The sequence below is a fragment of the Shinella sp. S4-D37 genome (assembly GCF_040812195.1).
Lineage (GTDB): Bacteria > Pseudomonadota > Alphaproteobacteria > Rhizobiales > Rhizobiaceae > Shinella.
The window spans coordinates 2,489,554-2,543,243 of record NZ_JBFNXL010000005.1 but is presented as its reverse complement, the minus strand read 5'-3'; the positions used below and the strand labels follow the sequence as shown (position 1 = coordinate 2,543,243).

At 63.0% G+C, this 53,690-nt stretch carries 61 protein-coding genes and 1 pseudogene; 39 read left to right on the top strand and 23 right to left on the bottom strand.

Annotated features, from left to right (window positions below):
• The first annotated feature begins 46 nt into the window (after positions 1-46).
• Both AB3G45_RS19980 and AB3G45_RS19975 read left to right on the top strand, forming a co-directional pair.
• Positions 47-493, top strand: a complete 447-nt coding sequence (locus AB3G45_RS19980; protein WP_367832198.1) for a cytochrome c — start codon at positions 47-49, stop codon at positions 491-493.
• A 118-nt stretch (positions 494-611) separates the two neighbouring features.
• The gene (locus AB3G45_RS19975; RefSeq protein WP_367832197.1) at positions 612-1,520 is read left to right on the top strand and encodes a c-type cytochrome; all 909 of its coding nucleotides are present in this window, start codon (positions 612-614) and stop codon (positions 1,518-1,520) included.
• 230 nt (positions 1,521-1,750) lie between these two features.
• Here the strand turns inward: AB3G45_RS19975 and AB3G45_RS19970 are convergent, their stop codons facing one another.
• From AB3G45_RS19970 to AB3G45_RS19950, 5 genes are all read right to left on the bottom strand, one after another.
• Positions 1,751-2,335 carry a DJ-1/PfpI family protein gene (locus AB3G45_RS19970; protein WP_367832196.1) on the bottom strand — a complete coding sequence of 195 codons (585 nt, stop codon included), beginning with the start codon at positions 2,333-2,335 and terminating at the stop codon, positions 1,751-1,753.
• Positions 2,336-2,357: 22 nt separating this feature from the next.
• On the bottom strand, positions 2,358-2,858 hold the full coding sequence (locus AB3G45_RS19965) for an N-acetyltransferase family protein (protein WP_367832195.1): 501 nt from the start codon (positions 2,856-2,858) through the stop codon (positions 2,358-2,360).
• A 213-nt stretch (positions 2,859-3,071) separates the two neighbouring features.
• Positions 3,072-3,533 carry a hypothetical protein gene (locus AB3G45_RS19960; RefSeq protein WP_367832194.1) on the bottom strand — a complete coding sequence of 154 codons (462 nt, stop codon included), beginning with the start codon at positions 3,531-3,533 and terminating at the stop codon, positions 3,072-3,074.
• Between the two features lie 167 nt (positions 3,534-3,700).
• Positions 3,701-6,034, bottom strand: coding sequence for a glucose/quinate/shikimate family membrane-bound PQQ-dependent dehydrogenase (locus AB3G45_RS19955; RefSeq protein WP_367832193.1), 2,334 nt, complete (start codon positions 6,032-6,034; stop codon positions 3,701-3,703).
• A 181-nt stretch (positions 6,035-6,215) separates the two neighbouring features.
• Positions 6,216-7,736, bottom strand: a complete 1,521-nt coding sequence (locus AB3G45_RS19950; RefSeq protein ID WP_367832192.1) for a YdiU family protein — start codon at positions 7,734-7,736, stop codon at positions 6,216-6,218.
• A 159-nt stretch (positions 7,737-7,895) separates the two neighbouring features.
• Here AB3G45_RS19950 and AB3G45_RS19945 point away from each other — a divergent pair, with 159 nt between their 5' ends.
• Positions 7,896-8,375, top strand: coding sequence for a hypothetical protein (locus AB3G45_RS19945; RefSeq protein ID WP_367832191.1), 480 nt, complete (start codon positions 7,896-7,898; stop codon positions 8,373-8,375).
• Positions 8,376-8,512: 137 nt separating this feature from the next.
• A complete protein-coding gene (locus AB3G45_RS19940; RefSeq protein ID WP_367832190.1) occupies positions 8,513-10,585 on the top strand; it encodes a caspase domain-containing protein in 2,073 nt (690 codons plus the stop codon).
• 202 nt (positions 10,586-10,787) lie between these two features.
• Here AB3G45_RS19940 and AB3G45_RS19935 read toward each other — a convergent pair whose 3' ends face one another.
• Positions 10,788-12,881 carry a S9 family peptidase gene (locus AB3G45_RS19935; protein ID WP_367832189.1) on the bottom strand — a complete coding sequence of 698 codons (2,094 nt, stop codon included), beginning with the start codon at positions 12,879-12,881 and terminating at the stop codon, positions 10,788-10,790.
• 90 nt (positions 12,882-12,971) lie between these two features.
• Positions 12,972-14,099, bottom strand: a complete 1,128-nt coding sequence (locus tag AB3G45_RS19930) for an AI-2E family transporter (RefSeq protein WP_367832188.1) — start codon at positions 14,097-14,099, stop codon at positions 12,972-12,974.
• Between the two features lie 162 nt (positions 14,100-14,261).
• Between AB3G45_RS19930 and AB3G45_RS19925 the strand changes: the two genes are divergently transcribed.
• A complete protein-coding gene (locus AB3G45_RS19925; RefSeq protein ID WP_367832187.1) occupies positions 14,262-14,669 on the top strand; it encodes a DUF930 domain-containing protein in 408 nt (135 codons plus the stop codon).
• A 69-nt stretch (positions 14,670-14,738) separates the two neighbouring features.
• Here the strand turns inward: AB3G45_RS19925 and AB3G45_RS19920 are convergent, their stop codons facing one another.
• On the bottom strand, positions 14,739-15,608 hold the full coding sequence (locus AB3G45_RS19920; protein ID WP_367833628.1) for a VOC family protein: 870 nt from the start codon (positions 15,606-15,608) through the stop codon (positions 14,739-14,741).
• A 325-nt stretch (positions 15,609-15,933) separates the two neighbouring features.
• Between AB3G45_RS19920 and AB3G45_RS19915 the strand changes: the two genes are divergently transcribed.
• Both AB3G45_RS19915 and AB3G45_RS19910 read left to right on the top strand, forming a co-directional pair.
• A complete protein-coding gene (locus AB3G45_RS19915; protein ID WP_367832186.1) occupies positions 15,934-16,287 on the top strand; it encodes a hypothetical protein in 354 nt (117 codons plus the stop codon).
• 130 nt (positions 16,288-16,417) lie between these two features.
• A complete protein-coding gene (locus AB3G45_RS19910; RefSeq protein WP_367832185.1) occupies positions 16,418-17,074 on the top strand; it encodes a hemolysin III family protein in 657 nt (218 codons plus the stop codon).
• Between the two features lie 10 nt (positions 17,075-17,084).
• Here AB3G45_RS19910 and AB3G45_RS19905 read toward each other — a convergent pair whose 3' ends face one another.
• A complete protein-coding gene (locus AB3G45_RS19905) occupies positions 17,085-17,585 on the bottom strand; it encodes a hypothetical protein (RefSeq protein WP_367832184.1) in 501 nt (166 codons plus the stop codon).
• 180 nt (positions 17,586-17,765) lie between these two features.
• Here AB3G45_RS19905 and AB3G45_RS19900 point away from each other — a divergent pair, with 180 nt between their 5' ends.
• Positions 17,766-18,269, top strand: a complete 504-nt coding sequence (locus tag AB3G45_RS19900; protein ID WP_367832183.1) for an N-acetyltransferase family protein — start codon at positions 17,766-17,768, stop codon at positions 18,267-18,269.
• A gap of 21 nt (positions 18,270-18,290) precedes the next feature.
• Here AB3G45_RS19900 and msrB read toward each other — a convergent pair whose 3' ends face one another.
• The gene (gene msrB, locus AB3G45_RS19895) at positions 18,291-18,698 is read right to left on the bottom strand and encodes a peptide-methionine (R)-S-oxide reductase MsrB (protein WP_367832182.1); all 408 of its coding nucleotides are present in this window, start codon (positions 18,696-18,698) and stop codon (positions 18,291-18,293) included.
• A gap of 139 nt (positions 18,699-18,837) precedes the next feature.
• On the opposite strand from msrB, the gene AB3G45_RS19890 reads away from it, so the two are divergent.
• The 12 genes from AB3G45_RS19890 to AB3G45_RS19835 all read left to right on the top strand — a co-directional run bounded on the left by AB3G45_RS19890 (position 18,838) and on the right by AB3G45_RS19835 (position 27,831).
• Complete coding sequence (locus tag AB3G45_RS19890) at positions 18,838-19,071, top strand: AbrB/MazE/SpoVT family DNA-binding domain-containing protein (RefSeq protein ID WP_367832181.1); 234 nt, start codon at positions 18,838-18,840, stop codon at positions 19,069-19,071.
• 2 nt (positions 19,072-19,073) lie between these two features.
• Complete coding sequence (locus AB3G45_RS19885) at positions 19,074-19,490, top strand: type II toxin-antitoxin system VapC family toxin (RefSeq protein ID WP_367832180.1); 417 nt, start codon at positions 19,074-19,076, stop codon at positions 19,488-19,490.
• Positions 19,491-19,602: 112 nt separating this feature from the next.
• The gene (locus tag AB3G45_RS19880; protein ID WP_367832179.1) at positions 19,603-21,927 is read left to right on the top strand and encodes a putative monovalent cation/H+ antiporter subunit A; all 2,325 of its coding nucleotides are present in this window, start codon (positions 19,603-19,605) and stop codon (positions 21,925-21,927) included.
• 80 nt (positions 21,928-22,007) lie between these two features.
• The gene (locus tag AB3G45_RS19875) at positions 22,008-22,427 is read left to right on the top strand and encodes a Na(+)/H(+) antiporter subunit B (protein ID WP_367832178.1); all 420 of its coding nucleotides are present in this window, start codon (positions 22,008-22,010) and stop codon (positions 22,425-22,427) included.
• Positions 22,427-22,804: a Na+/H+ antiporter subunit C gene (locus AB3G45_RS19870; RefSeq protein WP_367832177.1), complete on the top strand. Its 378-nt coding sequence runs from the start codon at positions 22,427-22,429 to the stop codon at positions 22,802-22,804. The genes AB3G45_RS19875 and AB3G45_RS19870 overlap by 1 nt, the downstream gene beginning before the upstream one ends.
• A gap of 17 nt (positions 22,805-22,821) precedes the next feature.
• Positions 22,822-24,363, top strand: a complete 1,542-nt coding sequence (locus AB3G45_RS19865; protein ID WP_367832176.1) for a Na+/H+ antiporter subunit D — start codon at positions 22,822-22,824, stop codon at positions 24,361-24,363.
• A 1-nt stretch (position 24,364) separates the two neighbouring features.
• Complete coding sequence (locus AB3G45_RS19860) at positions 24,365-24,838, top strand: Na+/H+ antiporter subunit E (RefSeq protein WP_367832175.1); 474 nt, start codon at positions 24,365-24,367, stop codon at positions 24,836-24,838.
• The gene (locus AB3G45_RS19855) at positions 24,838-25,203 is read left to right on the top strand and encodes a cation:proton antiporter (protein WP_367832174.1); all 366 of its coding nucleotides are present in this window, start codon (positions 24,838-24,840) and stop codon (positions 25,201-25,203) included. The genes AB3G45_RS19860 and AB3G45_RS19855 overlap by 1 nt, the downstream gene beginning before the upstream one ends.
• The gene (gene mnhG, locus AB3G45_RS19850; RefSeq protein ID WP_367832173.1) at positions 25,203-25,559 is read left to right on the top strand and encodes a monovalent cation/H(+) antiporter subunit G; all 357 of its coding nucleotides are present in this window, start codon (positions 25,203-25,205) and stop codon (positions 25,557-25,559) included. Before AB3G45_RS19855 ends, mnhG begins: the two co-directional genes overlap by 1 nt.
• Positions 25,560-25,976: 417 nt before the next feature.
• Positions 25,977-26,411, top strand: coding sequence for a MucR family transcriptional regulator (locus AB3G45_RS19845; protein ID WP_367832172.1), 435 nt, complete (start codon positions 25,977-25,979; stop codon positions 26,409-26,411).
• 231 nt (positions 26,412-26,642) lie between these two features.
• Positions 26,643-27,077 (top strand): helix-turn-helix domain-containing protein, encoded by a 435-nt coding sequence (locus AB3G45_RS19840; RefSeq protein WP_367832171.1) that lies wholly within the window; start codon positions 26,643-26,645, stop codon positions 27,075-27,077.
• Positions 27,070-27,831, top strand: coding sequence for a DUF6456 domain-containing protein (locus AB3G45_RS19835; protein WP_367832170.1), 762 nt, complete (start codon positions 27,070-27,072; stop codon positions 27,829-27,831). Before AB3G45_RS19840 ends, AB3G45_RS19835 begins: the two co-directional genes overlap by 8 nt.
• A gap of 64 nt (positions 27,832-27,895) precedes the next feature.
• Here AB3G45_RS19835 and AB3G45_RS19830 read toward each other — a convergent pair whose 3' ends face one another.
• Together AB3G45_RS19830 and AB3G45_RS19825 are read right to left on the bottom strand one after the other, a co-directional pair.
• On the bottom strand, positions 27,896-28,315 hold the full coding sequence (locus tag AB3G45_RS19830; RefSeq protein ID WP_367832169.1) for a SufE family protein: 420 nt from the start codon (positions 28,313-28,315) through the stop codon (positions 27,896-27,898).
• A 154-nt stretch (positions 28,316-28,469) separates the two neighbouring features.
• A complete protein-coding gene (locus tag AB3G45_RS19825) occupies positions 28,470-28,895 on the bottom strand; it encodes a DUF5330 domain-containing protein (RefSeq protein WP_367832168.1) in 426 nt (141 codons plus the stop codon).
• Positions 28,896-29,407: 512 nt separating this feature from the next.
• Here AB3G45_RS19825 and AB3G45_RS19820 point away from each other — a divergent pair.
• The 4 genes from AB3G45_RS19820 (at position 29,408) to AB3G45_RS19805 (ending at position 32,559) form a co-directional block, all read left to right on the top strand.
• Positions 29,408-30,937 (top strand): sensor histidine kinase, encoded by a 1,530-nt coding sequence (locus AB3G45_RS19820; protein ID WP_367832167.1) that lies wholly within the window; start codon positions 29,408-29,410, stop codon positions 30,935-30,937.
• The gene (locus AB3G45_RS19815; RefSeq protein ID WP_367832166.1) at positions 30,909-31,622 is read left to right on the top strand and encodes a peptidoglycan-binding domain-containing protein; all 714 of its coding nucleotides are present in this window, start codon (positions 30,909-30,911) and stop codon (positions 31,620-31,622) included. The genes AB3G45_RS19820 and AB3G45_RS19815 overlap by 29 nt, the downstream gene beginning before the upstream one ends.
• 327 nt (positions 31,623-31,949) lie before the next feature.
• Entirely contained in the window at positions 31,950-32,324 is a 375-nt protein-coding gene (locus AB3G45_RS19810) for a DUF1491 family protein (RefSeq protein WP_367832165.1), read from the top strand.
• A gap of 103 nt (positions 32,325-32,427) precedes the next feature.
• On the top strand, positions 32,428-32,559 hold the full coding sequence (locus AB3G45_RS19805) for a hypothetical protein (RefSeq protein WP_367832164.1): 132 nt from the start codon (positions 32,428-32,430) through the stop codon (positions 32,557-32,559).
• Between the two features lie 8 nt (positions 32,560-32,567).
• On the opposite strand, the gene AB3G45_RS19800 is transcribed toward AB3G45_RS19805, so the two are convergent.
• The gene (locus tag AB3G45_RS19800; RefSeq protein WP_367832163.1) at positions 32,568-33,533 is read right to left on the bottom strand and encodes a DUF2336 domain-containing protein; all 966 of its coding nucleotides are present in this window, start codon (positions 33,531-33,533) and stop codon (positions 32,568-32,570) included.
• 594 nt (positions 33,534-34,127) lie between these two features.
• Between AB3G45_RS19800 and AB3G45_RS19795 the strand changes: the two genes are divergently transcribed.
• The gene (locus AB3G45_RS19795) at positions 34,128-34,316 is read left to right on the top strand and encodes a hypothetical protein (protein WP_244769947.1); all 189 of its coding nucleotides are present in this window, start codon (positions 34,128-34,130) and stop codon (positions 34,314-34,316) included.
• A gap of 173 nt (positions 34,317-34,489) precedes the next feature.
• Here AB3G45_RS19795 and AB3G45_RS19790 read toward each other — a convergent pair whose 3' ends face one another.
• Genes AB3G45_RS19790 through AB3G45_RS19780 form a run of 3 tightly spaced genes read right to left on the bottom strand, consistent with a single transcriptional unit; the run spans position 34,490 to position 37,849 of the window.
• Positions 34,490-35,041 carry a DUF1254 domain-containing protein gene (locus AB3G45_RS19790; protein ID WP_367832162.1) on the bottom strand — a complete coding sequence of 184 codons (552 nt, stop codon included), beginning with the start codon at positions 35,039-35,041 and terminating at the stop codon, positions 34,490-34,492.
• A complete protein-coding gene (locus AB3G45_RS19785; RefSeq protein ID WP_367832161.1) occupies positions 35,034-35,627 on the bottom strand; it encodes a DUF1214 domain-containing protein in 594 nt (197 codons plus the stop codon). The genes AB3G45_RS19790 and AB3G45_RS19785 overlap by 8 nt, the downstream gene beginning before the upstream one ends.
• A 29-nt stretch (positions 35,628-35,656) precedes the next feature.
• Complete coding sequence (locus tag AB3G45_RS19780) at positions 35,657-37,849, bottom strand: transglycosylase domain-containing protein (RefSeq protein WP_367832160.1); 2,193 nt, start codon at positions 37,847-37,849, stop codon at positions 35,657-35,659.
• A 171-nt stretch (positions 37,850-38,020) separates the two neighbouring features.
• On the opposite strand from AB3G45_RS19780, the gene AB3G45_RS19775 reads away from it, so the two are divergent.
• The 3 genes and pseudogenes from AB3G45_RS19775 to AB3G45_RS19765 all read left to right on the top strand — a co-directional run.
• Positions 38,021-38,497, top strand: a complete 477-nt coding sequence (locus AB3G45_RS19775) for a YcgN family cysteine cluster protein (RefSeq protein WP_367832159.1) — start codon at positions 38,021-38,023, stop codon at positions 38,495-38,497.
• Positions 38,498-38,732: 235 nt separating this feature from the next.
• Entirely contained in the window at positions 38,733-39,281 is a 549-nt protein-coding gene (locus AB3G45_RS19770) for a hypothetical protein (protein WP_367832158.1), read from the top strand.
• A 439-nt stretch (positions 39,282-39,720) separates the two neighbouring features.
• Positions 39,721-40,059: pseudogene (locus tag AB3G45_RS19765) on the top strand (terminase family protein); the annotation flags it as partial.
• 60 nt (positions 40,060-40,119) lie between these two features.
• Here AB3G45_RS19765 and AB3G45_RS19760 read toward each other — a convergent pair.
• Positions 40,120-40,335 carry a hypothetical protein gene (locus AB3G45_RS19760; protein WP_367832157.1) on the bottom strand — a complete coding sequence of 72 codons (216 nt, stop codon included), beginning with the start codon at positions 40,333-40,335 and terminating at the stop codon, positions 40,120-40,122.
• A 20-nt stretch (positions 40,336-40,355) separates the two neighbouring features.
• On the opposite strand from AB3G45_RS19760, the gene AB3G45_RS19755 reads away from it, so the two are divergent.
• Positions 40,356-40,691: a DUF2958 domain-containing protein gene (locus AB3G45_RS19755; RefSeq protein WP_367832156.1), complete on the top strand. Its 336-nt coding sequence runs from the start codon at positions 40,356-40,358 to the stop codon at positions 40,689-40,691.
• A gap of 42 nt (positions 40,692-40,733) precedes the next feature.
• Here the strand turns inward: AB3G45_RS19755 and AB3G45_RS19750 are convergent, their stop codons facing one another.
• Together AB3G45_RS19750 and AB3G45_RS19745 are read right to left on the bottom strand one after the other, a co-directional pair.
• Positions 40,734-40,892 (bottom strand): hypothetical protein, encoded by a 159-nt coding sequence (locus AB3G45_RS19750; protein ID WP_367832155.1) that lies wholly within the window; start codon positions 40,890-40,892, stop codon positions 40,734-40,736.
• Positions 40,893-41,053: 161 nt separating this feature from the next.
• Positions 41,054-41,365, bottom strand: a complete 312-nt coding sequence (locus AB3G45_RS19745) for a hypothetical protein (RefSeq protein WP_367832154.1) — start codon at positions 41,363-41,365, stop codon at positions 41,054-41,056.
• A 914-nt stretch (positions 41,366-42,279) separates the two neighbouring features.
• Here AB3G45_RS19745 and AB3G45_RS19740 point away from each other — a divergent pair.
• The 3 genes from AB3G45_RS19740 (at position 42,280) to AB3G45_RS19730 (ending at position 43,937) form a co-directional block, all read left to right on the top strand.
• On the top strand, positions 42,280-42,900 hold the full coding sequence (locus AB3G45_RS19740; RefSeq protein ID WP_367832153.1) for a hypothetical protein: 621 nt from the start codon (positions 42,280-42,282) through the stop codon (positions 42,898-42,900).
• A gap of 95 nt (positions 42,901-42,995) precedes the next feature.
• A complete protein-coding gene (locus AB3G45_RS19735; RefSeq protein ID WP_367832152.1) occupies positions 42,996-43,259 on the top strand; it encodes an NUMOD3 domain-containing DNA-binding protein in 264 nt (87 codons plus the stop codon).
• Between the two features lie 198 nt (positions 43,260-43,457).
• Positions 43,458-43,937 carry a hypothetical protein gene (locus AB3G45_RS19730; protein ID WP_367832151.1) on the top strand — a complete coding sequence of 160 codons (480 nt, stop codon included), beginning with the start codon at positions 43,458-43,460 and terminating at the stop codon, positions 43,935-43,937.
• On the opposite strand, the gene AB3G45_RS19725 is transcribed toward AB3G45_RS19730, so the two are convergent.
• Together AB3G45_RS19725 and AB3G45_RS19720 are read right to left on the bottom strand one after the other, a co-directional pair.
• Complete coding sequence (locus tag AB3G45_RS19725; protein ID WP_367832150.1) at positions 43,934-44,425, bottom strand: hypothetical protein; 492 nt, start codon at positions 44,423-44,425, stop codon at positions 43,934-43,936. The two genes, AB3G45_RS19730 and AB3G45_RS19725, sit on opposite strands and share 4 nt — an antisense overlap.
• Positions 44,426-44,611: 186 nt before the next feature.
• Positions 44,612-45,001, bottom strand: a complete 390-nt coding sequence (locus AB3G45_RS19720; RefSeq protein ID WP_367832149.1) for a hypothetical protein — start codon at positions 44,999-45,001, stop codon at positions 44,612-44,614.
• Between the two features lie 687 nt (positions 45,002-45,688).
• Between AB3G45_RS19720 and AB3G45_RS19715 the strand changes: the two genes are divergently transcribed.
• From AB3G45_RS19715 to AB3G45_RS19695, 5 genes are all read left to right on the top strand, one after another.
• The gene (locus AB3G45_RS19715; protein WP_367832148.1) at positions 45,689-46,102 is read left to right on the top strand and encodes a hypothetical protein; all 414 of its coding nucleotides are present in this window, start codon (positions 45,689-45,691) and stop codon (positions 46,100-46,102) included.
• 400 nt (positions 46,103-46,502) lie between these two features.
• Positions 46,503-47,414, top strand: coding sequence for a M10 family metallopeptidase C-terminal domain-containing protein (locus AB3G45_RS19710; protein ID WP_367832147.1), 912 nt, complete (start codon positions 46,503-46,505; stop codon positions 47,412-47,414).
• 55 nt (positions 47,415-47,469) lie between these two features.
• The gene (locus tag AB3G45_RS19705; RefSeq protein WP_367832146.1) at positions 47,470-47,928 is read left to right on the top strand and encodes a hypothetical protein; all 459 of its coding nucleotides are present in this window, start codon (positions 47,470-47,472) and stop codon (positions 47,926-47,928) included.
• Positions 47,925-48,716: a hypothetical protein gene (locus tag AB3G45_RS19700; protein ID WP_367832145.1), complete on the top strand. Its 792-nt coding sequence runs from the start codon at positions 47,925-47,927 to the stop codon at positions 48,714-48,716. The genes AB3G45_RS19705 and AB3G45_RS19700 overlap by 4 nt, the downstream gene beginning before the upstream one ends.
• A 208-nt stretch (positions 48,717-48,924) precedes the next feature.
• Positions 48,925-49,557: a recombinase family protein gene (locus tag AB3G45_RS19695; RefSeq protein ID WP_367832144.1), complete on the top strand. Its 633-nt coding sequence runs from the start codon at positions 48,925-48,927 to the stop codon at positions 49,555-49,557.
• Between the two features lie 486 nt (positions 49,558-50,043).
• Here AB3G45_RS19695 and AB3G45_RS19690 read toward each other — a convergent pair whose 3' ends face one another.
• Positions 50,044-50,919 carry a hypothetical protein gene (locus AB3G45_RS19690; RefSeq protein WP_367832143.1) on the bottom strand — a complete coding sequence of 292 codons (876 nt, stop codon included), beginning with the start codon at positions 50,917-50,919 and terminating at the stop codon, positions 50,044-50,046.
• 284 nt (positions 50,920-51,203) lie between these two features.
• Here AB3G45_RS19690 and AB3G45_RS19685 point away from each other — a divergent pair, with 284 nt between their 5' ends.
• Together AB3G45_RS19685 and AB3G45_RS19680 are read left to right on the top strand one after the other, a co-directional pair.
• Positions 51,204-51,926, top strand: coding sequence for a hypothetical protein (locus AB3G45_RS19685; protein ID WP_367832142.1), 723 nt, complete (start codon positions 51,204-51,206; stop codon positions 51,924-51,926).
• Between the two features lie 86 nt (positions 51,927-52,012).
• Positions 52,013-52,411, top strand: coding sequence for a hypothetical protein (locus AB3G45_RS19680; protein WP_367832141.1), 399 nt, complete (start codon positions 52,013-52,015; stop codon positions 52,409-52,411).
• Between the two features lie 113 nt (positions 52,412-52,524).
• On the opposite strand, the gene AB3G45_RS19675 is transcribed toward AB3G45_RS19680, so the two are convergent.
• A protein-coding gene (locus tag AB3G45_RS19675; protein ID WP_367828746.1) for an IS630 family transposase occupies positions 52,525-53,585 on the bottom strand; the annotation gives its coding sequence in 2 pieces (ribosomal slippage) (positions 52,525-53,093 and positions 53,093-53,585; 1,062 coding nt in all).
• Positions 53,586-53,690 lie beyond the last annotated feature (105 nt).

The window sequence follows — 53,690 nt, the reverse complement described above, 5'->3', positions numbered from 1 at the left end:
ACCGGCGGCGCGGAGGAAACCGCCCGCCAGCAACCGGGAGAACCCGATGAAGTTCAGGACTTTGGCAGCCGCGGCCGCGCTTGCGGTCATCGGCGCGGGGGCCGTCGTGGCGGCGGACGAGCCGCAGGTCGTCCGCCAGGAGATGATGAAGAAGGTCGGCGGCGCCATGGGCGGGCTTGCCGGCATCGCCAAGGGCGAGAAGCCCTATGACGCGGAGATCGTCAAGGCCTCGCTGACCACCATGAGCGACGTGGCCAAGGCCTTCCCGGACCAGTTCCCGGCCGGTTCCGAGGCGGGCCATGAAACCGAGGCCAGCCCGAAGATCTGGGAGGCGATGGACGACTTCAAGGCGAAGGCCGCCAAGTTCGGCGCCGATGCCGATGCGGTGCTTGCCGCCGGCGTGCCGGCCGACCAGGCGGCCGTCGGCGCCGCGCTCGGGGCGATCGGCCCCAATTGCGGCGGCTGTCACGAGGTCTACCGCGTCAAGAAGTGACCGCGGTAGGCCATTCCACCCGAAACGAAGAGAGATCGTCCCGGCGCGCCGCCGGGGCGGCGATCCATGTCCGGATGCCGCGATGACGGGCTCGCGCGGCCGGCGAGGGGGAATTGCCATGGCACTCGGGAAACTTCTCGGCGGCATCGTCGTGCTCGGCGCGATCGGTGCGGGCGCCTTCCTGTTCATCACCGCGCCCGGCCGGCTGCCGGCCGAGGCCTGGGCTTCGGCGGGCGCGCCGGACCTTGCGAACGGCGAGCGCATCTTCCATGCCGGCGGCTGTACGAGCTGTCATGCCGCGCCGGGCGCGGCGGACGAGCAGAAGCTGGTGCTGGCGGGCGGCCTTGCGCTGAAGAGCCCGTTCGGCACCTTCCATGTGCCCAACATCTCGCCCGACGAGACGGCCGGCATCGGCGCCTGGACGCTGGCGGAATTCGGCGACGCGATGAAGCGCGGCACCGGCCGCGACGGCGAGCACCTCTACCCCTCCTTCCCCTACGCCTCCTATGCGCACATGACGGTCAAGGACATCGCCGACCTCTACGGTTACCTGAAGACGCTGCCGAAGAGCGGCAACGTGGCGCCCGGCCATGACCTGCCGTTCCCGTTCAACCTGCGCCTGGCGCTCGGCGGCTGGAAGTTCCTCTATCTCGACGAGGCGCCGCGCGTCGCGCTGCAAGATGCCGACGAGGCCGTCAGGCGCGGACAGTACCTCGTGGAAGGCCCGGGCCATTGCGGCGAGTGCCACACGCCGCGCGACGTCATCGGCGGGCTGAAGACCGACCTGTGGCTCGCCGGCGGGCCGAACCCGGAAGGCGAGGGCCGCGTGCCCAACATCACGCCGGCCGGGGGCGGCTTCGGCAGCTGGAGCGCGGGCGATATCGTGAGTTACCTCGAAACCGGCTTCACGCCCGACTTCGACAGCGTCGGCGGCGCCATGGTGTCGGTGCAGAAGAACCTGGCGCTGCTGCCGAAGGAAGACCGCGAGGCGATCGCGGCCTATTTGAAGGCGATCCCGGCGCATTGAGGCGGAGTGGCCCGGGCCTGAGAAGACGGGATAAGGTATGAAACGTTGCCCATCCCCTTCTCCCCCGCGGGGAGAAGGTGGCCCGAAGGGTCGGATGAGGGGGTGGCTCTACCGGATCGTTTGTGTGCCGACATCCCCCTCATCCGCCTGCCGGCACCTTCTCCCCGCTGGGGAGAAGGGAATGGGGCAACGCCGCATTTCATAGGCTATGGACCTGAGGCCGAAGGCGATCACCCTGCCGCCTTGCGGTGCTCGTCGCCATGCATCGCAAGTTCGTCGAACAGGTCGGCGGAGCCGAGGCCGATGGCGTCGAGGATCTCGCGGGCGAAGGAGACGGGGGCGGCGCCCGAGGCGGTGATGACGGCGCGGTCGCGGACGGCCTGCGGCTGGTCGCGGTAGAGCGCCGCGCCACGGTAGCCGGGCACGGCCTGCGGCAACTGCCCGCGATAGTTGCCGGTATGCGCCCGGTCGTCGAGCAGGCCGAGGCGGCCGAGGGCCAGCGTCGCGTCGCAGATGCCGGCGACCGGCTTGCCGGCCGCAACGAAGCGCGCGACCGGCGCCGAAAGATCGGGCGCCGCGCCGGATTGCCAGATCGTGCCGCCGCACAGCACCAAGACGTCGAAATCGCCGGGCGCGGCGTCCTCCGCCCGGCCGGCGGACCTTATGGAGACGCCGCCGAGCGAGGTCACGTCCGCGCCGCCGGGCGTCAGGACCACGGTCTCCGCCCCGCATTCGTGGCGCGCCGTCGCCATCAGCAGGCCGCATTCCCAGTCGGCGTAACCCTCGGTCAGCACGATGGCCAGTCGCTTCGCCATGTCGGTCTCCTCTTCGAATAGATCAGCCCAGGGACTGGACGTAGCGCATGCCCGTGACGGGGCCGGCGCGGAAGTTCATCTCCTCGTAGAAGCGGTGCGCGCCGAAATTGCCCGTCGCCGCGCTCACCGAAAGGTAGCCGCAGCCGGCGATGCGGGCGTGCTCGCGGGCGCGCGAGACGAGGTGGCGGCCGATGCCCTGGCCACGGTGGTCCTTGCGCACGAAGATCTGGTGCAGTTCCATGCCGCGCAGGCCTTCGAGCGCGCGGTACATCGGCACGAGCAGCGCGTAGCCGAGGAGCCGGCCGCCGGCTTCGGCGACGAGGGCGGTGATCCAGGGATGGGCGCCGAAAAGGTCGCGGTCAAGGTCGGCGGCGGAGAGCTTCGCCGTGTCGCCGTGGCATTCGGCATGCAGGGCGATCATGTCGAGGATCTGCTGGAGGTCGCCCGGGCGCGCGGCGCGGATGGTCAGCATCGGCGGGCGGTCGAGGGCGGCGGGGTCGAGTTTGATGACGGTGTTGTGCATTTCGGGCTCCTGGTTTTCGTGCCATCAGGTGCCAGAAACAACAAAGCCGCCTGATGGCGGCTTGTTGACATGATCGAACAGCCGCTCCTTATCGGAACAGCCAAAAATACGTCGCGGCGATGGGTGCGTTCGTGATCATGGACGCGATATTCTCGAAATTGCGCCCGTTGTCAATCGGGCCTCGCAAGAAAAAGGGGATGAAAGCGGAGGTGGTCAGACCTCCGCTTCCTCCTGGCCGGCGCTGGCGGCTTGCCCTTCCGCCCCGCCGGCGGTCTCGTCGACGCCGAGCTGTTCCTTGATGGCGCGGCGGATCTCCTCCTCGATCGCCGAGCGCGTCTCCGGAGGAAGCTGCGCCAGGCTCTCCTCGGTGAGGCCCATCGCCTCCAGCAGTTCCTTGCGCAGCCGCTCCACCGGCGTCATCTTGGAAAGCGCCATGAACTCGGCGACGAGCCCGTCCGCTTCGACCTCCGTCTTGTCGAGTTTCGCCTGGGTCAGCCAGAGCGCGTTGGCAAAGCTGGAGGAGAGGGAGGTGACGGGGGCGACGGTCGGCACGTTGCGGGCCGAGGCGTTGCCGCCCGCCCCGTTGCCGCCGGCCTCGTTGTAGAGGCTGTCCTCGCTCGTCGCGCGCGGCTTGCTGAAGGCGTAGGCGGTGTAGAGGCTACCGTCGATCTTCATGAAAGGGCTCCCTGAAATGATTTTCAGGCAACCCTATCCGCCACAGCTTTTGCGAGACTTGCGCCCCTGCGACTCGCCTTTGGTGCGCTCCGCAGGGATGGCCAGGCCCTCCCTGCCTGCCGGCATCTCCCCCACGAGGGGGCAGAAGGCCGGCGGCTTCGATGCTGCTACGGCAGCGTATAGGCGATGACGTAGTCGCCGGGCTTGGTGCCGACCGAGCCGTGGCCGCCGGCGACGATCAGCACATATTGCCTGTCGCCGGCCGTGTAGGTCATCGGCGTGGCCTGGCCGCCGGCGGGAAGGCGGGCTTCCCAGAGCTGGCGGCCGCTCGTCAGGTCGTAGGCGCGCAGGTAGTCGTCCACCGCCGCGCCGAGGAAGGCGACGCCGCCCCTGGTGATCATCGGCCCGCCGATGCCGGGCACGCCGACCTTGAAGGGCAGCGGCAGCGGCGTCATGTCCATGACCGTGCCGTTCTTGTGCTTCCAGGCGATCTTGCCGGTGGCAAGGTCCGCGCCCGCGACATAGCCCCATGGCGGCGCCTGGCAGGGAATGCCGAGCGGGCCGAGGAACGGGCCCATGAAGACGCCGTAGGGTGCGCCGTCGTTGCGGTTGAGGCCCTGCTCGGAACCCTTCTCGTCCTGGCCCTTTGGCGGGATCTGGTCGCGCGGCACGAGGCGGGAGGTGAAGGCGAGGTAGGTCGGCATGCCGAACATCACCTGCCGCTCCGGATCGACCGCGACCGAGCCCCAGTTGAACGTGCCGAAATTGCCGGGATAGACGATCGTGCCCTCCAGCGAGGGCGGCGTGTAGCGGCCCTCGTATTTCATCGACAGGAAATCGATGCGGCAGGCGAGCTGGTCGAACATGGTCACGCCCCACATGTCCTTTTCCGTCAGCGGCGGCGGCGAGAAGGTGAGGTCGGAAATCGGCTGGGTGGGCGCGGTGAAATCTTCCGGGATCGCCCCGGTCGGCGCCGGTATCTCCTCGATGGGGACGATCGGCTCGCCGGTGCGCCGGTCGAGCACGTAGATGTCGCCCTGCTTGGTCGGCCCGACGAGGGCGGGGATGGTCGCGCCGTCCTTCGTGATGTCGATCAGCGCCGGCTGGGCCGGCACGTCCATGTCCCACAGGTCGTGATGCACCGTCTGGCGCACCCAGCGCACGGCGCCCGTCTTGATGTCGAGCGCGACGATGGAGGAGGAATATTTCTCGACATGCTCGCTGCGGCCCATGCCGAGCTGGTCGGGCACGCGGTTGCCGAGCGGGATATAGACGAGGCCGAGCGCGTCGTCATAGCTGAAGACGGACCAGGAGTTCGGCGAGTTCACCGTATAGACCTGCCCCTCGGGCAGCGGCGTCGTGACGTCCGGGTTGCCGGAATCCCAGTTCCAGACGAGGGCGCCCGTATCGACGTCGAAGGCGCGGATGACGCCCGATTGCGACTGGGTGGAGTAGTTGTCGTTCACCGCGCCGCCGATGATGATCTTGCCGTCGGTGATGACGGGCGGGGAAGTGGAATAGTAGTAGCCGGCCGGGTTGTAGGGCATGCCCTGTTCGAGCTGCAGCACGCCGTTCTCGGCGAAGCTCGTGCAGACGTCGCCGGTCGCCGCGTCGAGCGCGATCAGCCGGGCGTCCGAGGTCGGCAGGTAGACGCGGGCGGCGCAGGCGGTGCCGGCCGTCGCGGCCGGATCGGCATAGTAGGTAACGCCGCGGCAGGTCTGGTGCTGGCGGTCCGGGTTCATGCCGGAATTGGAATCGTATTTCCACTTCTCCTTGCCGGTCGCCGCGTCGAGCGCGATCGCCCAGTTGTGCGGCGTGCACAGGTAGAGCGTGTCGCCGATCTTGAGCGGCGTCACCTGGTAGGTGGTCTCGCCGACGTCGTCGGGCAGCTTCACGTCGCCGGTCTGGTACTGCCAGGCGACCTTGAGCGTACCGACATTGTCCGTGTTGATCTGGTCGAGCGGCGAATAGCGCTGGCCGTATGGCGTGCGGCCGTACTGGTGCCATTCGCCGGCCGGCACGTCGCCGCCGAGGGCGGGCGTGGCGTTGGCGGCCTCGGTCGGCAGGCTGCCGGCAATGTCGTGCGGGTCCTGCGTCATCGCAAAGCCGGCAACGCCGATGGAGACGAGGACGGCGACGGCGAGCGGCAGCGCCGAGGCCGGGTAGGGCGTGCCGGTGGGGCTGGAAAAGCCGAGCGGGCGGCGGATGGCCGGCAGCATCAGCCACAGGCCGAGGAGCACGATGACGCCGCCGCGCGGGCCGAGCTGCCACCAGTCGAAGCCCACCTCGAAGACCGCCCAGCCGAGCGAACCGAGGATGACGAGGGCATAAAGCCAGAGCGCCGCGCCGGAGCGGCGCACGAGCAGCACGGCCGTGGCGAGGAAGGCAAGGCCCGTGACGAGATAGTAGGGGCTGCCGCCGAGCGACAGCAGCCACCCGCCTCCGCCCGTCAGCACCAACCCGATGATGGCGATGAGGGCGGCGGTCAGCGTGAGCAACATGGGGATCTCCGTTGGTGCTGCCGGCCGGGGAGGAGGCCGACAAGACGTCCGGCTCAAGGAGGGACACGGGAGAGAATAGGGCGAATTCGTGACGCTTCAATGCCGCGGAAGGGAGATGAAAAAATTATACTTTTTTACTCATGTTTTTGCGGGCGCGGCTGTCGTGGAAGGAGCTTGCCCCTCACGTCCCGCAGAAGGTCGCGGTGATCTCCTCGCCGGGCTTCGGCGGCACGGCGTAGGCCGAAAAGGCGGGCTGGTCCTCGTAGGGCCGGGCCAGCACGTCGTTCAGCGCCGAAAACAGCGAGAAGTCGCCATGGTCGACCGCCGCTGCCAGCGCCTCCTCCACCTTGTGGTTGCGCGCAATGAAGGCGGGGTTGACGCGGCGCATCGCCGTAGCGCGCGCCCCGGGCGTCCCGGCCTCCCGCGCCAGCCGCGCGCGCCATTGGGAGAGCCAGGGCGCAAGCGCACCGGGCGTTTCGAGGAGCGCCTGCAGCGCGTCGTCCGCCGCCGGGCCCTCGGCCGCGTCGGCAAGGCGCCGGAAGGCGAGCGTATAGTCGGCCTTCTGCTCGTAGAGCGTGACGAGCAGGTCGCGGATCAGGCCCTGGTCCTCGTCTGCCTCGTCCGCCTTGTCCGCGCCAAGGCCGATCTTCGCCCGGATCACCGCCTTCCAGTGCTCCTGGAAGCGCTCCATGAAGCGGCCGACCGCTTCGTTGGCCATCTCCACCGCCCTGTCCTGGTCGTCGGAAAGAAGGGCCAGCAGCGCCTCGGCGAGCCGGGCGATGTTCCACTGGCCGATCATCGGCTGGTTGCCGAAGGCATAGCGCCCGTTGCGGTCGATGGACGAATAGACGGTGCGCGGATCGTAGCGGTCCATGAAGGCGCAGGGGCCGAAATCGATCGTCTCGCCCGAGATCGTCATGTTGTCGGTATTCATCACGCCGTGGATGAAGCCGACGCCGAGCCATTTCGCGATCAGCGCGGCCTGCCGGTCGGCGACGGCGTCCAGCAGCGCGAGATAGCGGTTCTCCGCGCCCTTCAATTCCGGATAGTGCCGGTCGACGACGTGGTCGGCGAGCACGCGCACATTCTGCGTGTCGCCGCGCGCGGCGAAGAACTGGAAGGTGCCGACGCGGACATGGCTGGCCGCGACGCGGGTGAAGACGGCGCCGGGCAGCGGGCGCTCGCGATAGACCGGCTGGCCGGTGGCGACGGCTGCCAGCGCCCGAGTCGTCGGGATGCCGAGCGCATGCATGGCCTCGCTGACGATATATTCGCGCAGCACCGGCCCGAGCGCCGCCCGCCCGTCGCCGCGGCGCGAATAGGGCGTCTGGCCGGCGCCCTTCAGCTGGATGTCGCGCCGCCGGCCGGCGCGGTCGATCACCTCGCCGAGGAGGATCGCCCGCCCGTCGCCGAGTTGCGGCACGAACTGGCCGAACTGGTGGCCGGCATAGGCCATGGCGAGCGGCAGCGAGCCGGGCAGCGGCACGTTGCCGGAGAAATAGCCCGCGCCGTGCCGCTCCAGCCGGTCCGCGTCGAGGCCGAGGTCTTCGGCCAGCGCCCGGTTGAACGCGATGAGCCGCGGCGCCTCCGCCGGGCTCGGATCGACCGGGGCGAAGAACAGGTCCGGCAGGCGCGCATAGCTGTTGTCGAAGGCGGGCGGCCAGCCGGCCTCGCTGCGCTGCGGATCGGTGGCGTTGCTCATGGCGTCCTCTTGCGGCGTTCTCGTCTCTTCTGCCTATAGGTAGCGATAAGCGGCCGGAATGAAAGGGCCGGCGCAAGGACGCTTGCTTGCCGGCCCTCCGGCACGGTGCTAGCGTTATGGGACAAGCCGTGCGGGTTCAACATGTCGGGGTCCTGCCAGATGCGTGCGCTCGCCGTCCTTTTGCTGTTCCCGTCCATCGCCTTCGCGGAAACCTGCGGCGCCTGGAGCGCCGGCATTTCCGAGGAGGAAGAAGGGCCCGTCATGGTCGCCTCGGTCTGCGTGGGGGCCGGGTCGACGGAGAGCAACCTCTTCCTGAAATGCGGCCCGGAAGACCGGCTGAGCCTGCGCTTCCTTGCCGCTGCGGCGCTGGATTTCCCGCCCGGCGACGGCGGGGATTTTTCGAGCCCGCTGCGCCTTTCCGTCGATGGCGAGGCCTTCGACCGGCCGGCGCATTTCGAGGCGATGGACGGTGCGATGGTCAGCGAGTTCCCGATCGCGGGCCCGCTGGTCGATCGGCTGAAGGCGGGCAGGGCGCTCACCGTCGCCTATCCCGGGACGGCATTCAAGCCGCTCGCCCTTCCCCTCACGGGCTCGCGGGCGGCGATCGACACGCTGGTGGCTGCCTGCGCCGGTTCCTGACGCCGCCGCGCCCTGCCGGATGGAATTTCACCGCCAGCTGAATAAGCGGGCGGCGCCGTCCGTCCCCTTCTTCAGGCATGCAGTGGGTGCGCGGATGCCGGTGCCGGCGGGCCGCGATCATGCTTCGGGAGGGTATCGTGCAGCGGAATGTCCATCGGTTTCTCGGGGCGCTTGCCGCCTGTCTTCTTCTCCTCTTCGCGCCCGCCGCGCTCGCCGCCGAGCGCTACGCGCTCCTCATCGGCAATGCCGACTACGAGGATGCCGAGCCGCTGGAGAACCCGCTGAACGACATCGACCTCGTCGGCGAGGCGCTGGAGCGGGTGGAGTTCGACGTGACGCGCGTCACCGATGCCGACCATCTCGGCATGCTCTCCGCGCTCAACAATTTCACCCGGCTGGCGGAGAAGGCGGAGGACCCGGTGCTCTTCGTCTATTTCTCCGGCTATGCGGTGCAGATCGACGGGGACAATTTCCTGCTGCCGGTCGATGCCTCCGGCCGCACCGTGACGGGTCTTCGCAACCGCTCGCTGCCCGTCTCCGAGATCACGAAGACGCTGCGCGGGCTCGGCAAGGGCCTGAAGGTCGTGCTCTTCGACGCCGCGCACGAAAACCCGTTCCTCACGCTGCGCGACATCCCGGACGGGCTTGCCGAGCCGAAGGACGCCGAGGGCGTGCACTATGCCTATGCCGCCGCGCCCGGCACCGCCTACGACTACGAGGGAACGCCGATAAGCCCCTTCGCCTCGGCCTTCGTCGATGCGGTCAGCATTCCCGGCATCGTGCTGGAGGAGGCCTTCCGCAAGGTGAGCGAGATCGTCAAGGAGCGCAGCAAGGGCCGGCAGGAGACCTGGCAGAGCGATGCGGACTACGGAAAATTCGCCCTGAGCCCGAAGGACGACAAGGTCGACGAGGCCGAGATCGCCTTCTACGAATTCGCCGCGCTCGCCGACAACCGCGAGGCCTATGACCGCTATCTCGGCCGTTATCCGGAAGGCATCTTTGCCTCTGTCGCCAAGCGCAAGATCGACCTCCTCGGCAAGCGTTTCTCGCGCGAGCACGAGGACGGCGGGGAGATGCCCTACCTTTCGATCGCCAACGACCGGCGCGATCCCTGCGGGCGCATCGCCTTCGGCGACTACGCGCAGGACCGCCGCCTTTCCGACCTCTACAAGGACGGACAGCTCGTGCTGATCGACGTCCGCTTCTGGTATCCGCCGGAAGGCTGCGACTATGTCTCCTATTTCTCGACCGTCTATTCGCACGAGCGGCTGCGCAACGTCATCACCTCGGCGAGCATTCCCGAGCGCCGCATCCATGTGGCGAGCCGGGACGATCTCAGCCCCAGCGAGGAGCGCGCGATCTACGACTATTTCGACGAGGACCGCCGCGGCTACGCGCAATCCCTGATGTTCCGCGCGATCAACGAGGAACGCCGCCACAGCCTCGGCATCGCGATCAAGACGCCGGACGACAGCGCCCGCGAATATGTCGACGAGGTGGAGTGCGGCGACGGGTGTCTTCGCGTGCGCGGCCTGGTGCGCCTGCGCGACAACAGCGTGCGGGCGCTGGAGGATTACGAGTTCGACTTCGTCGACGTGCGCCGCCTCGGGCTCTACGACAAGTATCGCGACGCGCTGCGCGACTTCCCGGAGGACGAGCATGCGACGAGCAGCGATGCCGCCCTGGGTGTGAAGGCGGACGAGTATGCGGCGGCGGGCGGCGCCGTGAGCCACGAGGCGAACGCCTATGGCGAAACGGCCGCCTCCGGCCATGACGACGGTTACGGCAAGGACGCCGACCCCTACCGCGCCGCGCGCACGGTCGGCGGTTGGGAGGTCCTCGCCGACTTCTCCGGCGACGACCGCTTCCTCAACTGCCGCGCCACCCGCGGCGGCGAGGCCGGCCGCCACGCCGCCTTCCGCTGGTACGACGACGGCCACGTCACCTTCGGCTTCCAGGACGCGTCCTACGACTACCGCGACGACTACACGAACGATGCGAAATACTGGATCGACGACAGCGAGGGCTACGACGTCACGGGCAAGGCCTACGGCCGCGGCGAGATCGCCTACGACCTCGGCCGCGACCACCGGGTGATCGACGCCTTGAAGCGGGGCAACCACATCCGCATGGGCGACGTGCGCACGAGCCTGAAGGGATCGAGCGCCATGCTGAGCGATTTGCAGGCCTGCGTGGCGGCGTTCCGGTAGGGACGAAGCTGCAACCGCCCCTCATCCGCCTGCCGGCACCTTCTCCCCGCAGGCGGGGAGAAGGGATTTGCTGCACTGGTTTCCCACCAGGAGGAGATGGTCAAATGCAGGAAAGCCTCACGGCTTGCTTCCTTCTCCCCGCTTGCGGGGAGAAGGTCGCGGCAGCGGGATGAGGGGCTAAACCTCCGCCCGCGGGCCGCCGTCACATCTTCCCCGCCACCTTGATCGCGAAGGCATATTCGAAGGCGATCTCCTCCAGGCGCTGGAAGCGGCCCGAGGCGCCGCCGTGGCCGGCGCCCATATTGGTCTTGAGGAGGATCGGCTCGGTGCCGGTGGTTTTTTCGCGCAGCCGGGCGACCCATTTGGTCGGCTCCCAGTAGGTGACGCGCGGGTCGGTGAGGCCGGAAAGGGCGAGGATGGCGGGATAGGCTTTCGCGTCCACATTGTCGTAGGGCGAGTAGCTGGCCATGAGCTGGTAGAAATCCTTGCTGTCGATCGGGTTGCCCCATTCGGGCCATTCCGGCGGGGTCAGCGGCAGCGTGTCGTCCAGCATCGTGTTGAGCACGTCGACGAAGGGCACGGCGGCGATGATGCCGCCGAACTTTTCCGGCGCCATGTTGGCGATCGCGCCCATGAGCATGCCGCCGGCCGAGCCGCCCTCGGCGACGATCTTCGCGTAGGACGTGAACTTCTCTTGATTCAGATAGTCGGCCGCGGCGATGAAGTCCTTGAACGTATTGGTCTTCCTGTCCATCTTGCCGTTCTCGTACCAGGCAAAACCCTTGTCCTTGCCGCCGCGGATATGGGCGATGGCATAGACGAAGCCGCGGTCGACCAGCGACAGGCAATTGGTGTTGAAGGAGGCGGGGATGGTGATGCCGTAGGCGCCGTAGCCGTAGAGCAGGCAGGGCGCGGAGCCGTCGAGCGGCGTGTCCTTGCGGTAGAGCAGGGTGACGGGCACGCTCTCGCCGTCCGGTGCCGGCGCGAAGACCCGGCGGGTGACGTAGTCGTCGATCGTGTGGCCGGACGGCACTTCCTGCGTCTTCAGCAGCGTGCGCTCGCGCGTCGCCATGTCGTAATCGAAGAGTTGCGAGGGCGTCGTCATCGAGGAATAGGAGAAGCGGATGACGTCGGTGTCGTATTCCGCCGCGCCGGAAAGGCCGAGCGAATAGGCCTCTTCCGCAAAGGCGATGGCGTGCTCCTCGCCGCTTTGCCGGTCGCGCACGACGATGCGCGGCAGGCCTTCGTGGCGCTCCAGCCAGACGAGGTGGCGGGCAAAGGCCATGTGGCTGAGGACGAGCGTGCCCGGGCGATGCGGCACGACCTCGGTCCAGTTCTCCCGGCCCGGCGCCGTCACCGGCGTCTGCATGATCTTGAAGTCCTTGGCGCCGTCGGCATTGGTGAGGATGTAGAAGACGTCGCCGCCCTCCGTCATCGAATATTCGAGGCCCGTCTGGCGCGGGGCGACGACGACCGGGTTGGCGAGCAGGTCCCTGGTGGAGATCAGGCGGTATTCGCTCGTCTCGTGGTCGTGGATGTCGATATAGATGAAGTCGTCGATCAGCGAGCCGCCGACCGACATGAAGAAGCCGGCATCCTTCTCCTCGTAGACGAGGCGGTCGTTCTCCTGCCGCTCGCCGAGGATGTGATGGAAGATCTTCGACGGGCGGTGGTTCTCGTCAAGCGCGGTGTAGAAGAAGCTTCTCGCATCCGGCGCCCAGACGCCGTCGCCGCCGGTGTTGGCGAGCTCGTCGCCGCGGTCCTCGCCGCTTGCAAGGTCGCGCACCCTCAGCGTGAAATATTCAGACCCCTTGTCGTCATAGCCCCAGATGCCGAGCGAATGGTCGGTGGAAGGGTCGATGCCGGCGAGGCGGAAATAGTCCTTGCCTTCCGCCTCCTTGTCGCCGTCGAGCAGGACGGTGCGTTCGCCGCCCGCGCGCGGCTCGCGGAAATAGCGCGGCTGCTCGCCGCCGGTGACATAGGCGGTGCCGTAGGCGAAGGGGCCGTCCTTCATCGGCACGGAGCTGTCGTCCTCCTTGATGCGGCCGCGCATCTCGGCAAACAGCGCCTTCTGCAGCGCTTCCGTGTCGGCCATGGCGGCCGTCATATAGGCGTTCTCCGCCTCCAGATGCGCGCGGATCTCCGGCTGGAGGATCGAGGGGTCCTTGAACATCGCCTGCCAGTTCTCGTCGCGGAACCAGGCGTAGTCGTCGGTGCGGGTGATGCCGTGGCGGGTATCGGAGACCGGCTTCCTGGCGGCGACGGGGGCGGTGGGCAGGTTGTTGAAGACGGGCAAGGGATCACTCCGGCAAATCGATAGGCGGGACCAGAGAGATAGAGAGCCGGGGCGCTCGCATCAAGCGGAGGTTCTTGCGTCTCGTGCGGTTTATCCCGGCAGGCTCCGCTTCGCCTTGCGCTTGGCGGGGCGCAGCTCGTCGGCGATGGTCATGCCGATGATGGAGAGGGGCAGCGCCAGCATGGCGCCGGCCGCGCCCCACATCCAGGTCCAGAAGATGATGGCGGTGAAGATGATGAAGGCGTTGACCTCCAGCCGCTTGCCCATCACGGCCGGCATGACGAGGTTCTCCATGGCAAGGTGCACGAGGAAGAAGGCGAGCGCCGGCAGGAGACCCATCATCAGCGTCTCGTGGGTGAGGAGGCCGGCGGTGGCGAGCGCGATGGTCATCACCGTCACGCCGAGGAAGGGCACGAAGGAGGAGAGGAAGGCGAAGAGCCCCCAGAGCACCGGCATGGCGAGCCCGCCGCTCCAGGTGATGAGGGCGGTGACCACGCCGAGCGCGGCATAGACCAGCGCCGCGGTGGCGAAATAATAGCCGAGCGAGCTGTCGATGGCGTTCATGACGCGGATGGCGGCGAGCCGCTGGCCGCGGCGCGGAAAGGCCATGATGAGCATCTGCCGCAGCTTCAGCCGGGCGGAGAGGAAGAGCACCAGCGCGGCGAAGAAGATCATGGCCTGCAGCAGCGCGGGGGTGAGGCTGGCCGAGAGGATGCCGAGGATGCTGCCGGTGTTCTCCAGCACCTTCTCCATCGACATCTGGCCGCTCTCGAAGGTCTGCGGGCTGATGTTCAGCCAGCCGAGGCGGGAAAAGAGCGGCGTGATGCGGTCATAGGCGCCGCGCACGAGGTCCGGCGCGTTGGCGGCGAGCTGGGTGATCGGCTCGGCCAGCAGGCCGGCGATGAAGAACAGGCCGACGCCGAAGGCGCCGGCGAGCAGCAGCGCCGTCGGCAGCGGCGGGATGCCGAGTTCGGTGAGCTTTTCCGCCGCCACGCCGAAGATGAGGCCGGTGACGACCGCCAGCGACAGCGGAATGAGGATCGGCGCCATGAGATAGACGACGGCCATGGCCATGATGGCGAAGATGCCGATCGCCGCCCAGGCGGCGGCGATGTCGAGCCCGTAGCGGCGCGGCGTCTCCTCCGCAAGGCCCTTCTCGATATCGATACCGCCCCGCAGGAGCCGCCGTTCGGCAGGTTTTCCGGAAATGTCGTGCATGGCAGAACCCCTCTTTGGCGCCGGAAACGCGCGAGGCGCAGGGAAGTTCCGCGGCGGGCGGCTTGAAACCTCAGGTGGGTTGCCAGCGCCGCGAAATCGACATATTGCCCGTTAACCCCGAATTAAGGTGTCGCACGGACGCCACGAAGAGGAGGCCGACAGTTGAAACGGCAGGCAGGCGGGCGCATCGCCCTTTGCATCCTGGCGCTCGCGCCGCTCTGTTCATCGCCCGCGCTGGCGATCGACGCGCGCATCCGCAGCCAGCTTCAGAAGCTGACGCCGGAAGAGCGGCTGGAACAGCGCTGCGATATCGAGGCGATGGACAAGATCAGCGGCGCCAAGGGCGGCTTCCGCCCGGACAAGGTGATCGCCTATGCCTTCGGCGATCCCAAGCTGGAGGGCACGACGATCCGCACGAAGGGCGCCGTCTTCCGCAGCGGCGGCGAGTGGTATCGCCTGTCCTACAAATGCGAGGGAACCGCCGACCGGCTGGAGGTCAACGCCTTCAAGTACCGCATCGGCGACGTGGTGCCGCGCAAGGACTGGGCCGAGCACTATCTCTACGATTGAGGGTGCGCGCGGCCGGCAGGGCAGAGGGGGGTATGGCCCCGATGCTCCGCCTCTCTGTACCGCGTCGGCTCAGGCCGAGAGCCTGAGGCCGATGCCCCAGGGGTCGACCAGCGAGACGGTGTCGCCGTTGCGGGTCGTCGCGATCGACAGGTCGTCCAGCTTCTTCAGCACCGTCTCCAGCTTCGCCGCGTCGTTGAAGCGGATCGTGTAGTCGGCAAGGCCCGTCATGCCGGACTGGCGTTTCGGCTGGCCGCGCGAATTCCACACATTGGCCGCGACATGGTGGTGGTATTTACCCGTCGCGAAGAAGCTTGCGCCGGGATAGGTCGCCATGATGTCGAGGCCGAGCACGTCGCGGAAGAAGGCGTCCGCCTGCGGGATGTCCGAGACCTGGAGGTGGATATGGCCGATGAGGGTGCCGGCCTCCTCGGCGCTCCAGGCCTCCTTCGGCGCGGCGTCGTAGAGCGCCTGCAGGTCGAGCCGGTGCGTCGCCATCTTCACCGTGCCGTCGGGCGCGTAGGTCCATTCGGCGCGGTCGCGGTCGCGATAGATCTCGATGCCGTTGCCTTCCGGATCGTCGAGATAGATCGCCTCGCTGACGAGGTGGTCGGAGGCGCCGGTGAGCGGCACGTCGTTATGCGCCGCATGGGCGAGCCAGCGGCCGAGTTCCCGGCGGTCCGGCACGAGGAAGGCGGTGTGGAACAGGCCCGGCGCATTGCGCGGCGCGCGGGCGGTGTTGCTGCCCGTCGTCAGCGTCAGGAGCGGCCGGCCGGCAACGCCCAGCGTTTCGCCCGAGGCGGATCTATCGAGCACCGAAAGGCCCATCACCTGCTGGTAGAAGGCCGAAAGCATCGGCAGGTCGATTACCGTCAGGTGCGAATGATCGACGAAGGCCGGCATGTCGACGGCGTGGCTGGTCGTGGTGGTCGCATCGTTCATCGGGGCGGTCTCCGCGCGGCTGGGGCCGGCCCTGGCGGCGGCGATCCCCGCGGCGGCGGCGCCGAGGAATGTCCGTCTGTCGAGGTCCGTCATGGTTTGATCCCTGTTCCGGCTTCTTCAGGCAAGCCGTTGTGTCGGAGGGAATATGGCAGAGCGGCGGCGTTCACGAAAGATGGCGTTTCGGCGATTTACCGTCAATGCCACGTTGACGATGCGGCTGGGCTTCCGTTTATACACCTAAAAAGTGCATTATGACGAGATATACCCTATGGTGGATTATTGCAATCTATGGTTATATTAATCCGCCTACACACAGGAGGGTAGAATGCAAATCGCAGCATCGACAATCAACACAATGGCATCGGCTGCATCGCCCGAGGATGCGGCGCGGATCTTCATCGGGACGGTCAGCCAGGCACTGGCGCAGGTGATGGCCGACGCCTTGTCCAATGCCCTGAACGCCGCGGTTCCCGCGACGGCGGGAAATCCGGCGATCCAGGGATGGCAAAGCATGGTCGGCGGCCTTGCCGTGGCAATGGACTGGAGCAGCGCGACGATCATCAGGCCCCAGCCGATGGCCAGGGTCGCGAACTTCTGCGCCTACACGGGGACGGCCGCCGGCTACAATCCGCTCGGGGTCAACATCAGTGCGGGGGTCAATATCACCGCATCGTTCTGATCCTGGACGGCAACGGCGCTCCCAAGGGGGCGCCGTTGCAGCAGGCGCATTTCCGGGATGCGTAATGAGCCTTGCGATTGCCACATGAAACGACCACCATGGCCGGAGCGATAAGCCAGGACCGGATGCGGTGGAGATCAAGGGCGTCAAGTGGAACTATGACCGGGGCGAGGTGATCGCCGACGGCATCGTGCATGGCGTCGGCGTGGTTCTCGCGCTGGTCGGGGTGACGGCGCTGATCTTCTACGCCACCGTCTGGGCGACGAGCGGGCAGCTTGCGGCGGCCTGGGTCTACGGCGTCGGGCTCGTCGTCGCGCTCGCCACCTCCTTCGCCTACAATCTCTGGCCGGTCTCCAGGGTCAAGTGGCACCTGCGCCGCTTCGACCATGCGGCGATCTTCGTTTTGATCGCCGCCACCTATACGCCCTTCCTCCAGCGCGGCATCGACGATCCGCTGCTGGCCGGCATGCTCGTCGGCATCTGGCTGATGGCGGGGGCGGGCATCGCGCTGAAATTCCTGTTTCCCGGCCGCTATGACCGGCTGGCGATCCTCGTCTACCTCGCCATGGGCTGGAGCGGCGTGCTTGCCGCCGGGCCGCTGGCCACGCGCCTTTCCGCCGCCACGCTGGCGCTGATCGTTACCGGCGGGGTGCTCTATTCGGTCGGCGTCCTCTTCCATATCCGCGAGAAACTGCGCTTCCAGAACGCCATCTGGCACGCTTTCGTCGTCGCCGCCGCCGCCGTGCATTACTCGGCGGTGCTGACCAGCGTCGTTTCGGGCGTCTGACGGCCGGCCGTCACTCGGCCGGCGGGGCGGCGCCCTGCGCGCTCGCGCAGCCCTCGGCCGGCCGCAGCGATTTCACCAGCTTCCCGACGAAGGGCGAGATCTCCGCCTTCATCGCCTGCGGATATTCCAGCACGAAGGCGGCGGCCGCGCCGTCGCACAGCGCGATGATGCGGTGATAGAGGATCGTCCCGGCGCGCGTGCCCGAAAGGCTCGCCCAGCCGGTCGTCTCCCGGTCGTAGCTGAGGTCCCAGCCCTCCTGCCGATAGGCCGTGCGCCGGCCGGCGACCTCCTCCTCGAACGGTCCGGTCGCCAGATGGTTCGCCCAGACGGAGAGCTTGGCTTCGCCCTTCGCATAGGTCCGCCCGTCGCCGTTGCCGGCTTCCTGCACGAGCGCGAAGCCGGGCGGGATCTCCACCGTAAAGCCGAAGCGGGCGTTGACATAGGGCTCCCATCCCTGCGCGAGGGCGGCGGCGGGGAGGGCGAGGAAAAGAAGGAGGAGAAAACGGTGCACGGTCGGTCCCTCGTGGATGGCGTCCTGCGGGGAACGGACGACGGCGGGCGTTTCATCGCGTGGCGCTTTCGAACGGCCGTGGCACCCCGGGCGCGTCGCGTTTGCCGTTCGGTTCCGCAAAGCGGGCTGGACAGATTTCCCGCTCCTCCTGTATGGCATGAGGCGGAGCCGGGGGAAACCATGGACATCACGATACGCGACGCCGTGGAGGCGGATCTTCCCGGCATCATGGACATCTACAACGACGCCGTCGCCAACACGACGGCGATCTGGAACGAGGCGGTCGTCGATCTTGACAACCGCAAGGCCTGGTTCACCGCCCGCCGCGAGCGCGACTTTCCGGTGCTCGTCGCCGCGCGCGGCAAGCAGGTGATCGGCTATGCCTCCTACGGCGACTGGCGGGCCTTCGACGGCTACCGCCACACGGTCGAGCATTCCGTCTATGTGCGCGGCGATTGCCGCGGCACCGGCACGGGCAAGCGCCTGCTCAAGGCGCTGATCGACCGGGCCAGCTTCAACGGCGTCCATGTGATGATCGCCGGGATCGAGGCGGAGAACGCCGCCTCGATCAAGCTGCACGAGAAGCTCGGCTTCCGGGTGGTCGGCAGGTTCAGCGAAGTCGGCATCAAGTTCGGCCGCTGGCTGGACCTGACCTGCATGGAACTCAAGGTGCCCAAGCGCTAGACCCACCCGGTCCGGAGAAGCTCAATCCGGATCGAAGCGGAGCGCCACGCCGTTCATGCAGAAGCGCAGGCCCGTCGGCGGCGGGCCGTCCGGGAAGACGTGGCCGAGATGGGCGTCGCAGTCCGTGCAGCGGATCTCCGTGCGCGTCATGCCGTAGGAATAGTCGGAATGGTCGCTCACCGCGCCGGCTTCGATCGGCTCGTAGAAGCTCGGCCAGCCGGTGCCGGAGTCGAACTTCGCCTCCGACCGGTAGAGCGCCCTGTCGCAGCAGATGCAGCGATAGGTGCCCTTCCTGGAAAGGTCGAAATCCGGGCTGGAAAAGGCGCGTTCCGTGCCGTGTTCGCGCGTGATGCGGAACTGCTCCGGCGTCAGGATCTCCCGCCACTCGTCCTTCGTCCTGTTGACCTTCAATGTCTTCGTGTCGCTCATGGCGTCCTCCTGTCGGAGCCATAGATAGGGTGCCGGGGGCGGCAAGACAATCGGCGGCCGGTTCCGATGGGCATTGGCGATCCTGCCGCTTGCATGGTAGGGTAATACTGGTTTTCACATGGGTATTACCGAGGATTTCATGAGCACGACGGTAACGAGCAAAGGGCAGGTGACGATCCCGAAGGCCGTGCGGGATCTTCTCGGCATCGGCCCCGGCAGCAGGGTCGAGTTCCGCCGGGCGGGGGATGGCAGCGTGGTCGTCGTGCCCGTGGACGAGGCGCGGCCGCAAAGCCGGTTCGCCCGCCTGCGCGGGCAGGCCGGTCAGGGCATGACGACGGACGAGATCATGGCGCTGACCCGCGGCGAAGATTGACCATGTTCCTGGTCGACACGAACGTCCTGCTGGATCTCGTGACGGAAGACCCGGCCTGGGCCGCGTGGTCGCAGGCAGAGCTTGAGGCCGCCGCGCTGCTCGGCCCCCTCGCGATCAACGATGTCGTCTATGCCGAACTGTCGGTGCGCTACAGGGACATCGCCGATCTCGACGCGATGATCGCGCTTGCGGAACTGGAGCACCTGCCTATTCCACGACAGGGGCTTTTTCTTGCGGGAAAGGCCTTCCGGGCCTACCGGAGTTCCGGCGGCAGCCGCACGGGCGTGCTTCCGGATTTTTTCATCGGCGCCCATGCCGCGATTGCCGGCCTGACCCTGATCACGCGCGATGCCGCGCGATATCGCACCTATTTCCCGAACCTGGCCTTGCGCACGCCCGACCTGCGTGAAGGTGGGTAAAACGACGCGCCCTTGCTGTTCAAGGGTAGCGATTTCCGGCATACCGACATACAACCGGCGATCTGAGAAAAACACGGCGCGACGGGCAAAGCCCGCGCATGAGGGAGAGGGGATGCTACCGGACACGATGGGCTTGACCTTCCTTGCCTTCTGTCTGCCGTTTCTCGGCGCGCTGGTCGCGCCCGCGCTCACGCGGCTCCTCGGGCACAATGCCGCCTGGCCGCTGGCCCTGGTGCCGGCGGCGATCTTCCTGCACTTCCTCGGCTTCAACGCGGAGGTCGCGCGCGGCGAGATCGTCACGGGCGGCTATGCCTGGGTGCCGTCCTACAATGTCAGCTTCTCCTGGCTGATCGACGGCCTGTCGCTTGCCTTCCTGCTGCTGATCTCCGGCATCGGCACGCTGATCATGCTCTATGCCGGCGGCTACCTGAAGGGGCATGCGCACCAGGGGCGGTTCTTCTCCTTCATCCTGATGTTCATGGGCGCGATGCTCGGCCTCGTCGCCTCCGACAGCTTCCTGATGCTCTTCGTCTTCTGGGAACTGACCTCGATCACCTCCTTCCTTCTGATCGGCTTCGACCATGCGCGGGAGGCCGCGCGCCGCGCCGCGCTGCAGGCGCTGGTCGTTACCGGCGGGGGCGGGCTCTTCCTTCTGGCGGGGCTGCTGCTGCTGTGGAACGTCACCGACGTCACGCAGCTTTCGCTGCTCATGTCCTTCGGCGCGGAGGTGCGGGCGAGCCCCTTCTACCTGCCGCTGCTCTTCCTCGTCCTCGGCGGCGCCTTCACCAAGTCGGCGCAGTTCCCGTTCCATTTCTGGCTGCCCAACGCCATGGAGGCGCCGACGCCCGTCTCGGCCTATCTCCATTCGGCCACCATGGTGAAGGCCGGCGTCTATCTGCTGATGCGGCTCAACCCCGTGATGGGCGGCACGCCCGCCTGGGAGACGATCCTGCCGGCCTTCGGCGGGCTGACGCTGCTCGTCGGCGCGGTGCTCGCCATCCGCCAGACGGACCTGAAGCTGATGCTGGCCTATACGACGGTCGCCTCGCTCGGCCTTCTCGTGATGCTGACCGGCTTCGGTTCCGAGCATGCGGTGGCCGCCGCCGCGCTCTATCTCGTCGCCCATTCGCTCTTCAAGGGCGCGCTCTTCATGGTCGCCGGCCTCGTCGACCACGAGGCGGGCACGCGCGACATCACCCGGCTCGGCGGGCTCAGGCGGGCGATGCCCGTCACCTTCCTTGCCGCTCTTTTCGCCGCGCTCTCCATGGCCGGCCTGCCGCCCTTCTTCGGCTTCCTGGCCAAGGAGGAGGTCTATGCGGCGCTTGCCGGCGGCAGCCTGCGCGCCGTCGCGTTCACCGTCGCGGCCGTCATCGGCAACGGGCTGATGTTCGCCGTCGCCTTCGCCGTGGCGCTGAAGCCGTTCCTCGGCCCGCCGGCCAAGACGCCGAAGCATGCGCATGAGGGGCCGGCCCTCCTGTGGATCGGCCCGATGCTGCTCGCCGTCCTGGGGCTGGTCAGTGGCCTCTTCTCCGCCGTCACCCATGGCCTGCTGACCGCGCCGCTCGCCTCCGCCATCGCCGGCAGGCCGGAGACGGTCACCGTCTCGGCCATGCCGCATGCCGGCCTCGCGCTCGTGCTGTCCGTCGTCACCATTGTCTTCGGCATCGCCGTCTTCCTGTTCATCGACAAGGCGCGCGCGGCGGCGAACCGGCTGATCGAGGATATCGGCTGGGGGCCGGACCGCGGCTTCGACCAGGCGATGGCCGGCCTCGTGCGCGCCGCCGCGGCAGTCACCCGGCTTGTCCAGTCCGGCCGCATGGAGATCTACATGACGGCGACCTTCGCGGCGATCGCGCTGGCGCTGCTCGTGCCGCCGGCCGTCTATGGCGAATGGCCGCGCCTGCCGGTCTGGCCGGCCGACATGCCGTTCCATGAACTGGCCGTCATGGCGCTCGCCGTCCTCGGCATCGGCGCGGTGCTGACGGCGAGCAACCGCCTGACGGCCATCGTCGCGCTCGGCATCCAGGGCTTTTGCGTCGCCATGCTCTTCCTGCTCTTCGGCGCGCCGGACCTCGCCTTCACCCAGTTCATGATCGAGACGCTCTCGGTCGTCATCCTCGCCCTCGTCATGACGCGGCTGAAGCTGACGCCGCGCGACCACCGGCCGCTCGCCGAGAAGATCGCGGACGCCGTCATCGCCATCGCCTGCGGCCTCGGCTTCTCGCTCTATCTCCTGAAGGTCACGCAGGGCCGCTTCGACACGGCGCTCACCGATTTCTTCAACCTCTATTCCAAGACGATCGCGCACGGCGCCAATGTGGTGAACGTCATCATCGTCGATTTCCGCGGCACGGACACGCTGGGCGAGATCACCGTCGTCATGGTGACGGGCCTGGCGATCCTGTCGATCATCCGTATCCGCAAGGGGAGGGCGTGATGGGCCGGGTCTTTGGTCGCCGCCCCCAGGGGCAGGGCAATGCCGCTACCCCGCACGCCCCCGCGAAAGGCCGTCCGCCGATGAACACGCTCATCTTCCGCACCGTCGCCCCCTTCCTCACCGCGCTCATGGTGCTGTTCTCGCTCTTCGTGCTGCTGCGCGGCCACAACGAGCCGGGGGGCGGCTTCATCGGCGGGCTGATCGCGGTGTCGGCCTTTGCGATCCTCGGCATCGCCAACGGCATTGCCGCCGTGCGCAGGGCGCTGTGGTTCCACCCGATGGCGATCTCGGCCTTCGGGCTCTTCATCGCGGCGATCGCCGGCCTCCTGTCGATCTTCTTCGCCGTGCCCTTCATGACGGGGCTGTGGATCTATCCCACCGTCCTCGGCGTCGAGATCCCGCTGTCCAGCGTGATGCTGTTCGATACCGGCGTCTATCTCGTCGTGGTGGGCGCGATCACCTCGATCGCGCTGGCGCTGGAAGCGGAGGACGACGCCTGATGGACGTGCCCTTCGTGCTCCTCGTGGGCCTGTTCTTTGCCGCCGCCGTCTACCTGATGCTGTCGAAGTTCCTGGTGCGCGTGCTGCTCGGCGTCGTGCTGCTCGGCAATGCGGTGAACCTTCTCCTCTTCACCAGCGGCCGCATCCTGCGCGAGGTGCCGCCGATCATCCCGGCCGGCCATGACGTGCCGCAGGCGCTCACCGCCAATCCGCTGCCGCAGGCCCTCATCCTGACGGCGATCGTCATTTCCTTCTCCTTCTTCGCCTTCCTCATGGTTCTCGTCTACCGTGCCTACCAGGATCTCGGCACCGACAACGGCAACGAGATGCGGCTGGCGGAACCGGAGAACGAGCCCCTTCCGCCGACCGGCTACTGACAGGAACCGACCCGCCAATGGCCGCAACGCCGACCGATCTTACCGCAGCCCTCGTCATGACGCCGGTCGCCACCGCCGACTGGCTGGTCGTGCTGCCGCCCGCCTGGTGCATTCTTGCCGGCGCGGTGCTCCTGATGGCCCGCAAGGCGCTGCGCCTGCAGGGCCTCCTTGCCGTTCCCGCGCTGGCCGTGCTGGTGCTGCTCGATGCGCTGCTCTTCGCCCATGTCTTCGCGAACGGTCCCGTGACGATGGTGATGGGCCGCTGGCTGCCGCCCTTCGGCATCGCGTTTACCGCGGACCTGACGGGCGTGCTCTTCGCCCTTGCCGGCGCCGTCGTGGCCCTTGCGGGCGCGGTGCATGCGCTCGGCGATATCGACGCGAGCGGCCGGCGCTACGGCTTCTATCCCTTCCTGCTCCTGCTGATGGCCGGCGTTTCCGGCGCCTTCCTGACGGGCGACATCTTCAACCTCTATGTCTGGTTCGAGGTGCTGCTGATCTCGTCCTTCGGCCTCGTCACGCTCGGCTCGGAGCCGCGGCAGATCGACGGCGCGATCAAGTATGCCTTCCTCAACCTCGTCGCGACCACGCTGTTCCTCATCGCGACCGGCTATCTCTACGGCATCTTCGGCACGCTCAACATGGCCGACATCGCCACCAAGGCGGCGGCGGGCCGCGCCGAACTGCCGCTGATGACGCTTGCCATGCTCTATTTCACCGCCTTCGGCATGAAAGCCGCGGCCTTCCCGGTGAATTTCTGGTTGCCGGCCTCCTACCACACGCCGCGCGTCGTGGTGTCGGCGCTGTTTGCGGGCCTGCTCACCAAGGTCGGCATCTATGCGCTGCTGCGCACGCTGATCATGCTCTTCCCGGTCGAGCGGGAGGAACTGAGCTTCGTCATCGCGCTCACCGGCGCGGCCACCATGCTCCTCGGGGCGCTCGGCGCGCTCGGGCAGGCCGATATCCGCCGGTTGCTCGGCTATCTCGTCATCTCGGGCATCGGCGTCATGCTGGCTGGCCTGTCGCTGGGCAGCCCCGGCGGCACCGGCGGGGCGATCTTCTATGCGCTGCATTCCATGGTGGTGATGACGGCGCTCTACATGGCCGCGGGCCTTGCCGGGCGGCTTGCCGGCACGTTCGACCTTGCCCGCCTCGGCGGGCTCTATACGCGCTCTGCGCTGTTCTCCGCCCTGTCTCTTGTGCTGTTCTTCGCCGTCTCCGGCCTGCCGCCCTTCTCCGGCTTCTGGCCGAAGGTCATGGTGGCCAAGGCGGCGATGGATATCGGCGCCTGGTGGCTGGCGGCGACGGTCCTCCTCACCGGGTTTCTGACGACCATCGCGGTCGGCCGGGTGTTCCTTCTGGCCTACTGGCGGCCGGCCGCCGGCTCCATGGCAGCGGAAGCCATTCCGGCGAGCGCGCTCGTGCCGCTTGCCGCGCTCACCGCGCTGACGGTGGGCTTCGGCCTCTTCCCGGATGCGCTGCTGTCGACCATCCAGCTTGCCGCGCAGGGGCTGGCCGATCCCAGGGCCTATATCGGCTCCGTCTTTCCGGGAGGCAACTGACATGCGGCCCGCCTTCACCGTCGCCCTCTTCGCGCTCGCCTGGCTCGCCGTCTCCGGCAGCTTCACGCTTCCCAACCTCGTGCTCGGCCTTGCCGCGGGCGCGCTGTCGCTCGTCTTGATCCGCGATCACATCCAGCCGGACGGAAGGCGCATCCGGCCCTTGAAGGTGCTGTCGCTCACCCTGCTGTTCGTCAAGGAACTGGCGCTGTCGGCCTGGAAGGTGGCGGTGCTGGTGGCGAGCCCGAAAATGGCGCTGAAACCCGGCATCTTCGCCTTTCCGCTGACGGTCGACCGGGATTTCGAGATCACGCTGCTCGCCAACCTCATCACCCTGACGCCGGGCACGCTGTCCGTCGACGTCTCCGCCGACCGCAAGGTGCTCTATGTGCACGCGCTCGACTGCTCCGATCCCGTCGGCACCCGACGGGACATCGCGACCGGCTTCGAGAAGAAGATCCTGGAGGCCTTCCGCTGATGAGCGCCGAAACCGTCATCTCCACGGCCGCCACGATCGCGCTTTTCCTGATGTGCGCGGCTTTCTTCCTGACGGCCTATAGGGTCGTCAAGGGGCCGACGCTACCGGACCGCGTCGTCGCGCTCGACATGCTGGTGGCCATCGCCATCGGCTTCATCGCCGTCCTCGCCATCAGGACCGGCTTCAACCTCTATATCGACATCGCCATCGCGCTCGGCCTCGTCGGTTTCCTCGCCACCGTCGCCTTCGCGCGCTTCGTGCTGCGCCAGGGCATGGAAGCGGACGAGGCGGGGGCCGGGAACGAAAGCCCGGTGCACAGGGGCGTGCGCCACGGCAAGGCGGCCAGCACCAGGAGGCGGGGCTGATGGTGGATCTTGTTCTTGCTATCGTCGTCGCCGTCATGCTGGTCGCCGGCGGCATCTTCACCTTCCTGGCGGCCCTCGGCGTCGTGCGCCTGCCGGACGTCTATACGCGCATGCACGCCGCCTCGAAGGCGGGCACGGTCGGCTCTGGCCTGATGCTCTTTGCCGCCGGCATCCATTCGCTCGACGCGGCGATCTTCACCCGGGCGCTCGCCGGCTTCGTCTTCTTCGTGCTGACGGCGCCGATCGCCGCCCATCTCGTCGCCAGGGCCGCACACGAGGCCGGCTATCGCCTCTCGCGCCATACCGTGCTCGACGAGATGCGCGATGCGCGCGAGCGCGGCAACAAGAAACGTTGATAAATGGTTTAGACGCAAGCCCAGAAATTGTAATATCCCCTTAATTTTGACGGCTTGTATTTCCCCGCGAAGTTGTTCAGTGTTGTTCCTTAAAATAATACTGGACAATGCATTGCGGAATGATATTTCAGGCGAAGTAAAGCATTCCAGTTGATTAACTTTCATGCGGAATTCTTGTCTAAGTTGAGTTGGGGCCGCATCTATGCCCGCAGGGTATATGGCCCGGCAAGAGCTGGCGCATGGCGCGTGGCGCGACGGGCGCTGTAGTGGAAGTTATCTTGACGGAAATGTCTGCATTTCGACCGACGGGCATTATTCTGCCACAGGATCGCCCGACAGGAACGCGTTACGCCGATATCGTTGCTCAGGCCGGTGGATAGGACCATCGACCTTCGTATTGTCCGACAGGAGAAAGAAATGACCGAAACAACCCTTGGCGCCGGCGCCAATCTGCTTGTGGAACTGACCGCCGATATCGTTGCTGCCTATGTCGGCAACCATGTCGTGCCTGTCGCGGAACTGCCGGGCCTGATCGCCGACGTGCATGCCGCGCTCAACAACACGACGCAGCCCGCCGCCGCCGTGGAAGCGCCGGTCGTCGCCGAGAAGCCGAAGCCGCCGGTTCCGGTGAAGAAGTCCGTGCAGAACGACTACATCATCTGCCTGGAGGACGGCCAGAAGTTCAAGTCGCTGAAGCGCCACCTGATGACCCATTACGGCATGACCCCGGAAGAATACCGCGAGAAGTGGGACCTGCCGGCCGACTACCCGATGGTCGCCCCCTCCTATGCCGAGGCCCGCTCGCGCCTCGCCAAGGAAATGGGTCTCGGCCAGCGCCGCAAGGCCAAGTAAGCCCACTCATCTCTGCCGTTCGAAGGCCGGTCCTGCCAGGGGCCGGCCTTTTGCGGTTGCCGGTGCGGAAGACCGCATATCAGCACGAGATGGAGGAATAAAAGCCTATATGGGGACAATTGGCCTCATTAAACAAAGAAATTCAATGCATGATTGCGGAGTTTCGCTTCATTCGTCCCCGCGGATCCTCTAAGGTGTATGAATAAATTCCTATCAACGGAGTGGCCAGTCATGCACCAGTTCATCGTTCCCCACCGCCGGTCGTCCCTCGCAGCCAGGCCCTGCGCCGATCCGGCGCCGGAGACCAAGAGCGCCGTGCCCGGCGAGGCGGCGCCGGCCGTGCCGTCGGGCATCGCCTGCCGGATCGTGCGCCAGCTCGTCCTGGAAATGACGGCGATGACCGGCGAGCGCGCGCTGCGCCGGCGCGACAGCCGGCGCTCCACCTGCCATGTGCGCCAGATCGCCATGTATGTCTGCCATGTCGTGCTGCGGCTGTCGCTCTCCGATATCGGTGCGGCCTTCGGGCGCGACCGCACCACGGTCGGCCATGCCTGCAACGTGGTGGAGGACCGCCGCGACGATGCCGCCTTCGATGCCTTCGTCTCGGCGGTCGAGCGCGTCGTGCTGGCGGTCTTCGGCCCGGCGGGGATCGGCAGCCATGCGTGAGGGGGGAGAAGCGAACGACGCCGCGCTGGGAAAAGCCCTGCAAGCCCTCCTGGCGGCCGGTGCGGCCGGGATCGCCGAGGACGCCGCGCCGGCGGTTCTGGCCGAGGGGCTGCGCCTCGGCCTCGTCCGGCGCGCGGGGGGCCGGCTCTTGGCGACGGCGGAGGCGCGGGCCCATCTCAGGCGCCGGCTCTGCACGGCCGAGACGCCCTTCGCCGCGCAGCACCGCGACATGGCCGAGGTGACGGTGCTGCGCGACGGGGTGCGGGAGCGGGCGCTTGCCAACCGGCTGGAATCGCCGCTGGCGGGCCTTGCCCGCCTGAAGGAGAAGACGGGCGGGGCCTTCCTGCCGGACACCGCCCTTGCCGCCGGCGAGCGGCTGCATGCGGATTTCACCCGCGGCGGCTTGCAGCCGCGCATGACCATGTCCTGGGAGCCGCGCATCGCCGGCCGCCAGAAGGGCGAGGCGGGCGCGGCGCGGGACCTCACCGACACCGCGTTTGCCGCGCGCCATCGCGTCGCGCGCGCTGTCGCGGCGGTCGGCCCGGAGCTCTCAGGCGTCGCGCTCGACGTCTGCTGCTTCATGAAGGGGCTGGAGACGGTGGAGCGCGAGCGGCAATGGCCGGCCCGCTCGGCCAAGCTGATGCTGCGCGCCGCCCTGATGGCGCTCGCCCGCCACTACGCCCCGCCGGCCCCCGCCGGGCGGCGGGCGCATGCCTGGGGCGCGGAGGGGTATCGGCCGGATCTGCCGGTGTGAGGGGCGCGGTTGGCTATGGCAACCCTCTCTGCCTGCCGCTTGTGGGGGAGGGCCTTCCGGCCGCCTAAGCCGCCACCCGCACCGCCGCCTCTTCCCTGATGCGCCGCACCATCGAGCGCAGGCCGTTGGCGCGCTGGGAGGAGAGGTGCTCGACGAGGCCGATGGCGTTGAAGGTGTCGATGGCGTCTAGGGCGGCAATCTGCGAGGCGCGCTTGCCGGAATAGATGGTGAGCACGATGGCGACGAGGCCGCGCACGATATGCGCGTCCGAATCGCCCTCGAAGGTCATCACCGGGTCGGCGCCCGCGCCGGCCTTGCTGACGAGCCAGACCTGGCTGGCGCAGCCCTGCACCTTGTTGGCGGCCGTGCGCTGGTCCTCCGGCAGGTCCGGCAGCGCCTTGCCGAGTTCGATGACATAGCGGTAGCGGTCCTCCCACTCGTCGAGGAAGGCGAAGTCGTCGATGATCTCTTGCAGCGTGGCCATGGTTCTTCCGTGTGCGGGGACTGCCTTCATATAGGCGAGGCCGCTTCGAATTTGAACCGGAAACCGCCAGGACAAAAAGAAACGCCGCAGGGAACGGGTCCGTGCGGCGGTTGCAGGGCAACGAGTGAGGCAGGCAGAAAGACGGGGGGCGGTGTCAGCCCTTTCGGTCGGGGCGGCGGGTCGGGATGGCGACCGTGCCGGTGATGATCTCGTCGTCGGCGTCGATGGCGGCGACGGCCGGCAGCGGCTGGTCGAGCGCTTCCTTGCCGGCCGGATCGGCCGCGGCGACCGCGGCGCCTTCTTCGGCGAACTGGGTATCGAGGAACTGGTAGGCGATGCGGGCGCCCTCGCGGGCCCGGTGGCCGAGGGCGACGAAGGTCTCGGCGCCCTTCTCGCAGACGTCGGGCTTTTCGAGGCACATGGCGGTGACGTAGTGCAGGGCTTCACTGGCGGCGGTGAACGTGTCGCCGATCTCGACCGCCGGGCCCTTCTCCAGCTTGGCGGAGGACTCCGCGTCCAGGAAGGGGAGCAGGACGAGAACCAGTGAGAACCAGAACGTTCCCTTGATCAGAAACCACATCGCTTGCCATCCTCGTTGTCGCCTCGGCTCTTTGCGGCCTTCGGCTCGTTTGGTCCTTGGCGAACCGTTGATGCGAGAATAGGGGCGGGAAGGAAATTCCCCTTTGCAGGAATCATTCGGGTTTTGCCCAGTTTTGATTAAAATGCCGTCCATCTCGCCTTTCCCGGCACTTTAAGCGCATTTGAGGCGGATTTTAGCGACCGGCGTTAAGGATCGTGGCGGGCGGTGCGGCGGCAAGGCGCCGGAATGCCGGGAGCGGCCTTTCCGGCGCTTTGCCCAAGACGTTAACATGAACAGAAAAATGCCGCAAAATGAGGCGCTTACGCCCCGTTAACCACGCCGGACGAATGGCCGTTGGATTGCCCCGAAATGGGACTTTTGGCCCTTTTTGACCCGCTTTGCGCCCCCGCCGTTTATTCTTTCCTTAAGCCGCCGATGCGATTTTGGGCGCACCAAAAGAATATAAACGGCAGGGTTTCGCGTTGCGCCAATTGAGCACCATCGCTGACAGAATGGCAGCCCGCCTGGGCGCCGTCGCCGGCGTTGCTGGCGTTGCCGGCGATGAGCGCCCGCCCGCGTCCCTGCGCGCTGTCACGCTGGCGCTGCTGGCGGCCGTGCCCGGCCTGCCGCTCGCCCTGTCCGCCGTCATGCCCGCCTCCGCCGCGCTGCCGGCCGGGGTGGCGCTTGCCGGCGCCGGCGCGCTGCTGACGGCGGCTGCCGCCGCGAGCCGCGAGGCAGGGCCCGGGCCGCAGAAGACCTTTGCCGAGGAGCTTGCCGCCACCGTCCCGCCTGCCGCCTCTCCCTATGACCTCTTCGCCGGCCTCGTGACGCTGCACGATGCGCGCGGCTTCGTGACCGCCGTGCACGGCCGCGACCGCGCCGACATGCTCGCCTGGCTGCGCGACCCGATGGGCCGCGGCTATCTCGACCAGATCCATGTGTCCGACCGCATCGGCTTCCTCGCCGCGATCGACCGCCTGCGCCAGGGCGGCACGCGCGAGACCGTCGAGCTGCGCATCGACCGTCCGCGCCTCGATCTGGACACCGAGCAGTTCACCCATATGCGCGTGGAGATGACGGCGCTTGCCGGCGCGGACGGCGCGCTTTGCGCCGTCGTCGCCCAGTCGCGCGACATTTCCGACGAGGCGCGGCTGCGCGGCGAGAGCGCGCGCAAGGCGGCCGAGGCCGAATCGGCCAACGACGCCAAGACGCGGTTCCTGGCGGCCGTCAGCCACGAGCTGCGCACGCCGCTGAACGCCATCCTCGGCTTTTCCGACATCCTGTCGGGCGAATATTTCGGCAGGCTGGAGAACGACCGGCAGCGCGAATATGTCACGCTGATCCACCAGTCGGGCTCGCACCTCCTGTCGGTCGTCAACACCATGCTCGACGTCTCGAAGATCGAGGCGGGCCGCTACGAGCTCCTGACCGAGCCCTTCCTGGTCGCCGACAGCGTTCGGGCCTGCGAGCAGATGCTCGGCCTCCAGGCGCGCGACAAGGGCATCACGCTGGCGAGCCGCGTGCCGCGCGCCATCGGCGAGGCCGTCGCCGACCAGCGGGCGATCCAGCAGGTGCTCATCAACCTCGTCGGCAACGCGATCAAGTTCACCGACCGCGGCGGCATCGTCACCATCGACGCGGCGCGCGAGGGGCGCGACCTCATCCTGACCGTCAGCGACACCGGCATCGGCATCCCCGCCGACAAGCTGGCGCTGATCGGCCAGCCCTTCATGCAGGTGCAGAACGAATATACCCGCAAATACGAGGGCACCGGCCTCGGCCTGTCGCTGGTCAAGGGCCTCGTGACGCTGCACGGCGGCAGCTTCGCCATCGAGAGCCGGCCGGGCGAGGGCACCGTCATCACCGTGCGCGTGCCGGCGGACGGCTCCGGCGCCGCCGCCCCGGAAAGCGAGCCGCGGCCGGGCAGCGCATCCACCGTCGAATTCCCGCCGCGCCTTGCGGCCGTGGTCGAGACCGTTTACGAGCCGTCGCTGGATGGCAAGGACACGAAGCATGAACGCGCACGTCAGAAGACAGCCTGAGCGGCGGCCTGAGGGCCAGGCCCGCAAGGGCCGGTCCGGCGCGCGCGCGGCGCCGCGCCGGCCGAACATCGTGATCACCGGGCTTGCCGCGCTCGGCGGCCTTGCCGCGCGCCACCCGACCGCGATCGGCGGCACCTGCGCCTTCATCGTGGTCTTCTCCTTCGTCGCCGCCAATGCGCTGTGGTATCAGCCCGGCGGCCATCCGGCGCCCTTCCTGAAGATGCGCTCGGCCGACAATTCCCTCGGCTTCACCGCCACCAGGCCCGAGCCGCACGACGTGACGACCTTCGTCATCGAGCGCGCCGAGGAGGGCGAGCCGCTGCCCGAGATCACCGGCGTGACGCCGGCCGAGCGGCCCTTCGACGAGGTGGCCAAGGTCATCGAAAGCAAGCCGGCCCAGACGCAGGCGGAGGCCGAGGAGGACCCGGTCGCGGCCGCCATCCTGCGCGCCGAGGCCGACCCGGCCGTCACCTCCGCCGTCGCGCGGCCGGCGCCGAGCGACCTGGTGATGAAGATCCAGAAGGGTCTCAGCAACATCGCCTATGCGGATATCGCGGTGGACGGGCTGATCGGCGAGAAGACCCGCACGGCGATCCGCCATTTCGAAAAGCACTACCGCCTGCCGGTGACCGGCGAGCCGAACGAGCAGGTGCTGGCCAAGCTGAAGGACATCGGCGCGCTCTGAGGCGGCCGGGGGATTTCGCCTGTGGTCGAGACCTCTCTTTGCAATATCGCGTAGGGAATTCGACTTTGCCGCTCCTTCCTTCTCCCCGGCGGGGAGAAGGTGGCCCGAAGGGTCGGATGAGGGGGCGTCGCGGGTAGAAGCCCTTGTTTTTTCTTGCCTTCGGCACCCCCTCATCCGCCTGCCGGCACCTTCTCCCCGCTGGGGAGAAGGGAAGAGTGGCGACGGTTTCCTTCCCATGCGCGATGGCCCTGGCTTCCTCGGGGCAGGGCAGAGGGGGTATCATGCGTCGGCATTGCCCCCGCGGGCGCGAGCCTGTATGCCGCGTCCATGCGCCTTCGTTCCGATATCTTCGTTTCCGCCCTGATGCGTCGCGTCTTTTCCCGCGGCGATTTTGCGGCCGTCGAGGCGAAGGGGGCGGAGGAGGCGGGGGCGGTGTTCGTGCGGCAGGTGTTCCGCAACGGTTCGGAAAGCCTCCATGCCCCGGCGCCGCAGAGTTTCTTCGAGGCCGAGGAGAGCGGGCTCAGGCGCTTCGAGACGCGGCTGGAGCGGGTCGGGGCTGAGGCGGTGGCCGAGGCGCTGGCGCGCGAGCGGCGCTTCGACGGCGACCTCTGGGTGGTGTCGATCGAGACGGACGAGGTTGGCGACCTCATCGACTTTGCCGGTGCCGGGCCGAAGAAGGACGACGGGTTCTTCCGGCGCTAGGCGTTTCCCCGGCCTGTTCCCGCGGGAACATCGCCGGCGCACCGGGCATGGCAGAAGGGAGGCACACAGGCGCTCGCCTGTGTCGAAGCCTCGGAGAAACGCCATGTTCATCGTGCTGCCCGCTCTTGCACTCCTGATTTCGGGAATGTTCGTCGTGACCATGCTGGCCGCGCTCTCGGCCGAGCGCAACGAAGGCGCGGCGATCCGCGTGCCGGCCCGGCGCCGGATTTTCTGATGAAAAACTCAGCCGGCGGCGCGGTGCCGTGCGGCTTCGGAGGACCTGCCGCGGTCACCATGCGCGTCGTCGCCGTTGGCCGCCTTCGGCAGGCCGTTGCCGTTCGTGTAGCTGTCCGCCCGCTGCCAGCTTTCGACACGGTCGATCGCTTCCGCCCGGTCTAGCGCCGCAAGCAGCGCCGCCGCGCCGCCTTCGGCAAGGTGCGGGTAGATCTTCGCCAATACGAACAGGCTGTCCTCTTCCGGCACGTCGAGCGCCAGCAGGGTCTCGGCAAGCTGCCGCCCCGACACATCGAGGAGGATGCGCTCGGACAGCCACTGGCTGGAGCCGAGCGCGTCGGCGAGCGTGACGGCCAGCATGCCGGCCTCGCCCGCGCGCGCAAAGCGCACGAACAGCCCGTGGTGGGCCTCGCTCGCCGGTTCGAGGCCGGCAGGGGCCGCCACCGCGGGCGTTGCGGCGCGCACCAGGGCGCGCAATTCCTCGCGGATCTGTTCTTCCCGCTCCAGCCTTGCCGCTTCCTTCAGCGAGGCCGCGCGGTCCTCGCCGGCCTTGCGGCTGGCATGGTCCTGGTGGCTGGCGACCAGCGCCTCGACCACGGCGGGCGAGAGGTCGTCGCGCCGGCCGATGGCGCGGGCATGTTCCGGCCCGGCGGCGCGCAGGATGCGCAGCAGCGTCTGGTCGGCGATGGCCCTGGAGCCCATGAGGAAGATGGCGGCGACGGCGATGGGCCGCGTGGCGATGAAGAGGGCGGTCTCGTCCGGCACCTGCGGGCAGCGCGAGAGTGCGGCGACGGCCTGACGGCGGGCCTCCTCGGTGGAGGCGTTATAGAGCGGCTCGAAGAGTTCAGCGAACTGGCGCAGGTCCGAGCGCGAGGGAAAACGCAGGCTCTCGAAGCTGGAGACCGTGGCCATCAGCACGATGTCCTTCGGCCGCCCCGCCTGCGGTCTTTCCAGTTCGCGAAACCTGTCCGTCACAAAACACCCGTCAATCCCCGGAGCGGCAGCCCCTTGCCGCTTCCAAACCGTTCACGAAAAGTAGAGGAAAAGCGTTAGCAGACCGTTAACCTTGCTCGCGCGGAAACCGCAATGTTTACAAGGTAGTGTCGCCGAAGTTGCAGATCGCGGGGCGTGCCGCATCGGGGCAGGTGCCCGATTGCCCGCCCACCGCCGGCCCTGTGCCGCAGGGAACAGCGCACACGCACTCTTCACGCTAGTGTTAACAGCATGTTAACCCGACAGTCGCTAGTTTTAGGGACATGGATCGGCTCGTCTATTGCGATGGACGTGTTATGATTCGATCATGTGAACGGTGGTTCCGTCGAAAGACGCCCGCCGTTCCGCGAGGGAAAGGTGCGATGTTCCGGATGCCGGACGGTCGCCAGACACATTCCCGTGAAGGGGAAACTTCTGGTCCCGTATCGCCGTTTTCCACCCGTATGCGACTGGGGAGGCATCGATCTCGCGTCGCTTCCGGGTGTGACGGAACCGGATGCACCGGCCCGTGGAAACGGGCAGGGTGAGATTTGTAGGAGTGCTTCATCCGTCTCGATTCTTCTTTTGGAGGCGAGAATGGCAGACGTGGTACGATTGAAGGAATGGCTCGCGCGGACGCCGCGCCGCGACACCATCCGCCGTGAGGCTCCGGCCCAGGTTCTTCTTTTCACCGGCGTGCGATACGAGCGCCTGACGCCCGCCATGCTGGCGGCCCGCGGCAAGGCAGCAAAGCAGGGCGCGCAGGACACCGCCCGCCGGCCCTGATTATCTTCCGGTCGCTGTGCGCAGTGCGGCGACCTCTCCTCCGGCATGGTCGGCCTTGATCCGACCATCCACAGCAGCGCGTGCTGCGCGGATCCTCGGGTCAAGCCCGAGGATGACGACAAAGGGCGAGGCGACGTCGTCGCCAAACAAGGCTCTCCTCGGAGCGGCCCTTCCTATTGTTCCGTCGTGAAGGGCTCGCAGCCCGCATCCGCCAGGAAGGCGGCAGCCGCTTCCTCGCGGCTCTGCGTCGGCACGAAGGTGCGCAGCACGGCATAGCCTTCCTCGCCGCGCATCTCCACCAGGATCGACTGTTCCAGTTCCGCCGGCACGGCCTTGCGGATGGCGATGAGCTGGATGGGCGTGGCGACCAGCGTGTCGAGCGCGCCGTTGACCGAGGTGCGGTCGTTCATGCTGAACACCTCGTTGGAGGCGCTGTCATAGACGGCGAGCGACCAGAAGGGCACCTCGCCCTCGGCAAACAGCCGGATGGGCCCGGTTTCCACCGAAAAGGCGCAGACCGCCGTCTTCATCGCCGGGTCGTCGTTGATCGGGGCGAGCGTTTCGCCACCGCCTGCCAGCGGGAAGAAGCGGTTCGCCTCGCCGAAGGCCTGCACGCGGGTATAGGCATCGCGGCCGGTGAAGCTCGGCAGCGAGAGGATGATGACGATGTGCAGCAGCGCCGCCCCGACGAGGCCGACGGCGATGGCATAGAGGAGGCTACGCATCGGCACAATCCAGCCGCGTGATGCCGGGCATGGCAAGGTCGATGACGCCGGAACTGCCGGCTGTCGGCGTGTCGAGCAGCGTCATGACGAGCAGGAACGGCGCCTTGCCCTCCGGCACGGCCAGCCAGTTGCCCGGCGTCGCCGAAGAGGCGATGCGGATGGAGAAGGTGCTGTCGGCGCCGCGCAGCACCGACCAGGCGTTGAGGCCCGTGGGCAGGTCGGGGCGGGCGCCTTCCAGCGGATTGCCGTTGCGGTCGGCCGCATGCAGCGTCCAGAGCCGCGCCGGCGGGGTGATGCCGCGGATCTCGTAGCGGCAGTTCTCCACCAGCGTGCGGCTCTCGCTGTCGGTGGCGGCGGTGAAGGTCAGGCCCTCGGCGCCGCCGAGCAGCAGCTTGCCGTCGCGCGCCCGGTGCGCCTTCGCATAAGGGTCGGCATCGACCGTCTGGGCGGCGGGGAAGGCGGTCCAGGGCCCGAGCGCGATGGCGCCGAAGCCGACCGTTGCGCGCAGCGCGTAGATCGAGCTCAATATGCCGAGGCCGAAGGCGACGGCGAGCGCTGTGGCGATGACGAGGGGCGTGCGGAACAAGGCGATCGACCGTTGGAATCAGGTTGCCGTCACTCTGTCCGGTTCGCCGGAGCAAGGTCAAGCGCTGCGTCGAGCGCGGCGACCCGTCCGTCGGCCTTCAGCGCCTTCGCCGCGCCGAGGTCGCGGGCGACATCCTTCAGGAGCTTCGTCACGTCGGCCGACAGCGAGCGCGGGCGCACGAGCGCGGGCAGGGCGTTCTCGTCGCCTGCCGTCGCGGCCACCTCCTTCGCCGTCTTGCCGTCCGGCAGCGGGTTCTCGATGCCGGGGATCGCGCGCAGCTCGATGCCCTGGTGGGCATAGTCCATCAGCCGCTTGAAGGTCATGGCGGGCAGCGAGCCGCCGGTCATGTTGTTCGTCGAGGTATAGTCGTCGTTGCCGAACCAGACGGCGGTCGTGTAGTTGCCGGTGAAGCCGACATACCAGGCGTCGCGATAGGCCTGGGTGGTGCCCGTCTTGCCGCCCGAGACGATGCCGCGGTCGAGCGCGCCGCGCCGTGCCGTGCCGCTCACGGGAATGGTGACGAGGATGCGGTTCATCGAGGACATGGCCGCCTGCGACAACACTTCTCTCGCCGGCGGCGCGTCGCGGCCGAAATCGTAGAGGATGTCGCCGTCGTAGTTGAGGATCTGGCTGATGCCGTGGCGGCGCGACTGCAGGCCGCCGGCGGGGAAGACGGCATAGCCCGTCGCCTGGTCGAGAACGGTGACCTCGGAGGTGCCGAGCGGCATGGTCTTGTCGGTGCGGATCGGCGTTTCGACGCCCATCGCCTTCGCCAGTTCCGCGATGCGCTTCGTGCCGAGCTTCTCCTTGGCAAGGCGCACCGGCACGGTGTTGATCGACTTCGCCATCGCCGTCATCAGCGTCATGCGGCCGGCATAGCTGCGGCCGTAGTTCTGCGGCGACCAGCCGCCCCAGCTGATCGGCGCGTCGACGATGGTCGTTTCCGGCGTCATGCCCGATTCCATCGCGGCGGCGTAGGTATAGGCCTTGAAGGACGAGCCCGGCTGGCGCAGCGCGCGCGTGGCGCGGTTGAACTGGCTCTCGCCGTAGTCGCGTCCGCCGACCATGGCGCGCACCGCGCCGCCGTTCTCCACCATGACCAGCGCGCCCTGCTTGACGCGGTAGCTCTCGCCGTACTGGCGTAGGCCGCTTTCCACCGCCTCCTCGGCGGCGGCCTGCAGGCCCATGTCGATGGTCGTGCGCACGACGAGGGAATGCTGGGCGAAGGGTTTTGCGATGCGCTGCACCTCCTCGAAGGCCCAGTCGAGGAAGAAGTCGGGCGCGGTCTTCTCGTTGCGGTCGATGACGCTGGCGGGATTGCGCCGCGCGGCGATCACCTGGCCCTCGGTCATCAGCCCGCCCTGCACGAGATTGGTCAGGACCTCGTTGGCTCGCGCGCGCGCGGCAGGCAGGTTGACATGCGGGGCGTAGCGGGCGGGGGCCTTGAACAGGCCGGCGAGCATGGCGGATTCGGCAAGGTTCACGTCCGTCACGTTCTTGCCGAAATAGAACTGCGCCGCTGCGGCCGCGCCAAAAGTGCCGCCGCCCATATAGGCGCGGTCGAGATAGAGGCGCAGGATCTCCTTCTTGGAGAGGTTGGCCTCCAGCCAGAGGGCGAGGAAGGCCTCCTTGATCTTGCGCTCGATGGTACGCTCGTTGGACAGGAACAGGTTCTTGGCAAGCTGCTGGGTGAGCGTGGAACCGCCCTGCACGACGCCGCCGGCGCGCGCATTCTCGTTCATGGCGCGGGCAAGGCCGAGGAAATCGATGCCGAAATGGCTGAAGAAGCGGCGATCCTCCGTCGCCAGCACCGCCTTGATCAGGTGGTCGGGCAGTTCGTCGATCGGCGCGGAATCCTCGTGGATGATGCCGCGATGGCCGATCTCGTTGCCGTAGCGATCGAGGAAGGTGACGGCGAAATCGCTTTGCGCGCGCCAGTTGCCCTTGGTCTCCTCGAAGGCGGGGAGCGCGAGGGCGAGCAGCAGGATGAAGCCGGCCGTGCCGAGGTTCATGCCTTCGCCGGCCACCTCGAAGACGGCCTTCTTCCAGCCCTTCGCATGGAAGCGGCGGGAGAAGATGGTAATCTCCTCCCAGATCTCGGCCGCGCGGAAACCGGCGTTCCAGACCGTGGAATCGATCCAGGAATCGATGCGCAACAGGAAATGCCGCTTGCGGCGGCGGGGTCTTTTGGGCGTCTGGCTGTCGTCTTCCACGGTTCGCATACCTTCCGGCGGGGGCGGGGCGCAGCCTGCCTGCACTGGGTTAACGTCCTCTCACCACCGGTTTATTCGACGAGGATATCAGTCTTTTGAAACGAGAAGAACGGATTTCGCGCGGGGACGGTTAGCGGCCGGGCCCTTGACCTTTGCGGCCAAGGGGTCCAGGGGTCGGGCATGACCACGCGCCCTGCCGAAGACCTGCCGTTCTGGAAGACCAAGACGCTCGCCGAGATGACCGACCCGGAATGGGAGAGCCTGTGCGACGGCTGCGGGCTGTGCTGTCTCAACAAGCTGGAGGACTGGGACACGGGCGAGATCGTCTGGACCTCGATCCGCTGCGTGCTGCTCGACGGGGAAAGCTGTCGATGCTCGGACTACGAGAACCGGCAGGCGACCGTGCCCGACTGCATCCGGCTGACGGTGGAGGGCGTGGAAAAGATCTCCTGGCTGCCGCCGACCTGCGGCTATCGCCTCATCCGCGACGGCGAGGACCTCTACTGGTGGCACCCGCTGGTCTCCGGCGATCCCGACACCGTGCACCAGGCCGGCATTTCCGCCCGCGGGCGCACGGTGAGCGAGGAGGGCCTCGATGTCGACGACTACGAGGATTATCTCGTGACCTGGCCGCTGGAAGTGGGCGAGGGGAAATAGCCTCCCGAAAGGTTTTCGCGGAAAATAGGAAAATAGTCCTTGACGGCGTGACGGTGGTCTGATAGGGTCATGGCATAGTCGGAAAGGTGCGGGCGGAGGGATCCGGCCCGGTTTTCCCGGAGGCCGGTGGAGCGGTGAGCTTCGCCCGCGGACGGCTTTTCGCATCCGACGCAGGAATTTATTGACAGGCGCTCGTTCCCTTCGGACCGGGCGCCTTTTCCTTTGGGGGACCGGCATGGAAGCGGATCTGGCGATCGATCTCGATCTTTTCGGCGTCCTTCCGGCGCCGGTCTATGACGGGCTCGGGCAGCGGCGGGCGGGCCTGGAGGGCGGCGCGGCGCCGCTGCTCGACACGAAGGCCGAGGCGCCGCTCGATCCGTTTCTCGACATGCAGGCCATGCTGCTCGAAATGACCAAGGAGCTGCGCGAGCGTTTCCAGCGCTTCCAGAGCCAGAAGGCATTTGCCGAGGCGGAGGCCGACGCGGCCAAGGACGAGGCCTTGCGCAAGCAGGCGCAGGCCGACGCCAAGGCGGCGATCGAGGCGGTCTCGCTGATCGTGCGCACGCTGGAGAAGATCGACAGCCTGCAGCGCACGCTCGTCCATGCACGGGCGGAGGCGGACGCGGCGTGCGGCGAGGACGAGGACGAAGCGGCGCTGGCGGCGGAGTTCGACCGGCTCGTCGAAGAGCGCGTGAAGGATCGGCTGAATGCGGCGAAGGAAGAGTGGATGCGCGGCTCAGGGGCTTGCCGCGATGCTGCCGCGCGGGCGGAAAGCGGACCGTAGGGCACGGCGCGCCTGCCGGCGTATCGGCAAGACATTCGACGCGGATATGCGGGCGGCGGCTGCGGGTTTGAGGATGATCGAGGAGAAGCGGGGGCGGGCGGCGTTTTCGATCGAGGCCGATGCGCTGGAGGCGGGGATTTCGGGGCGGGGGGGCGGTGAGGTCTGCCCCTCGTCTGAGGCTTGCGCCTCATCCCCCTGCCGGGACAGTCTCCTTGGCTGCGGGGAGAAGGGGGATGTGGCGCCCGCTTCTTCCATTTCTCTTGCTCCCGATGGGGAGGAGGCCCTGGCCCCATCCCCTTCTCCCCGCAGCCAAGGAGACTGTCCCGACAGGGGAATGAGGGGCGAGGCCGAAGGAACAGTTTCTGCCCGCGGAACACCGATCACCCCGACCCGCCCGCACCAGTTGCGCGGCTGGCACTTCCATCATCGTCTTGCCCAGATGCCGCCGAAGGGCGACTGGCGGGTGTGGCTGCTGATGGGCGGGCGCGGCTCGGGCAAGACGCGGGCGGGGGCCGAATGGGTGCATGCGCTTGCGGGCCAAAATGCGGACCTGCGCATCGCGCTGGTCGCCGAGACGCTGGGCGATGCGCGCGAGGTGATGATCGACGGCGTGTCGGGCATCTGCCGGATCGCCGGGCGCGCGCGGCCCGACTTCGAGGCTTCGCGCCGGCGGCTCGTCTGGCCGAACGGCTCGATCGCGCAGATCTTCTCCTCCGAGGACCCGGAAAGCCTGCGCGGGCCGCAGTTCCACTTCGCCTGGTGCGACGAACTACCTAAAGGATTGTGTGCACACGCGCAACCGAAGATTTCCGAAGCAAAAACAGCAGCATAGTTGAAATCAAAAGAGTTGGTTGGACGAGCAATCTTCGCTCGCTTCTTGAATGGGCGGATATAAACTCTGAGTTGCAATATGCAGCAAGGAGTTGAGCAGATGCAGTTTCGTGTATGGGGTCGAGTTGATGGTGCTGCGTTCGATGAGGTCTTCCAAAGCATTCAGGAATGGCGAGTTGAACGCGCTATGTGCGAGCGTGCTGGTGTTGAGGTCGACGTGCATGGCATGCAGTCGGTGACAGCATGAAGTTGCTCACACCTGAATTGAGAATCGCTCTTCTTGCTAACAATCTGGCTGCACGTGACGCTGATCATGTACCAGTCGTCAAACTTTTCGTGCCTTGGTCGAATGCTACGTGGCTACTGACGGAAATGGAGCCAGATGGACGGTGCTTCGGTTTATGTGATCTCGGCCTTGGTGAACCCGAATTGGGTTATGTCAGTGTAGAGGAACTGGAAAGCATTCGCGGCCCTGCTGGTTTGACCGTCGAGCGTGACTTGTATTGGCATACTGAAAAGCCATTGAGTGTCTGGACGACATTAGCACGGCAACATAGGCGAATTACAAAGCCAGATTAGAAACTGATAAAGCCCCGGAAACGGGGCTTTTTGTATGCTCGTTTATCGTGCGATTGCTTCTGATACGGCGCTAATGGTGCCGATCATTAATCCCCCTACAAAACCACTGACGATTTTGAAGGCGAAAAGAAACAATATGGCTTGCCACAATGGCAGTGAAATGAACCAATAGAACGCTGCTAGTACGGTAATTTCAAACACTATAATCTCCTATTTTCAATCGGTATCGCAGCCGACGTTAATGCCATCGATATCTAAGGGAAACCTCATAAGGAAAAGCCCACTAGGCAAATGAGGAAGTCCTAGTGGGCTTTGCATGCGGAGTAATTCATGCTTGTGAAGACCATGACTTGCCTTCATTCCTATTTATGCAAACGCGCTGCTTTATCGGCTCTTACCGCTTCGATCCATTCCTGCTTTGTAAGAACCTGAATAACCGTATCGTCCGTATTGGATTTCGTTTGCTTTAGCGATTTAATACCGAGCGTACGGCTCCTATTTGGGTGGTCGATATATTTGATATTCTCGTATGTCCAAGGAAGTGTATCATCGATACGACCTACATGGCTTGTTCCGGCTTTGCCGGTTATCCGTTCAAGCCGTTCGGGCGTTTCAGTGATCCATCTTGTCCAGTCGAACAAGTCCATTCGGAATTGCTCGTTCTTCCTGTTCATGCGGTAATTTCGAAAGCCGTAGAACGTTTGCCTGATGCGTGCTTCTGTGTGTTTGTCCATCTTGCTATTATGCATCCATAGGTGAACTCGTGTCATTAAACGACTACGGGTGAGACCGAATATCTCACCCGTTGAGCAGCCAGGCACGTTTCCGTATCCCTGCGTATTTAGCCGTGCTGAAAGGCTTCACTCAAAGTGAGGCGGAAACGCCTGTAGACGCTCGTACAGCGCGTCCAGTCTCAAACGCATCAAACTGCGCGGGTGCACTGGATCGCGTTCCTGGAGCATCTACGGGCTGCTGTGAGTGTATTTGCGTGCTGTGGAGCGTGTCGGGTTTGGTGCGCCAATTCCAACGACCCCAATAACCCAAAATCTTTTTCCCTACGGCTATGCCGCAAGAACATCGGCTATGCCGCAATGACAACGGCTTTGCCGTACTCGCCGGGGTGATAACCCCAAGAGAGCGATAGCGAACTCCGAGGTGGGGAAATGAGGACGGATTCGGCTTCAGCCGAAACGGACGAAGTTTCCACCTTGGACGCTTTCAGCGGTTATAATCTGAGGTGGGGAACTTGGCTTATATATCTCTATAAGAGATATAAGTTAAGTTTCCTACTTCAAATTGTAGCCGTTGAAGTGCGAATATAATAGTATAAGTTGTGTTACCTACTACCCGATAAACAGGGAAGTTTTCGGCGCGATCAAGCCTGATCTAGGAGAATGGCATAAATACTAGGCGATGCAATGTCGCACTCATGTCTTGGCAGACATTTCGACCCAGATCGCTCCAACGGTCTGGGTTTTCTTTAAATTTAATAATGACTTGGAAATGAAGTAGGAAACATAAATAGAAGTGCAGAAACGGAAATTGGAGTTTCCCTGCAAAATTAATTGCCAGACATGAGGTATTTCAAGTGAAGCCATCCGACCTAATTTTCATCACCAAAATCAGCGCACGCGTATCCAGTGAACTTCAGCATGACGAAGTTGAAGGATTTATCGAGAAGATGTTCAAACTCTACAGCCGCAGCGCATCGTACCAATCTAAGAACGGCGTCCAGTTCACGCTCAAGTTTGACGAGTACATGGCTTTGTATTCGGATCAGATGCTCAACAGCATGGCGCGTTCGTATAAGAAGGATACCGTCGAAAAGAGGCAAAACCAATATAGCAATTACGCATTACTCCTCACGTGGAAATCTCGACAGGACAAACTCAACGGAGTGATGAACGAGCAAACGGCGGTGATCGCTGGTCGCGCTAAGTCCAAGCACAATTGCCGCTATTTGCCTGATGAAGAGCGATCGGTTGCAGACAGAAAGAAAATGTCAGACGCGAAAATAGGCACAAAAAGACCCGAAGAGGTCAAGGCCAAGATTTCCGAGACCAAAACAGGCGTGCCGAATTCAGACGAACACAATGCAGCAATCTCCGCAGCAACAAAGGGTGTTCCAAAATCGGCGGAATCAAACAAGAGGCGTAGCGAGGCGGCCAAGGCATATTGGGCTGCTAGGAAAGCCGCGCAGTCGCGTTAAGCCTCACCCACTTCGTTCGCTCAGAGAATCCGGTCCGAAATGGCCGGGTTTTTTGTTGCCCGCATAAATAAGAGAAACAGAAGGAGAAGCCACCAATGGCCCGTAAGAAGAGATCACACGAATACAAACTCTCGGAAGAGACCCGCAAGCGCATGAGCGAAGCGCAGAAGGGCAAATCAATGAAGCCGGAAACACGTGCGAAACTATCAGCGGCACGTAAAGGTGTTCCAAGATCACCAGAGGCACGCGCTGCTATCTCGGCTGGTAAACTCGGGAAGAAGCGATCACCTGCGGAATGCCAGGCAATCCGGGAAGGTATGCGCAAGCGTCGTGAACGACTGAAGCGGGAGAAACAATAGGTTTCCGGCCTATATGAGCATCATTTTGAATGAAATCGATAAATAGAAGAAAGAAACAAGGAGGAATGAAATGTCCAATAAAAATGAGGAATTAATCAAAGCGCTGAACGAAGCGCATGATGCGTTGGAGCGTGCAATCAATACACTGAGAAATCAGGCTGCAAATCAAAAGAAGTAAGGGAAATAGGAGTAAGAGAAATGAGTATTTTAAACGAAGACATTTTCACCAATTATAAGGTCGAGACAATCACGGTTAGCCGCAGCGTAAGTGTTCCAACACGTTTGGACCCACTTGGGGAACTCATGCATGACGACGTGGAAATCGACTACAAAGCCCGATATGCACGCTCGACAGTCGCATTCATGGATTTCTCAAAGGGTGATCGTCGTTGGCTCGATCACCTAATTGAGGAACTGACCAAGATCGGTAATGTCTATCGCGAAGACAAGATTATCATGTTGGGTTGGTCAACTGCAAAGCCACGCAATGGCAAGCAGCAGACGTGGCAAACGTTCGTTGACGAGTTGTATCGGGATAAGACGCTAACTGGTCAAAATTACAGTGAGGCCCAACTGAAGCATTTGCCGAAGTTGCTGGCTGAACTCAGCAAGGGCAAGCGACTAGCAGGATGTCACGAGTTGAGCATCCACGAGGTAGTTTCGGGTAAGTCACTTTAGTCAGCAATAGGCGATGATGATTGGACCAGAGCAAGCAATGCTCTGGTTTCTGCTTCTGTGGATGACAACGGCGAAAAAAGTAGTGGCTTTTTCGTGCCGCGTTGGTTCCATGGTGGATCGAACATGAGGATTAATCCGGCTTCGACACCGAGAAGCATACCGACTGGTAAGCCATCCACAGTTGCCACAGTGCTGTCGATGCGCAGTAGGAAAACGTCGATAAGATCGGCGTTCAACGCGTTTCTAAATTCGCGATGGACGAGACGGTTCTTTTTTTCATCGTGGAATGCGCGCCTGTAGGACCGAAAGCGCTTCTTCGGTTTGTCCGCAGAACCCACGTACATGACGCGACCACGAAGAACGAATGCATATACGCTATCGCGGTTCTCGTACTTATCGATTTCCTCCAGATGGCAAAGCGCATCAGTTATCTTGAATGCCCCAAGCCGCTTAAAGCCGAATGTTTCAAGTTGTTCAATCTGGGACATTAGAAATCCAAAGCGACTAGATATCTCAAATAAGCCAACCAAACGATGCGAATGCGATGATTGCAATGATCGCGATTAGCACGAGGCCGACACCGGATTCAGTTTCCGGTTCATATGGTGGTTCAGGTGGGGATTTATCATATCCGGAAACCATCACTCGTCTCTTTTCAATATGCTCGGGAAACATCAATCCGATTCTGATGCGAAGAGGTGGTCGCGAACATCGGTGATGGCAACCTCAACATATTTCAACTGCTCGGTGACTTCCTCGGTCTTAATTTTCAATTCGTGTTCAAGTGTACGAAATTCACTGTCGAGTTTGTCATTAAGGAGAGCGAATCGGAAATCTAATTCACGTTCAAAGGCTTTCGATAGTGGCAAGTCGCCTTTCAATGCGTCATCTGCAATCATCATTACAAATCCGGCGATACCAATAACTCCAGCGATGATTATCCCATCGCTGGTCGTGTAGAGCCACGCAAAGCCTTCGTTAATCAAGCGATACGCAATAAGCACCCAAAAAACGAGTGTGCCCAGCACGGTGCAGAAAAACGAATAAGTTTCGAACTTCTTCATGTTTGTCGCTCGTTAACGCGCTTATTTTGCGACCTTCTTCTCATCACGGCCACCGGGCACGTAATAGAACATTTTCAACCCGAGCAGTCCACAACGCGGACACCGCATTTTGTTTGGTAGATCGCATAGGGGAAATGCACGGCCACGAGTGATGAGCATCGTAAGCATGTCAATGTCGTACTTGAAATCGCAATGCTTGTGTTTGCGTGGACCCGGTTCAATGCCACCTTCGCAGAACACAGAGATTTCCCATCCATGTGTCCAGGCATCGCCTAGCGTGGACATTCTCAGTCTCGATCCGAGCACGGACGCCAGCCGCGAGTGAAGCCACGGCTCATTGCGCGATCAGCAACTTCGATCTGATAACGTAGATACGCGCAGTCCGCGAGCAAGGTGGCGATACAAGCGCGAGCATCACCTTGATGCCAAGCAAGGGCTTCCTCGATAGGATCGGAAATCTGATTTGGTTCAGCGGCTGGACGCATGAATGCGATCTCCTACGGGCGTAGTGAGCAGGGAAATTCTAATGGATCGATGTTCCCACTATGTTCTCACTGCGAATTGAGTCAAGGATAAAATTCCTAGTGGCGCGATTCAGTTCCCATAAGACGCGGTTCCTGACTGCTTCCGAGTAAATAGCGGACAGAACTCGCATTCAGATGGGTTCCTAAACAGGCAGACCCCACAATGTTCGAATCCATCACAGCGTTCTTGACTTCGATCGGCATTTCACCGGCCCAACTATTCGCGGGCCTCGCCGGAGCATTCACGAGAACGGTAATCCAGAAGCAGCCGCTGACATGGGCCGTAGTCGCGACCAGTATCGTCGGTGCGTTGTGTGCGATCTATCTGACGCCAATCATCGGGCTTTGGCTCGGGCTTAACCTGTCCGTGTTGGCCGTCAATAACGCGCTGTCTTTTGGTATTGGCTTGATCGGCATGAGTCTCGCTGAGGGAGTGCTGACGCTGGCGCAGAATTGGGCGAAGAATCCACGCCTCATGCGCCAAATGGATGCGAAGGGTCTCGCGGATGCCCTGAATGACCATTCCCATACTAGGGAGATGAAGACTTCGGATCGCTCGGGAAACGACGCGGATTGAGTGATCCCGCATAAGTAAGGGAAACCAACGGAGACAAAACGATGGGAACCTTTACGCGTATCACCCTCGGAATTTTCGTAAGCATTTGCTTGTGGGCTAGCCTAAACGTCCCGCAAGCAAAAGTCCTTTGGAACCACATAACCCCGAATGTCGTGAGACATTACGCGGGACCAACACCAAAAACCGACACGACGGTGGCGGTTAAAACCCAAAGCGCGATTGCCGCAAACCAAGAGTGCGTGAGGCAGGGGAGTTGATCCGGTATCCGGGAACGGGGTCTGGCTGCGTAGGCTGCGGCCGGATACCTAATGGGCCTATCTTGGATTGCATTTGGTAACTTCCGCGCAAGTTCTACCGCTTACGGTTCCCTCAAGCGAGAATACTAGGCAGGGCGGCAGATATGTCTTTCGATGGTAAAATTATTGAAATTAACTATTGGTTCCAGGGCAAGAAGGGAAATTTCGATGACCCCAAGCACAAGTGGGGCTGGTCGGGCGTTGAATGGTATCCCGGCTGGGGGCGCAAAATTGTAGGGACTGGTCCCGAAATAACGAACTTCGACACGCTCAGCCCCAATTATAATCCTTTCAACTGGGAGCAGACCACGGGCATTTTCAGTATGGATTTTTCCGGCACAGGGTTGCAAATTCGGTTCTATGATATTGGCCTATTCAAATACCCCAATTACAATTGGAATGGGCCCGCGTTTAGTGACGTTGGTATCAACAATCTCCCCAAAATTATTGGTTTTAGACTCACGACCAATATGAGTTTCCTCGATGCATCCGATATCAAGATAATGGATAATGGAGATACGGTTCTGATCGATTGGTTTTGGGGAACGTTTGATAAATCAACTTACGTAAATTTGGAATTCAAGTTTGAATCTGGTGGAGGTGGAGGTGGAGGTAGCAAGTATCACCCCTTCAAAGGGACTAAGGGCAACGACTACATAACTGCGGGAAAAGGCGCAGATATCATATCGGGCGGAAAGGGCGCCGATGTTTTCGTGTTCCACAAGGGTGATACCGGCTCCACGAAAAAGAAGGCTGACCTGATTACGGATTTCAGCACGAAGCAAGGCGACAAGATCGATCTGCATAAATGGGATGCTGACTCGACCACTAAGGGCGTTCAGGATTTCGATTTTATCGGAAAACACAAGTTTACGAAGGAAGCCGGTGAACTCCGCTACCAAAAGAGCGGAAAGGAAACCCTATTACTGGGGGACACCAATGGCGATGGCAAAACCGATTTCATGATCAAGTTCAAGGGGCACATCACATTCACGGATGATGACTTCATCCTGTAGCGATGAAGTCGCTCTGCGAACGCGTGCGCCACTGCCGAATAGTTAGAGACGACCAATGAAAATCCTACGAACTACGTCGCTCCTCATTATGGCGAGCGCAACTCTGAGCGGGTGCAATCCATTTGCTTCGTCTTGGGCAGACGATTGCGAAACCGCCTACAAAGAACGCTTGCGCTCTCCAGCCACTTACAAACGGATTGAAGCAGACGTGTTTGCAATCGATATGAGTGTTGATGAATATTTGGCTCAAAAGCCAAACCTCATGGCGATCGAGATCGATCGTCTTCGCGAAAGAAAATCGCCAATTAAAAACTGGAAGGTGCTAATCACGTATGATGCTGCGAATGCGATGGGAGTGCCTATTCGAGGCAAGTTCTATTGTGAACAGATTACCACGACAGGAGAAGAACCCGAAGGAGGCCGCAGCGAAGGTGAACTCCTGATTATGAAGGTCAACGGAAAGAGCAATATCGAACTCCAGACGGAAGCCCTCAAAGAGCAGTTCGGGCAATGAGCAAATATACGATCATAATTGCAACAGCGGTACTCACATTCCTCTACGTGGGGCTGGTCATGTGGTTGCATTATGGATCGGCGGCAGATGCCAGTATCGGCCAGTATGTAGTGAACAACAACCTGAACAGCGTTGGTGACTTCCTCGCAGGATTGTTCAGTCCTCTGGCGTTCCTCTGGTTGATCGCGACCGTTTTAATTCAATCAAATGAACTTAGCCTACAACGCGATGAGTTGGCCGAGAACCGCGCTGTAATGGGGAAGCAGGCAGAGGCAGCGGAAAAGCAAGCACAGTTTTTAGACGCGCAGACAACGGCAATGAATCAACAAGTTACCCTTCAAAGGGAAGCAGCAAACGAGGCACACAAAGTTTCGCTGTTTGTTACTCGATTTGAGTTGTTCAAATATTTCGAAATCACCCAATTCACGTACGTTAATATGGGTGTGGAGGAATTGGATCATCACATATTTCAAATGGCAAAGATCGAGTTCATATTTGGAGAGAGCATCTTTGCTGCGGCCTATCCATCTATGGGAAAGTACGTTGATTGTTTCGAGTTAATGCGCACGTTTTTAATACGATGCAAGATCGATACTTGGCAGGCGTGGAAGGATCGTGTGAGTGAAGATTGTCTACATCCGAACGGGATGTCCAACTTGGGCGAAGACAAAATCGCTGATACTGACAAAATTTATCGAGCATTGAATAACGCTGAAGCGCTTTTCCGAAATAGTGATGTTTTAGGAATGATGCGAAAAGCGATGCGTATAAAAACTGAGATCGGATGAGAAGAAATAACGGTAAAACAACAGGATCTAACTAGAGATAAGATTCAAAACAATATGCGCTAAAAAAGATGCATCATATCGCGAAATTTCGGAAGGCGAATTTTACTCCGCCTACGAACTAGGGCAATCGATCTTTGCTCTTGCGACTAACTCTTTCGGCAATAGGAACAAAGAACACCCGTTCACTGTTCCGAAAGGCCTACAACCGATGCAACCACACGCTTATGTCGCATATTATCGTGTATCCACACAGATGCAGGGAAAGTCCGGTTTGGGACTTGAAGCGCAACGGGCAGCAGTAGAGGCGTTTACACGTGGTCATGCACTGCATAAGGAGTTTACGGAGGTCGAATCCGGCAAGCGTGATGATCGACCTGAACTAGCGCGCGCACTTGAAGCGGCAAGGCAAGAAAATGCCGTACTGGTCATTGCGAAGTTAGACCGTTTGTCACGTGACGTTCATTTCATATCCGGCTTGCTCAAGCAGAATGTTCCGATCAAGGCATGCGATATGCCGCACGCTGATAATTTCCAATTCCACATCATGGCAGCAGTTGCGGAGAAGGAGCGTGAAATGATCGGCCAGCGTACGAAAGCAGCAATTGCGGCTAAGCGCGGACGTGGTCAGTCGTGGGGAACTAATGCAGCACGTGTAAGCGATGCCGACGCATTCGCACAGAGCATCCGCGCAGACATACAGAGCGTCGTGGAAAGCGGTGCAGTAGGCCCAGCAGCAATTGCACGTGGGCTTAACGAACGTTGTGTGCGGGCGTCTAAGGGCGGCACATGGACTTCAATTCAGGTTCAGAGAATTATCAAGCGTATGGAGGAAATGCGATGATTGATGAGGATGTAACAATCACGAAACTGGTAAACGAGGGTCTGCTCCGAAAGAACCTAGATTACGTGGAGAAGGTAGTCGGTAATTGTTATCGAATGTATCAGGAGAGAGGATGGAAAGGCGAGCATGTTCGCGTCCGTATTGGAAGAAGCGGAAATGGCTCCAGCCCTCATTACACGCTTGAATACGGGTCAGAGGATTTCGATCTAGCCAAGCCGTTCAAGGAAACTCAATTTAGCAAGAGAGGGATGCACGAGCAGTTCTCTGGCTTGAGTCATCAGAAAGAGGCGCTTGGCTTCGACAGGAATCATTGGAGTACTGAAACACAATCGCTTTCAGAACTAGAAGATCTGAGAAATCGTCTAAGAGTGGGAAGTCTTCGGTCGCGCTAAGGTCCCATCGGCTAGGGACGGAATAGGGGGTGTACACCCCCTATGGGCTCGCTTAGATTGTATTTGACATGCGAAACCAATTTTTTGACTAATCTCAGGCTGGCTTCTCTTGTGTCTGCTTATCAGGGTTTAGAGCGTCCAATAAGGCGTCATCAAGGTCGGAAAGATCATCTGGTCGCGTTGGGCGAGAAGGTGGCTCATCCTCAGGAAAGCGAGGATGTCGGCGTTTACCATCCATAAAGCCAAGCCGGTCGAGGAGCATGAGCGTCCCGACGAAGACGCCTATGATGCATACGCCGCCAATCACCACTTTGAAGAAGGTATTGAGGTATTCGTCAAGCAAATGGTTTACAGCAAATGCAGCACCCACGCCTGTAGCGACAATAGTGCCGATCAAACCGAAAAATTTGATAAAGAACCAAACCACGCCAAGACCTGATGTGGTGTCGTTGTCTTGTGGCGACCCCAGGCCTTTAAGAGTTCCGTGTACGCGTGCAGCGCGACGCTTCCCGGTGTGAAGGCAATTCAGTTTGAAGCCCTGACGTACGTCAAGGTAGTCAAAGTCAATGAACACCTCACCATCGTCGCCAATCTCGATCTTGGCATTGTTTGCAGGAGTGCTCATGTGAGTGAGTGAAGCAGATATGATCTTGGCATCCGCGGGAAGGCTTAGTCGTAGTCTATCCGCTGGCGCTATGTCATTATGTTCGAGTGTTCTCCCAGCCTCATTCCAGAAGGTCATTGTCGTTTTAGTGAGGCGCGGAATGACATGACCTTCAAAATGGATTTCAAGTTTCTCATTATAAGTCTCGTCCGTCGCGCCAATTATCGTCGTGTCATAGCGCGCATAGAGAAATCGGCGAGCAACGCGGCCCTTAAACACCGACCACAAAGCAAGGGCAGTGCCTATGACGCCGATGGAAAAATTTGCGTTTTCGTAGGTAAGAAATTGCGAAATGTATGTCCACATGAGAAGGTCTCAATAAAGTCGTATCAATTGCTTCGTCCCACCCGGTATTCTCGGTGGTCAATTACAATCTCTAAGATTTTCACTGGTTTGCAAAGGGATTGATCGTCAGAACATTTTAATTGGCTGGTGTGGTTCGATCTTTTCAACCGTTTTCTTTTCGATTGCTCTGAATAGTCCAGGGCCGTCAAGCGCGATATGCTGTCTTTGCGTCGAGACCGAACATTGCAGGTCGTGCAGATTGCGAGATATCTAGAAGCATACAGTGATTCTAGCGAGAACAGTGCATGTTTGAAAACCTGTCTATGGCCAAGGCTGCATCCATAATTGGTTTCCTTGTCGGGTGTGCGTTCATCACGTACGTCATTAGAACGATGGGTTATTTCTCGGTAATCGCACCAGAATACCTTGGTTTCTTTATTGAAACTGATTTGATCATGGGGGCGATCCGTGCGGCCCCATTTGTCTTTGCATCCGCGACTTTCGCGTACTTGATATTTTGGCTTGTTGCGATTGCGCTTGCTCATGAGGAGAAGGTTGATCGGGTATTCCTGCCCATTGATGCCGTCGTCGAACGCGTACCAAGTTGGGTGAAACGTTTGCCGCTTTTTATTTTCTTTGCCGCTTTGTTCGCATCTTCGTTTCTCCTCGAAGGTGATAGTTATGTTTTACGTGTTGCGATGCTCTACTTGAATCTGATGATTGCTGTGATGTGGCTGGCGGAAAGGCGCGCCGCTGAGCACACCATTCATCCACTAGCACTCGCGGCTTGTTTGATCAGTTTGTATTCGGCGCTCTATGAGACCGGAAAGTTCGAAGCGATACAGGATCTAAATCACTCGAAAGCCAGATATTCCATCACTGCGAGCGACAAAAGTTACGTCAATGTGCTGCTATTGAGAGCAACGTCAAGCGGCGTGCTTTTGAAAGCAGGCAATGAAGTGATCTTATATGATCGATCGCATATTACGAAAATCGAGCGCGCTACTGACCTAATTACGCAGAAATAGCAAATCTTTGCTCGCCCTTTGATCCTACTGGAAACAGGAAGGACACACACAAGCAATTGTGCTTGTGGTAGCAAAGGCAATAGCAAATGATTAGCGCACTGGAAATTCTCAAGTCCGCAGCAACCACCGGCAATGTTGGCAACAAGAACCCGCTGGATATCTTTTACATGAAATTGGATCAGCAGATCGAGTACGCCAAGCAGGTCAAGTCGGGTAAGGAACTCAATACGAGGTCGTTGTGGTTCAGACGAGATGGTGCAAATTTCGTGGTTCGCGTCGGTCGCAATGCTTTCGAGATTGCCGGTAGCAAATTATTCCGGGCCGCTGACCTCGATGCTGTCGTGGAAATCCTTGCAGCGGCAAAGGAAGCCATCAAAGGTGATAAAGCGCTGCAAGACGTGATCGCACTCCACAGCATGGAACGCAGTGAACGGCTCAAGAAGGGCCGGGCAGCAGGCAAGGCCAAGAAGGCAGCGACCAAGTAAGCAAGCGATTGTTTGCGCAAGCAATCGGATGGCCCTGGCAGCATCGCTGCTGGGGCTTTTTCGTACCTGTTGCGCTCACCTTTGCTGTACATGCTTATACGGCCCCTCACTGATCAAAACCCATAGGCCCATTCTCTGCGCCCGATCGACATGATGCGCCAGGGTTGGCTTTCGAGCTTCCGCCAGGCATCGCAGCAATGATCGACGATGTCGTCGTATGATTTGAACACGCGGTTTGATAACCAGTTGTCGCGCATGAAATGCCAGAGGTTTTCGACCGGGTTCAGCTCCGGCGATTTCGGCGGGAGTGGCAGAATGGTGATGTTTTCGGGCACGACGAGATTGTTGGACATGTGCCAGCCTGCCTGATCCATGATGAGGATAGCGTGCGCGTCGGCATCGACGTGTCGGGCGATTTCGGCCAGGTGCTGGGTCATGGCGTAGGTGTCGCACCATGGCATGACCAGCGCGGCCGCCTTGCCGAGCTTCGGGCAGATTGCGCCGAAGATGTAGGCCGACCTTGTGCGCTGATCGTGCGGTGCTGAAGGCCGTGTTCCTCGCCTGGCCCATCGGCGGGTGATCTTGTTCTTTTGCCCGATACGGGCCTCATCCTGAAACCAAATCTCTATGCGTTTTCCTCGGGCCGCTCCAGCGGCAATCTCTGCCACTGCGGCAGGGAAGCTTTTTTAAAACCCTCAATGGCTTGAGGGTCTTGCGCGTGATGTTTGGGCCGGACAGCCAGCTTGCGATAGCCCATGGCCCGCACCTCCCGGCTCAGCGTTTGCTCGCTCACCGAAACGCGAAACTCTTCCCAAAGCCATTGCGCCAGATCGCACAGACGCCAACGAACAACGCCGTCGAGATAGGGTGTCGGCCCACGCTCGATTGCTTGCGCCAAGGCCGCACGCTGCTGATCGTTCAACCGCGACTGCGGACCGGGAGCCTTGCCATTGATCAGGCCTTGGGGACCGTGTTCGTTGAACCGCATGACCCAGTCCCGGACAATTTGGAGCGTGACGCTGCCGAGGCGGGCGGCATCGGAACGCGAGCCTCCATCGTAGATTGAGGCGAGTGCCAACAGACGGCGCGCTTGAGCGGCATCTTTCGTCTGCCGCGCCAGCCGCCGCAGATCGTCTCCATCAAAATCCACCCGTAATGAAATCCCTGATCGCATCGCAGACCTCCGGTTTGCACCAGAGATTCAGATTCACCGCACTTTGGGAAGGCCAAAGAGTCGAGGTCAGGGAGGCGGCGTATTAGACGCACAGAGCGCCGTACA

Coding starts and splice junctions, on each gene's coding strand:
- AB3G45_RS19830 (WP_367832169.1), bottom strand. CDS start 28,315: ATGGCCACGCTGCAAGAGATCATCGACGACTTCGCCTTCCTCGACGAG.
- AB3G45_RS19860 (WP_367832175.1), top strand. CDS start 24,365: ATGCGGCCCGCCTTCACCGTCGCCCTCTTCGCGCTCGCCTGGCTCGCC.
- AB3G45_RS19930 (WP_367832188.1), bottom strand. CDS start 14,099: ATGCACGACATTTCCGGAAAACCTGCCGAACGGCGGCTCCTGCGGGGC.
- AB3G45_RS19730 (WP_367832151.1), top strand. CDS start 43,458: ATGAGTATTTTAAACGAAGACATTTTCACCAATTATAAGGTCGAGACA.
- AB3G45_RS19955 (WP_367832193.1), bottom strand. CDS start 6,034: ATGTTGCTCACGCTGACCGCCGCCCTCATCGCCATCATCGGGTTGGTG.
- AB3G45_RS19815 (WP_367832166.1), top strand. CDS start 30,909: ATGAACGCGCACGTCAGAAGACAGCCTGAGCGGCGGCCTGAGGGCCAG.
- AB3G45_RS19915 (WP_367832186.1), top strand. CDS start 15,934: ATGCAAATCGCAGCATCGACAATCAACACAATGGCATCGGCTGCATCG.
- AB3G45_RS19885 (WP_367832180.1), top strand. CDS start 19,074: ATGTTCCTGGTCGACACGAACGTCCTGCTGGATCTCGTGACGGAAGAC.
- AB3G45_RS19775 (WP_367832159.1), top strand. CDS start 38,021: ATGACCACGCGCCCTGCCGAAGACCTGCCGTTCTGGAAGACCAAGACG.
- AB3G45_RS19755 (WP_367832156.1), top strand. CDS start 40,356: ATGAAGTTGCTCACACCTGAATTGAGAATCGCTCTTCTTGCTAACAAT.
- AB3G45_RS19790 (WP_367832162.1), bottom strand. CDS start 35,041: ATGCGTAGCCTCCTCTATGCCATCGCCGTCGGCCTCGTCGGGGCGGCG.
- AB3G45_RS19735 (WP_367832152.1), top strand. CDS start 42,996: ATGGCCCGTAAGAAGAGATCACACGAATACAAACTCTCGGAAGAGACC.
- AB3G45_RS19900 (WP_367832183.1), top strand. CDS start 17,766: ATGGACATCACGATACGCGACGCCGTGGAGGCGGATCTTCCCGGCATC.
- AB3G45_RS19970 (WP_367832196.1), bottom strand. CDS start 2,335: ATGGCGAAGCGACTGGCCATCGTGCTGACCGAGGGTTACGCCGACTGG.
- AB3G45_RS19820 (WP_367832167.1), top strand. CDS start 29,408: ATGGCAGCCCGCCTGGGCGCCGTCGCCGGCGTTGCTGGCGTTGCCGGC.
- AB3G45_RS19810 (WP_367832165.1), top strand. CDS start 31,950: ATGCGCCTTCGTTCCGATATCTTCGTTTCCGCCCTGATGCGTCGCGTC.
- AB3G45_RS19865 (WP_367832176.1), top strand. CDS start 22,822: ATGGCCGCAACGCCGACCGATCTTACCGCAGCCCTCGTCATGACGCCG.
- AB3G45_RS19855 (WP_367832174.1), top strand. CDS start 24,838: ATGAGCGCCGAAACCGTCATCTCCACGGCCGCCACGATCGCGCTTTTC.
- AB3G45_RS19845 (WP_367832172.1), top strand. CDS start 25,977: ATGACCGAAACAACCCTTGGCGCCGGCGCCAATCTGCTTGTGGAACTG.
- AB3G45_RS19875 (WP_367832178.1), top strand. CDS start 22,008: ATGAACACGCTCATCTTCCGCACCGTCGCCCCCTTCCTCACCGCGCTC.
- AB3G45_RS19680 (WP_367832141.1), top strand. CDS start 52,013: ATGATTAGCGCACTGGAAATTCTCAAGTCCGCAGCAACCACCGGCAAT.
- AB3G45_RS19805 (WP_367832164.1), top strand. CDS start 32,428: ATGTTCATCGTGCTGCCCGCTCTTGCACTCCTGATTTCGGGAATGTTC.
- AB3G45_RS19825 (WP_367832168.1), bottom strand. CDS start 28,895: ATGTGGTTTCTGATCAAGGGAACGTTCTGGTTCTCACTGGTTCTCGTC.
- AB3G45_RS19760 (WP_367832157.1), bottom strand. CDS start 40,335: ATGCACGTCGACCTCAACACCAGCACGCTCGCACATAGCGCGTTCAAC.
- AB3G45_RS19920 (WP_367833628.1), bottom strand. CDS start 15,608: ATGAACGATGCGACCACCACGACCAGCCACGCCGTCGACATGCCGGCC.
- AB3G45_RS19870 (WP_367832177.1), top strand. CDS start 22,427: ATGGACGTGCCCTTCGTGCTCCTCGTGGGCCTGTTCTTTGCCGCCGCC.
- AB3G45_RS19690 (WP_367832143.1), bottom strand. CDS start 50,919: ATGTGGACATACATTTCGCAATTTCTTACCTACGAAAACGCAAATTTT.
- AB3G45_RS19780 (WP_367832160.1), bottom strand. CDS start 37,849: ATGCGAACCGTGGAAGACGACAGCCAGACGCCCAAAAGACCCCGCCGC.
- AB3G45_RS19880 (WP_367832179.1), top strand. CDS start 19,603: ATGCTACCGGACACGATGGGCTTGACCTTCCTTGCCTTCTGTCTGCCG.
- mnhG (WP_367832173.1), top strand. CDS start 25,203: ATGGTGGATCTTGTTCTTGCTATCGTCGTCGCCGTCATGCTGGTCGCC.
- AB3G45_RS19710 (WP_367832147.1), top strand. CDS start 46,503: ATGTCTTTCGATGGTAAAATTATTGAAATTAACTATTGGTTCCAGGGC.
- AB3G45_RS19745 (WP_367832154.1), bottom strand. CDS start 41,365: ATGAACAGGAAGAACGAGCAATTCCGAATGGACTTGTTCGACTGGACA.
- AB3G45_RS19980 (WP_367832198.1), top strand. CDS start 47: ATGAAGTTCAGGACTTTGGCAGCCGCGGCCGCGCTTGCGGTCATCGGC.
- AB3G45_RS19700 (WP_367832145.1), top strand. CDS start 47,925: ATGAGCAAATATACGATCATAATTGCAACAGCGGTACTCACATTCCTC.
- AB3G45_RS19720 (WP_367832149.1), bottom strand. CDS start 45,001: ATGAAGAAGTTCGAAACTTATTCGTTTTTCTGCACCGTGCTGGGCACA.
- AB3G45_RS19840 (WP_367832171.1), top strand. CDS start 26,643: ATGCACCAGTTCATCGTTCCCCACCGCCGGTCGTCCCTCGCAGCCAGG.
- AB3G45_RS19835 (WP_367832170.1), top strand. CDS start 27,070: ATGCGTGAGGGGGGAGAAGCGAACGACGCCGCGCTGGGAAAAGCCCTG.
- AB3G45_RS19945 (WP_367832191.1), top strand. CDS start 7,896: ATGCGTGCGCTCGCCGTCCTTTTGCTGTTCCCGTCCATCGCCTTCGCG.
- AB3G45_RS19770 (WP_367832158.1), top strand. CDS start 38,733: ATGGAAGCGGATCTGGCGATCGATCTCGATCTTTTCGGCGTCCTTCCG.
- AB3G45_RS19715 (WP_367832148.1), top strand. CDS start 45,689: ATGTTCGAATCCATCACAGCGTTCTTGACTTCGATCGGCATTTCACCG.
- AB3G45_RS19795 (WP_244769947.1), top strand. CDS start 34,128: ATGGCAGACGTGGTACGATTGAAGGAATGGCTCGCGCGGACGCCGCGC.
- AB3G45_RS19695 (WP_367832144.1), top strand. CDS start 48,925: ATGCAACCACACGCTTATGTCGCATATTATCGTGTATCCACACAGATG.
- AB3G45_RS19965 (WP_367832195.1), bottom strand. CDS start 2,858: ATGCACAACACCGTCATCAAACTCGACCCCGCCGCCCTCGACCGCCCG.
- AB3G45_RS19725 (WP_367832150.1), bottom strand. CDS start 44,425: ATGTCCCAGATTGAACAACTTGAAACATTCGGCTTTAAGCGGCTTGGG.
- AB3G45_RS19685 (WP_367832142.1), top strand. CDS start 51,204: ATGTTTGAAAACCTGTCTATGGCCAAGGCTGCATCCATAATTGGTTTC.
- msrB (WP_367832182.1), bottom strand. CDS start 18,698: ATGAGCGACACGAAGACATTGAAGGTCAACAGGACGAAGGACGAGTGG.
- AB3G45_RS19960 (WP_367832194.1), bottom strand. CDS start 3,533: ATGAAGATCGACGGTAGCCTCTACACCGCCTACGCCTTCAGCAAGCCG.
- AB3G45_RS19890 (WP_367832181.1), top strand. CDS start 18,838: ATGAGCACGACGGTAACGAGCAAAGGGCAGGTGACGATCCCGAAGGCC.
- AB3G45_RS19950 (WP_367832192.1), bottom strand. CDS start 7,736: ATGAGCAACGCCACCGATCCGCAGCGCAGCGAGGCCGGCTGGCCGCCC.
- AB3G45_RS19705 (WP_367832146.1), top strand. CDS start 47,470: ATGAAAATCCTACGAACTACGTCGCTCCTCATTATGGCGAGCGCAACT.
- AB3G45_RS19975 (WP_367832197.1), top strand. CDS start 612: ATGGCACTCGGGAAACTTCTCGGCGGCATCGTCGTGCTCGGCGCGATC.